This is a genomic window from Bacillus pumilus, from assembly GCF_038738535.1.
Lineage (GTDB): Bacteria > Bacillota > Bacilli > Bacillales > Bacillaceae > Bacillus.
The window spans coordinates 1779421-1837091 of the sequence record NZ_CP046128.1; the positions used below are offsets into that span (position 1 = coordinate 1779421).

Genomic DNA, 57671 nt, shown 5'->3' on the forward strand with positions numbered 1-57671 from the left:
TACAGATGGCACTTCCCTTATTCTACCTTGGGCTATCTTCCTTGGAGGCATCGCGCAGCTGATCGCGTCCATACAAGATTCAAAGCATCATAATATTTTTGGAGCCACTGCCTTTGGCGCATTCGGTCTTTTTTGGATGGGCGTTGGAACGACTTGGCTCATTCAAGCCGGCGTTTTTGGGAAAACGCTTGCGGAAGCAGCGGATCCAAAACAACTAGGTTTTGCGTTTATCGGGTATTTAATTTTCAGCTTATTTATGACGATTGGTGCAATGGAAACACATAAAGTATTATTTTTGATTTTCGTCTTTATTGATTTCTTATTCCTTGGTCTTTCCCTAAGCTCATTTGGTGTGATGTACGATGTGACTCATACCATTGCCGGTATTGCAGAATTGATCATTTCCCTGCTTTCATTTTATGGTTCAGCAGCAGTTGTGCTCAATACTCATTTTGGCCGTACTGTGCTGCCAATTGGACAACCATTTCGTATTTTTACAAAAGCATAAATAAAAAAGAACTGCTTTGTGCAGTTCTTTTTTATGTTTATTTTTCTTGTGCTTCTTGGAAGATCTCGCCAATGATTTCATATGATCGCATTCTTTCTTGATGGTCAAACATATCCGAATTAATCATCACTTCGTCTGCTTGAGTGGCTTCAACAAAGGCTTCCAATTCTTTTTTCACTTTTTCTTTATCCCCGATCATTGTCGAACTTAATTGTTCATCCACCATCGCTTTTTCATACGGACTCCAAAGGCCGTCCATACTGTCGACAGGCGCTTTGAGTTTTCCTGGAGTATTTCGAATGAGACTCAAAAACCGCTGATAATGAGAGGTCGCCAAATATTCAGCTCGCTCTGTTTGATCTGCAGCAAAAACTGTCACACCCACCATGGCATAAGGCTCTTTTAACACATCAGAAGGTCTAAATGACTGTCTATACAACTCTAAAGCAGGAATTGTATTTTTAGGTGAGAAATGTGCCGCAAAGGCAAATGGCAATCCAAGCTCTCCTGCAAGTCTTGCGCTAAAACCGCTTGAACCAAGCAGCCAAATCGGAATGTCTAGACCCTCTCCTGGAACGGCTCTTACATGTTTTTTAACCTGACCTGTTGGTTTGAAATATTGCCGAAGTTCTTCAAGCTGCTCCGGGAAATCTTCTCCGTTATGAAGGTTACGTCTGAGAGCTCTTGCCGTTAACTGATCCGTTCCCGGTGCTCTGCCAAGACCTAAATCAATTCTCCCCGGATATAATGTCTCAAGTGTCCCAAATTGTTCAGCAATGACAAGTGAAGAGTGGTTTGGCAGCATAATCCCGCCAGATCCTACTCGAATTTTTTCGGTTCCCCCAGCAATATATCCAATTAAAACGGACGTTGCAGAGCTCGCAACACCTTCCATATTATGGTGTTCTGCCAGCCAGTATCTATGATAACCCCACTTCTCCGCCTTTTTTGCTAAATCCATACTATGTTCAAAAGATTCCTTAATGGTGCCGCCTTCTGTCACAGAGGATAAATTTAAAACGGAATAAGCTGTGCGCTGTAAAACTGATTGACTCATAAATGATGTCCCCATTTCTGTCAAAAATCATACTAGTTACATACTTTCAACACCATAACATAAAATCATGAAACATTTAAATGATTTGATTCGATGATTTTCGAAATGATGATTTTCTAGGTTTTACTTCCAATTTAAAAATTTGCACATAGAATGAAATATCAATTTTAGGAGATGGGCAATTTGTACAATCAATTCGATCACAAATGTCCCTTTTGCGGTAAATATCATGAACAGCCTCATTACAAAAGATCACGTCATGACCGTCCTCAAAGAAGAGACTGTCCATTTATCAAACAAGAACTTTCGAAACAAAACAGACCTCAAGGAAATCCTCCCTGTCACAGTGTAAAAGGAGAAAAACACTCAAAACCAATTCAAAGGGTTGGACGAAGAGGCCCCCCAGGTCCCGCTGGACCTACAGGACCCACCGGACCTGCTGGCGGATTAACCGGCGCCGTCCCTTTTAATCCCTCACAATCACAAGATTACGAGGCAGGTCAAGTCGTCACGTTTAATGGCAGTACTTATATTGCCAATGTAGATGCTCCTTCAGGAATACCTGGGCTCTCCCCCGACTATACACTTTTGGCAGATTCTGGGAAAACTGGTCCGACTGGAGTTACAGGAATCACTGGTGCAACTGGAACAGGTGGTTTTACGGATACAGCACTTTATGCTGCTAATAGTTCTGGCCCTACCATTGTTACTGTAGCCGGAGGAACGAATATTCCTTTGCAAACTTTCAAAACATTACTGGTTTTACAGCAAACGGCACAAGTACTGTTTTTACCGTTCTGCAAACTGGTAAATATTATATTACGTATCAAGTCAACACCACTGCAGCTCTTTTAATTAATACATGTTTGCTTTTAAATGTAGCAACTACTGTGCCTGGTTCTGTTCAATCACCTGTTATCTCTACTTCGTTTATCAATAATACTGTAATCGTTAATTTAACAGCTGGAAGCATCATTTCACTGCAGTTTTTTGGGGCAGTTGTCACAGCTGTTTTAGTTGGCGGGGGTGCTGCTGCAGGTGCTGCCTTGACCATCATACGGCTTAGCTAAACTAAAAAAGAAAGGCTTTTTCAGCCTTTCTTTTTTATGTCTTCTATTACATTTATACAATGTTCAATATCATGAGACTGCAAAAGGTGAAAAATAGATTGGATGATTGCAAACTCTAAATTCCACCATTCTAATAACTGCAGTTTTTCGATCATTTCGGATGAAAACCGATATTTCATGAGCTGCTGCGGATTTCCTGCAGCAATTGCATATGGCGGCACATCTTTTGTGATGACACTATTTGCTCCGATCACTGCTCCGTTCCCTATCCATACTCCTGACATAATCGTCGCGCCATATCCAATCCATACGTCGTGTCCTATCTGCACATCTCCCTTTGATTTGGGATGTCCTTTGATGTGGGCAGCTTCTTTGAAAATTTGATTAAACGGATACGTTGTGACCCAATCTGTCCGGTGTTCACCGCCAAGGAAAATTTTCACTTCGTTTGCGATGGAACAAAACTTCCCAATGTTTAGTGTCGCACCTTCCCCCCATGTCAGCACTTGGAAATCTGGTCCGGCATAAGAAAAATCACCGATATTGTGCGAGCTCAGTTCACTTCTTTGATTCAAAAACATAGAAGATCAGACCTCCTGAAAAGTGATAGATCTTCGTATGTATATGCTGCTTCACACTTTCACATTATGACTGAACAAGCGCTACAATTTGTTTTTTCTTCCATACGAGCTGATAGTAGCCGTATTGAAGGAGTAAGTTCACAAAGAAAGCCGCAGGATATCCAATCCATATGCCCTTGATGCCAAGGGATGTGTAGTGCGATAGCACATAAGCGACTGGTACTTCTACAAGCCAAATGGAGCAAATACTAAAGATTGTTGGCCATAAAACTGTTCCACTTGCTCTCATCGTGGCTGCAACAATTTGGGCCGTTCCAAAAATAAGATAGCTCCATAATGTAATGACGACCAAGCTATAGGCAATGTCAATCGTCTTAGAATCTGTTAAAAAGATAGATAAAATCTGTGGTGCAAAGAGATAAACGATGATAATAATGAATCCGCCTATGGCAAAATTGAGCCCTAACCCGATTTTTATCACATCTTTCAAGCGGTTGATATTCCCTGCACCGATGAATTGTGCTGCAAAGATAGAGACTGCAATGCCAAGACTCACTGCCGGCATCTGCACATAGCTCACGACTTGATTGACAACACCATAGGCAGCTGTGGCCTGTGATCCATAATCGTTGACAAAAGAAATAACAGCAATTTCTGATAAAGAAATAAGGATCATATTAATGCTCGATGGAATGCTGAGCTTTAATAATGTTTTTAGTAGATCCCCTTTCATCAATAAATGCTTTCTCACTGATGCATCAATGCGAAGCGGGTGCTTTGTCTTATATAAGTAGATATGTAGAATAATAAACGTCACAATGGTTGAAATCACAGAAGCATATGCAGCGCCGTATAAACCAAATGCCGGCAGTCCCAGCCAGCCAAATAATAAAATGGGCAGCATTAAAATATTCGTTGCCGTACTAATCATTAAGAAATAAAAAGGCGTTTTTGAATCCCCAGTTCCTCGCAGGAAGGTCGTGTAAACAAAATAAAGAAATAAGATCGGCATTGAGATGAATAGAATTCTGGCATATGCCGCACTTTCCTCCACAATATTTGCAGGTGTTCCCATGAGATTTAGGATGTCTGTTGCAAATAAACCTCCAATGATCGCTAAAGAAAGTCCGATTAAAAAGGTGAATGAAAGCGTTGTGCCAATAATTTCTTTTAATCTTTTTTCATTTTTCGCTCCATACGCTTGTCCAATAAGGATGGAACTTCCCGATCCAATTCCAATGGAAAAAGAAACGAGTAAAAAGAAAAGCGGAAAGAATGCAGAAATAGCAGCTACTGCATCCTCTCCAATCCATCTACCGACAAGAACGATGGATACAAGCTGTCCGATTGATTGCAAAATATTGCTAAGCAAAAGCGGGACGAGAAAAATGGACATGGTTTTTACTAAAGATTGATTGTTATCTAACGTCATGATGGTACTCCTTCTCTATCTAAAGATTCTCAGCTAAAATGCTGACAATATGGTCTTCTATCTCTTTCCCTTTTTCGTCATCAACAAGATGATTTAATAAAATGGAAAAGGCGACCGTCTTTCCGCTCTTCGTGTCAATATATCCAGAAAGTGTGCTAACCGTTGTTAATGAACCTGTTTTTGCACATACTTTTTCTAGTGTAGCTGGTTCTTTCAATCTGTTCCTTAACGTCCCTCCGACCATTCGTTCACTTGCCCCTGCTAACGGAAGCGCATGTTCATAGGTCTTAAACCATTTTTCCTTTTGAATGTTTGTCAAAAATAACGTGAACTGGTTGGCAGAAACAAGGTTAATAGGTGATATGCCCGACCCATCTCGCAGCACTGCATGCGAAGGATCGATGCCAAACGCGGGAAGCCGTTCATACATGACATCCAGTCCATCCTCAAAGCTCCCTTTGCTTTTCACTTGTTTTCCAAGTTCCTTTAGCAAAATTTCTGCATGGGTATTGTTGCTGAGTTTCATCATGGGAACAAGCAGATCTGATAAAGGCATCGATGAATGGCTGGCAATTTTCTTGGCTTTTTTAGGAACTTGTTTTGTTTTAAGCGGTCCTTTTACTTGAATCCCATCCGCCTTTAACGCTCGTTTCATTAAATCTAACGCATAAGTGGTTGGCTCCCATAACGCTACCCATTGTCTAGATGAACTCGCTTTAACCGGAATGGTTCCAGTCAACGTAATCTTGTTTGTGCCGTGAGAGCGCTTAAAAGAAATCTTCTTTTTTCCGCCTTCTGGCACGGTTTTTACTTGATTCATGATTTGAGGGACAGAAGTCTTCGGGATGATGTCATAGGTCGCTTTTTGCCCTGCTTTCTTTCCTGGTTTTACTTCGAGAATCACGGTTCCTGCATCATAATCTTGATTCGGTGAAGCTGTGAGAGCAGAGATTTGTGCACCGTAATATTGATCCTCATCACTCCAAGGCAAATCAATAGAATATCGCGTATCATCATACCAAGTGTCATCTGCCGCAAGCTGTCCGCGAATGGTATGTATTCCGGCCTTTTTCACTTGTTTGGCAAGTGCTGCAAAATCCTCTTCTAATAAAGTCGGATCCCCGGTACCGCGTAGATACAGGTTGCCATGTAACGTTTTCTTTTGAATAGAACCATCCATCCAGATATCTGTCAGGAATGTGTGTGTTTCTCCTAGTATATCAAGGGCGATGGCTGATGTGAGCAGTTTCATATTAGAAGCAGGAGTAAGACGAATATCGGCTTGATGTTCATAAAGAAGAGAGGAGTCAGAAGTATTGCGGACGCTGATGCCGGAGATCGCGCCCTCTAAATCAGGTGCTGTTCGTATGAATTCATCTAAAGCTGTCATCCACGGCAGTGAGTCGTTACGAGCTGTAAGTTGATCATCTTTTGCTGAAAAAGGGAGAAATAAAATCGACAGGATACATATTTGTAAAAACAAGAGCTGTGAAAAACGCTTCACGCAATCCCTCCTTTTTTATCGCAGCCAATTTTAGAAGAATATGTTCATTATACACAAAAGAACGTTTGTTCTCAAAGGTTTTTTAAACAGAAAAGTCAGCTTTCTTTGACGAAAACTGACAAGCCCTTTACCTTTTTTCTGGATTCCAGCCATCGGCTCCGCCAAGAACAGCTTGCACCGTGATTTGACTTGCTTCGTTTTCCGTTAAAATATTGGACCATTTTACGCGATTTGCTACATTGCTTCCGGTCCCAGTCGATCCATATTCTTTATATCTTGCTGTTCTTTCGTTATCACGGTTATCCCAGTTATGCCATCCCTCTGCCTTAATATGTTCATCCATTTTTGTATAGAGGAATGTCACAGCGGAATGAGGCCTCCACGGACGTCCTAAATAAACCGATTGAGCAGCTGCCGTCCCCTTTTTCAACGTAGAATCGATGAATACATAACCATACCTTTGTGCTTCTGTTGTGGATGCTGCAGTAATATACCCATTTCCAAGACTTTTTATTTCAGCTCTTTTAAACACAGCTGTGGCTGATCCAAAAATAAAATCGACCGTGCCCTCGATATAGCAGTTTTCATAATATTGCCGGCCTGAGCCTGTTGCATAAAGTGTATCTTGATACCCTAAGACTCTTATTTGTTTGAACGCAGCCCGGTCGCCAGACACATACAGCGCAACCGCCTGACCAGCATGTCTGCCAGCAGTATTTTGAAAGGTGATATTTTCTGCGTAAAAGTCGTTCGAACGAATCATAGTGCTGGAGCTATTTGTTGTGCTGCCAGTACTTGCATTTGTATCATCATACGTCAGAATCGTCTTGTGCTGGTTTTCGCCGATAAAGGACACGTGTGGTTTATTTTGAGGAAGCAGGATCTTTTCTTTATATACACCATTTTTAATATAGATCGTTACGCGCTGTTGATTGTTCGCTGGAATCGCATCAATGGCAGACTGAACGGTTCGAAACGAGCCATTTCCCTTTTGATCGACCACAAGGACGCGGTTTGTTTGATTCTGATGTTCGGCTGCTTGAAGTGAAGCTGAGTTAAATAGTAATAAAGACAAGACGACCACAAGCCATACCTTTCCATACTTCATCGCACATCTCCTCCTCTTTGTGAACATTTTCAATCAAACATTCTTTTTGATCCTATTCATGACACACAAAAAAAACACCCACTTAATTTTGTTGTGGATGTTTTTTAGACTTTTCATATTTCATCGCATAAATCCCTTCATTTTCAATCCATTCACAAAATAGAACATCTCGATGAGAAGAAATGTGCTGCTTTTTTAATTGCTCACTCAGCCATGTTTCGTCAAAGCCAGCTTCTTGTAGGTCATCTTTTAAAATTTCGCCATCAATAATAAATGTTCTAGGCAATTTGACTTCTTTTCCCTTCACGTTCACATCTTCTGCTGTGGCAGTTGCGTATTTCATTTTCGGAAGAACACTGACAGAGCCGTCTGTTTCCAAAATGGCATATTCTATTTCATGCAAGGCAAAATGACCTTTCGCGCGAATCAGTGTCTGCAGCTGATTGAGATCAAGCATATTTTTCTTCAAACGATTGTAGTGAATGTTCCCTTTATCAATGACAAGCGTAGGTCTTCCTTCTAAAAAGGCTCGAATACCTTTAAAGCGTTGTGAAAACCATTCAACTGTATAGATGAGAACGCCCCATACCGCAACAGCAAACAAAATGTGCTGAATCTTGACTTCTGGGTCAAAAATGGCGTTTCCGACCATTTCGCCTAAAATCAGTGCAGAAATAAAATCAAACGGCGTGATTTGTGCAAACTGTGTTTTCCCTAATAATTTTGTAATAAAAAATAAGGCGAAAAACCCGATAAATAGTTCAATCAAAATACTAAAAAACGGCACAGAAATTCCTTCCTTTCTTGCTGCATTTACATACAGCATATACATGAAAGGAAGGATCTAAACTATTTATGAGGGCAATAAAATAAAGACATCGTCCCCCTCGACCAATGTTTCATACGTTTTAACGCATCCGTGATCTGGTGCTTGAACGTTCCCTGACGAAAGATCAATCTTCCAATCATGCATTGGACAGAAGACATGGTCTCCACTTACCATTCCTTCAGCCAGAACACCGCCTTTATGAGGGCAGCGGTTTTCAATGGCTTTGAACTGCTTATTAGAGGTTTGAAAAACAGCTAATTCAAGAGTACCGGCTGCGACTGTTTTTCCTAGCTGCAGCGGAAAATCTGATAGGGTGCCAATGTGAACTTTTACAACTGAAACTGTCATATGATCTCATCCCTTCAATTGATTTATACAGAAGCCGTCGCTTTTTGAAATAATTGTTTCGTGTCTTTTTGACTCTCGCGCAGCTCCTGCCAAGGCTCCTCATACGTTGACAGTGCGATGTCCATTCTTTGGATTAAGGCTTCTCGTTTCTCATCATCTAGGAGTACTGATTGAATATGATCTAATCCAAGTCGTTCAACCCAAGCAGAGGTTCTTTCTAGATAATTTGCCGTTTCTCTGTAATATTGAAGGTACGCAGCTGCCACTTGCTCTACTTCTTCTGCTGTACTGACCTTCATCAATAAATCTCCAGCCCGCAAGTGTGTGCCGCCATTTCCGCCGGCGTACAATTCAAACCCTCCATCAATTCCCACAATTCCAAGGTCTTTAATGCCAGATTCTGCACAGTTTCTAGGGCAAGCAGAGACAGCCATTTTGACTTTATGCGGTGTCGCAAGACCTTCGAATTTCTTTTCAAGTGCAATGCCAAGAGCCATCGAGTCCTGTGTGCCGAACCGGCAAAATTGTTCTCCAACACAAGTTTTGACCGTTCTTAAAGATTTTCCGTATGCATAACCAGATGGCATATCCAGGTCTGCCCATACTTTAGGTAAATCTTCTTTTTTGACACCTAGAAGGTCGATACGCTGGCCGCCAGTCATTTTCACAAGCGGTATTTCATATTTGTCGACGACATCAGCTATTTTTCTCAGGTCATTTGCATTTGTCACGCCGCCGTACATCCGCGGAACAACCGAATATGTGCCATCTTTTTGAATATTGGCATGCATGCGTTCATTCACAAATCGTGAGCTCTTTTCATCTTTGTACTCAAGAGGTTGAAGCATGCCTAAATAATAATTCAGGGCAGGTCGGCATTTTGAACAGCCTTCCTCTGTCTCCCAGTCAAGTACGTTCATCACTTCTTTGACATGCTGCAGGCCCTTCTCTTTGATTTCATGAATGACTTCATCTCGTGAAAGAGTGGTGCAGGCGCAGATGGTTTCTTTTTGGGCTGTTCGGTTCGCATCATCGCCCAACGTGTGCCAAAGAATCTCTTCGACAACGGGCTTGCAGCCTCCACATGATCGTGAGGCACTTGTACATTGCTTCACTTCCTGAATCGTTGTTAAGCCTTCTTTTTGAATGGCTTCCACAATCTGACCCTTTGAGACACCATTACAGCCGCAAACGATATGGTCATTTGCCATGCTTTCAATCGTGCTTTCTTGCTCCGGATCATTCGAGGTTAAGACAGATACCTTCTCCATATCCGACATATCTACCCCTTCTCTAATATACGAGAATAGACGAGGTCCATCGCTTGTTTCTCCAAACATGACGGCACCTACTAATCGGTTTTGCTGGAAGACTAGTTTTTGATAGATGCCTTTTTGTTCGTCAAAGATTTTGATCGCTTTTTTCTCATCGTTTTCTATAAAGTCACCAGCTGAAAACACGTCAACCCCCGATACTTTCAGTTGCGTTGACAGAACAGAGCCTTCATATGGCACAGGATTCATGTCACATACATGCCCAGCAAGCACATTCGCTTGATCGTATAAAGGAGCGACAAGCCCGTACGTTTGTCCTCTGTGTTCTACACATTCTCCGACGGCATAAATGCCTGGGACACTCGTTTCCATGAAATCATTGACAATAATACCTCGGTTCACTTCAAGGCCGCTTATCTCTGCAAGCATTTTACTTGGTTTAATTCCTACAGCCATGACGACTAGGTCTGTCTCAAGTGTCGTGCCATCTGAAAATGATAACCCTTCAACTCTTGTATCTCCTAAAATCTCATTTGTCTGTTTTCCTAACAGGAAGTTCATGCCCTGTTCTTCTAATGCTTTTTGTAGAAGCTGACCTGCAATAGGGTCTAGCTGGCGTTCCATTAAATGAGAGCTGAGGTGAATGACATTCACTTCCATGCCTAAGTTGAGTAGGCCGCGTGCTGCTTCCAGTCCAAGAAGGCCGCCTCCAATGACTGCTGCTTTTTTGTACCTGCTAGAGGCATTGACCATTTCCTCTGTGTCTTGCAATGTACGAAAGGCCGTCACGCCTTTTTTATCACTCCCTGGAATCGGCAGGATAAACGGAAGTGACCCTGTTGCTAAAATCAATCGGTCATAATGCACGGTCCGTCCTTGATCACTGGTGACTGTTTGATTATCTGTATCGATCTTCACAATGGTCTCATTTGTAAACAACTGAATATCATGCTCCTGATACCAATTCCAATCGTTTAGTGTAATATCTTCAACCTTCGTATCTCCTTGAAGCACCTTCGATAAAAGAATCCGGTTATAGTTAGGATGCGGTTCACTTCCAAATACCGTCATGTCGAATCGTTCGCTGTCTGCTTTTAAAATGTTTTCGAGGCTTCGAATGCCAGCCATACCGTTCCCCACTAATACGAGTTTTTCTTTCACGATAAAACACCCCTCATGTGATCATTTTTTAGAAAGTACCATCATCTAAACATAGATGGAAAATACATGTTATGATTTCTCACATATTTTTTAATTCACATAGGCTGACAGCTGTACAGGACAATATTTAAAGCCTGGCATTTTACTGTGCGGATCTAGTTGTTCACTAATTAATTGATTAATGGATTGATGTTTACTCCAGTGAAATGGAACAAACACGGTATCTTTTCGAATGGTGTCTGATATGCGGCATCTCATGATGACACTTCCTCTTTTTGACTGGATGGTCACAAGCTCCCCGTGCTGAAGTCCATACGTTTTTGCTGTGTCAGGATGAAGCTCTGCATAAGATTCAAACTGCCGGGCAACAAGAGAGGTACTTTTTCTTGTTTGAACGCCCGTTTGGTAGTGAGCCATCACTCTGCCCGTCGTTAAATAAAGAGGATATTCTTGACTGACTGGTTCCTTTGCCACATTTTTTCCGTGTGTGACGACGGCAAACTTTGCTAAACTGTCAGAATGTGAGAATGCATGTTCAAATAATCTTTCGGTTCCTGGGTCTTCTAGATGCGTACAAGGCCATAATATGCCTTGCTCCTTCCTCAGTCTTTCATAGGTCATGCCTGAGTAATCCGCTTTTGCGCCTTTCGTTGCGGCTCTTAATTCTTCAAAAATCTCTTCTGCGGATGAAAAGGAGAAATAGCCGCTTTTGCCTAATACAGCTGCTATATCACAAATGATTTGCCAATCGTGTTTTCTTTGATGCTTAAGTGGATAGGTTGCTTCTCTAAGCGTAACGCGCCCCTCTACATTTGTCACCGTACCTTCATCCTCTAAATATGACGAAGTAGGTAAAATTACATCTGCCAGCGCAGCTGTCTCAGACATAAATAAATCAACAGCTACAAAAAAGGACAATTTCTTGATGGCTTGTTGAATAAAGCGCGCGTGCGGGCCTGACTGAACGGGGTTTGAGCACATTAAAAAGAGCGCTTTTATTTCTCCTTCCTGCATTTTTTCAAACATCTCAAAAGCAGACACGCCTTTTCCAGGGAGTTCTTTTTCATCAATGTTCCATATGTCAGCTATTTCTTTTCTGTGAGCAGAATTTGTGATATCTCGATACCCTGGAAGCTGATCTGCTTTTTGTCCATGCTCTCTTGCCCCCTGGCCATTTCCTTGCCCGGTTATTGCGCCATAGCCGCACCCAACGCGGCCGATCTTCCCAGTAACAAGCAGAATATTCAGGAAATTTCGTACAGATGCTGTCCCGTCTATTTGCTGCTCAATGCCTCTTGCTGTGAAAATCATGCCTGTCTTTTCTTGTGCGAATTTCCTTGCTATTTTCTGCAGAACTTCAATCGTCACACCGGTTTGCTCAGCAATGTTTGAGAGGGACATGCGCGAGACGTGCTCCTTTAATTCTTGGAACCCTGACGTTCGAAGACGAATAAATGATTCATCTATTAAATGTTCATGAAGCATAATGTGCAAGATGCCGTTTGCCAGTGCAGCATCTGATCCTGGTTTCAGGCTGACATGTACATCGGCTAATTGGGCTGTCTGTGTTTTGCGCGGATCGATGACGATGAGAAATGCACCGTTTTTTTTCGCCTCTTCGACGTACGGCATGAAGGTTGGCTGACATTCTGCTATATTCGTTCCAACCAATATCAATACCCGTGTATGCTTGATGTCACTGAGAGGAAACGTAAGACCCCGGTCAAGTCCGAATGTTTGATTCGCCGCAGTTGCTGCTGACGACATACAAAGTCTCCCGTTGTAATCGATGTATTTCGTTTTCAGCGCCACTCTCGCAAACTTTCCCAGTAAGTACGCCTCCTCATTTGTAATAGATGCGCTTCCGTACACACTGATGGCATCATGCCCGTGTGCCATCTGAAGGGATTCCATGTTTGTTTTGATTTCATTAAGTGCCTCCTGCCATGACGCTTTTACAAATTGCCCGTTTCTTTTGATGAGCGGGTGATTCAAACGTTCTTTGTGCAGTGCGTGCTGGTGTGCATGCTGCCCTTTCATACAAAGTCTCCCGTGCGTAGTTGGATTGTGTACGCCAATCGTTTGATATCTGGTTCGTCCTTCCACATGCTGCTCTACTAGCTGCATTTTGCACTGCATACTGCAAAATGGACATTGGGATTGATACACTCGCTTTCGTTCTTCCTGCTCTGATATTTGCTGGGCATATCGTAAAAAAGACTGACTCATACCTTCACATCCTTTTGTCTGCTTTGGTCAAATTGTTCACAGAGCTCTTTTCTTCTTTCCTCATCAAGCAATTTTTCTCGAATAGAAATAAGTCCATATCGGAGAAGCCAATCGCCGATGGATTCTTGAAAGTATGCACTTTTTCTATAATCTTCAAGCAGCGCTTTTAAAAAAGGGATCAGCTCACTTGATTGAGGCAAAGTGTAAAAAAGCTGGCCGGCCTTCGGCTGACATACGTCACCTCCTATATAAATGTTCCATTCCCCCAGCTGTCTCTTCATGCAAATGTCATATATTGGAGCTAGTTTACACGTGCAGGAAGAGCCGGCGACATGAATAGAGGTGACGGCTGGTAAAAGTGTGTCTTCTACTTGTCTTTCAAACTCCATTACTAGTGCTGTGACAGCTGGATCGTGACTACAATCACATGTAAGGACATGAGATAGTCTTCTTTTCTCTTTCGCCATGATGGGCCAATGTTTTTTGACGATCTGTGCCGCCTGTTTTGACACGCCGATGAGCCGTATTCGCTTATGCTCTGTCAGCTCTGCCTGATCAATCAGTTTTTGTTCTAACAAAGACGTCATGATTTTCAGGAAATCCAGTTCAAGACGCCCTCCGTATAGCTGAGGCAGCATGTCTTCTTGATCAGCATCGCTGATTTTTTCAATCGGTGATTGAAATTGCTCGAGATAGTATGGAATGGCAGACCTGCAGTTGCTGCAGCCGTTCTCTGTTTTCCAATGAAAATGTCTTCTGATTTCCTCCACATTCAGCAGCAGTTGCTTTTTGATAAACGAAAAAATGGTCTGCTTATCAGCTTCTGTACATGAACAAAAAGAGGCCGGCTCATCTATTTGTTCATGTGATGATAACTGACAGCAGGCACGGACGAGCTCTTGACAGCCGCCGCAGCCGGTTGCTGCTCCTGTTTGTTTTTGAACCTCTTCTAAGCTTGTCAGCTGATGGACGGATATGGTGTTCAAAATCGTCCGTTTTGTAACGCTTTGACATTGGCAGACGAGATCGTCCATTTTTAATGAATCTAGAGGAGATGGCTGCTCCTCATGAAGAGCTTTCATGACGACACTTTTATCACGCCCCACTTTCACATCTTGCAAAAGCTGATCGGCTTTCTCCAGTTCTCCAACTAATAAAAAACCTGTTAGTGCCTCGCGTTCAAAGACGAATTTTTTATAGACTTCTTGCTCTTCATCTAAATATGTCACCACTGACGTATACGGAGAATGGTGTTCAATACATCCCGCAGAATAGATAGGCATGTCAGGTACTTTTAATTTTGTTGAGTAAATGGGATGAGGTACAGATGTAATTTGCTCGCCTAATAGATGATTGGCAAGTGCATTTGCTTGTTCATAAATGGGCTGAACAAGGCCATGCACCATTCCTTTATGCTCTGCACATTCCCCAATGGCATAAATATCTTGGACATTTGTTTGCATCATATCATTGACGACAATGGCTTTTCGCGTATGAATGCCGTGATTCTTTGCAAGCTGTATGTTTGGACGGATACCTGTTGTGAAGACAACAAGATCAGCATCCACGATGTCGCCATTTTTCAATAGAACGCCTTCTACCCTCTCGTCCCCTAAGCATGCAATGGTATGGGCATTTGTTTTCACCTGAATGCCCTTGCGCGTTAATTGCTGCTGTAATAGACTAGCAGCCGTTTCATCTAATTGGCGCTGCATGAGCCACTCGGCATGATGAATGATGGTTGTCTCAAGTCCCGCAATCTGCAGGCCAGCCGCCACCTCTACACCAAGCACACCGCCTCCGACCACTGCTGCTCGTTGATAACGCATCGCATCCGCACAAATGGCCTCATAATCATCAATTGTACGAAACGCATAAATCCCTTTTTTGGATACGCCCTGAATAGGAAGAAAATACGGCAATGATCCTGTTGCGATGACGAGCTTGTCATAGGAAATTTCCCGGCGCGCATCTGTCATGATACACTTCTTGTTTGTATCGATATGGACGACTGTTTCTCCTTTGTACATGATGATGTCATGCGCGGTGTACCATTCTTTTTCCTTGAGTTCAATTTGAGATAATGAGTCGCTTTTTTGTAAAATCGATGAAAGTTTTATTCGATTGTAGGCAGGGTGCTTCTCTTTTCCAATGACTGTTATGGCATAGTGTTCTGGCTGTTTTTGAACCATCTGTTCGATACATTTCATACTCGCCATGCCGTTTCCGATAAACACGAGTTTGCGTTTTGCCATATGAAATCAACCTCTCTAAGCTTCTTGCCCAACACATTGTATGGATAGATTATGGCACATGCCTGTAAAAAAGTGTGTAATCATGTCAATTTTTCTAACATGATACTTTTATTACTTGGGATAACTCGCTATCTTTAAGTCAGAAAATTCAAAATAGAGGAGGCATTTTATGAAACTCTCAGAGTTAAAATCAAGTGGTCACCCTAAGACATTGCTAAGTTCCTTTTTATATTTCGATGTGAGCTTTATGATCTGGGTCTTATTAGGGGCACTGGGTGCTTTTATTGCGCAAGACTTTGCTTTATCGACCGCAGAGAAAGGCATGATTGTTGCCATTCCGATTTTATCTGGTTCTTTTTTTCGGATTGTACTTGGCTTATTCACTGATCGTATAGGACCTAAGAAGACAGCGGTAATTGGCATGCTTTTCACCACCATCCCGCTCATCTGGGGGTTCATCGCTGGTACAACCCTTTCCGAGCTCGTGCTGATTGGTATTTTGTTAGGAGTAGCAGGAGCAAGCTTTGCTGTTGCTTTGCCAATGGCAAGCCGCTGGTATCCTCCTCATTTACAAGGCGTGGCCATGGGGATTGCAGGTGCCGGTAACAGCGGAACACTGATCTCCACACTATTTGGTCCACGTCTTGCCGAGATTTATGGATGGCATGCAGTCATGGGGCTCGCCCTGATTCCGTTAAGTCTTGTCTTTTTGTTTTTTATTTTCACAGCAAAAGATGCACCAAATCAGCCCGCTCCAAAGCCGCTACGGTCGTATTTTTCAGTATTTCAGGTGAAATCGACATGGTTTTTCTGCCTGCTTTATGCGATTACATTCGGAGGATTTGTCGGGCTTTCCAGTTTTCTCAGTATTTTCTTTGTGGATCAATATGGTATCTCGAAAATTCATGCAGGTGATTTTGTGACTCTTTGTGTGGCGGCGGGCAGCTTCTTTCGCCCCATCGGTGGTCTCATTGCGGATAAAATAGGTGGAATGAAAGTACTGCTTGGATTATTCGCAGTCATCGGCATCTGCTTAGGAGGGGTGAGCAGTCTTCCAGCTTTACCTTTGGTCATTACCCTTTTATTTACCGGGATGATGTGTCTCGGGATGGGGAATGGCGCAGTTTTTCAGCTGGTGCCTCAAGTATTTCATAAAGAAATTGGGATCGTGACCGGAATTGTTGGTGCTGCTGGGGGCATTGGCGGCTTCTTTTTACCTAATATTCTGGGCAGTTTAAAAGAAGTGACGGGCTCATATATGTTTGGCTTTTTGACCATTTCTCTTTTTGTTCTAGTTGTCTTTATTTGTTTAGTCATATCGCAGCTTAAACGCAAAAAAGTCATCATCAACCACACCATTTCTGAATCATAAAAAGCCATGACCACTCTTTGGCCATGGCTTTTCTTTATATGTGTAAACACCCTTTGTATGACCTATTTTGGCAGAACCGAACTCCCCATTAAATAACGGTCTACCTCGTGCGCCACTTGTCTGCCTTCATTAATCGCCCAGACAATCAAGCTTTGCCCGCGTCTTGCATCTCCCGCTGCAAATACGCCTTCTACATTTGTTGTATACTCCCCATACTTTGCGTCAATGCGATTGTTTTTGCTGTCCACGCCAAAGTGTTTCACGAGTGGCTGTTCAGTTCCCTCAAAACCAATTGCAATAAAGACTAGCTGAGCAGGCCATACCTTTTCTGTCCCTGGAATCTCATGAAATTCAAACTTCCCCTGTTCGTTTTTCACCTTTTCCATTTGAATGGTATGAAGCTCTTTTAATTTCCCATTTTTGTCTGCCACAATTTTTGTGGTTTGAATGGAATATTGACGCGGATCTTCTCCGAATTTTGCTTGTGCTTCTTCATAAGCATAATCCAGTGAGAAGACGTAAGGCTGTTCAGGCCACATGTTATCCCCTACACGTGTATCCGGAAGTTTTGGGTGCTTCCCGAACTGAACAACACTTTTTGCTTTTTGGCGAAGTGCAGTTGCGACGCAATCCGCACCTGTATCTCCCCCGCCAATGACAATGACGTCTTTTCCTTTTGCATCAATGAAGTTTTTGTCTTTAAATCCTGAATCAAGCATGCTTTTTGTTGCGAGGGTTAAATAATCCATCGCAAGGTGAATCCCTTTAGCTTCCCGGCCTTCAATCAACAGGTCACGCTGCTTCTGTGCACCTGTACAAAGGATGACCGCATCAAACTGTTCTTTCAGTTCGTCGGCAGTGACATCCACGCCGATTTCTGTGTTCGTTACAAAATCAATGCCTTCTTGTCTCAACAGTTTGACTCTTCGCTCCACCACTTCTTTGTCCAGCTTCATGTTTGGAATGCCGTATGTCAGCAGCCCGCCAAGGCGGTCAGACCGTTCGAACACTGTTACGGCGTGGCCTGCTTGGTTTAATTGATCCGCACTTGCAAGTCCTGCTGGCCCTGAGCCGACAATGGCAATCTTCTTGCCTGTACGGCTTGAAGGAATTCTTGGTGTGATCCATCCATTTTCAAAGCCTTTATCAATGATCGTCCGTTCGATATTTTTAATCGAAACGGCTGGATCATTGATGGCAACTGTACATGACCCTTCGCAAGGTGCTGGACATACTCTCCCAGTAAATTCTGGGAAATTATTTGTTTTTTGCAGTCTTTCGAGAGCTTCTTTCCATCTCCCGCGGTACACAAGGTCATTCCATTCTGGAATTAAATTGTAGATCGGGCAGCCTGAGACGCCGCCCCTGATCTCCATCCCAATTTGACAAAACGGTGTGCCGCAATCCATACATCTAGCGCCCTGCTTCTTCAATACGTCATCTGTATAAGGAGCGGAATATTCTTTCCAGTCATTTTGACGAGTGAGAGGGTCACGTTCATTTGGCTTTTCTCTTTTATAATCCATAAAACCTGTTGCTTTGCCCATTGTCCTCTCCCCTTTCTTAATGAGCGAGGGCTGCTTTTTGCCCGTTTGCCGTTTCTTGATTTTTCGGTTTAGTGTTTGCTTCAAAGGCGAACATGACAGCTTCTTCATGACTGAGGCCCGCTTGTTTTTGTTCTTCAATGCTTTGAAGCATCATTTTGTAATTTCTCGGAATAACCTTGATGAATTGATCCTTTTCTTGCGCCCAGTTTTCGAGAAGTGCTGACGCTTTTGAGCTGTTTGTATAATGAAGGTGCTCTTTAATCAGCTGTTTCACTTCTTGTTCTTCTTCATGATCTGTGAGCTTTTCAAACATGATCATTTCCATGTTGCACATTCTTTTGAACTGTTTCGCATCGGATGTATGGACGTAAGCTACGCCGCCAGACATGCCTGCGCCGAAGTTTTTTCCGACGTCTCCTAAAATGACGACACGTCCGCCAGTCATGTATTCACAGCCGTGATCACCGATTCCTTCAACGACCACATGCACACCTGAATTACGAACGGCAAAGCGCTCACCTGCACGACCGTTAATAAAGGCTTTTCCGCTTGTCGCTCCGTAGAATGCGACGTTTCCGACAATGACGTTTTCATGTCCATTTTGTACAAAGTGATCAGAGGTTTTGACCGCAATTTTGCCTCCAGAGAGTCCTTTGCCGATATAGTCATTTGAATCACCTGTTAAATAGAGAGACATGCCCTTTGGCACAAATGCGCCGAAGCTTTGTCCTGCGGAACCAGTGAACCTTAGTGTGATCGTATCCTCTGGCAAGCCTTCTTCCCCGTAGCGCTTAGACACTTCACTTCCAGTAATGGTTCCGGCCACACGATTGATATTGCGAATATTCAATGATAGATCAACCGGTGTTTGATGATTCAGCGCTTCCTGTACATAAGGGAGGATTTCATTCATATCCAGTGATTCATCAATTTTATGATTTTGCGGTGTTCTGAATGTACGAGCTCCTTCTGGCTGATAAAGCAGTGTTTCAAGGTCTAGCTGCCCTGCTTTCCAGTGTGCTTTTGCTCGTTCACTGACTCCTAGAACATCCGTGCGTCCAATTAATTCATCCATTGATGTAAAGCCAAGTTCCGCTAAGATTTCTCTTACTTCCTCTGCAATAAACATCATGAAATTCACAATGTGATCAGGGTTCCCCATGAATTTTTTGCGAAGCTCTGGATTCTGTGTAGCGACGCCGACTGGGCAAGTATCTAAATGACATGCTCTCATCATCACACAGCCCAATACGACAAGTGGAGCTGTCGCAAAGCCGTATTCTTCTGCTCCTAAAATCGCAGCCATGACAACATCGCGTCCAGTCATTAACTTGCCGTCCGTTTCAAGAACGACTCTCTCGCGAAGACCATTTAACACAAGGGTTTGATGTGCTTCTGCCAAACCGAGCTCCCAAGGAAGTCCTGTGTGTTTAATACTCGTTTTCGGCGAAGCTCCTGTGCCGCCATCGTATCCACTGATTACAATGACATCCGCCGTCCCTTTTGCTACACCTGCTGCAATCGTCCCAACGCCGGCTTTAGACACAAGCTTGACGCTGATGCGGGCATCACGGTTCGCGTTTTTCAAATCATGGATCAGCTGCGCCAAATCCTCGATGGAATAAATATCATGATGCGGCGGTGGTGAAATCAATCCGACGCCTGGTGTAGAGCCACGTACATCGGCAACCCATGGGTATACTTTATTTCCTGGCAGCTGTCCGCCTTCTCCAGGTTTTGCTCCCTGCGCCATTTTAATTTGGAGTTCATCTGCATTGACCAAATAATGACTCTTTACGCCAAAGCGGCCGGAAGCAATTTGTTTAATCGCACTTCTGCGATCATCGCCGCGTTCATCAACTGTAAAGCGTGCAGGATCTTCTCCGCCTTCTCCGCTGTTACTTTTACCGCCAATTCGGTTCATGGCAATCGCAAGCGCTTCGTGCGCTTCTTTACTTAAAGATCCAAATGACATGGCACCTGTCTTGAATCGGCGCACGATGGATTCAGCAGATTCAACTTCTTCCAGACGAACTGGTTTTTGTTTTGGCTGGAAAGAAAATAAATTTCTAAGGAAGCCGATTCTTTCTTCGTCCGCTGCCTTTGTATATTGCTTAAATAGATCGTAATCTTCATTGCGGCATGCCCACTGAAGCGTATGGATCGTTTTTGGATTAAAGGCATGGTGCTCTCCATTTTTTCTCCACTGGAAATCACTGCCTGATTCGAGTGTTTGGTCAGTCGCTGCCTGATACCCTGTTTCATGACGGAGTTTTGCCTCATGTGCAATGGTCTCAAGATCGATCCCGCCAAGCTGAGAAGCTGTTCCCGTGAAATACGCCTGAATGACGTCTTCACTAATGCCGACGGCTTCAAAGATTTGCGCTCCTCTATAGCTTTGCACAGTGGAAATTCCCACTTTAGACATGACTTTGACGACACCTTCGGTCACGCTTTTACCAAACTTTGTGACCGCTTCATCAAAGCTGAAAGAGATCGCTTCTTCTGCAATCAACTGTTTGTACGTTTCATACACAAGATAAGGATGGACCGCATCTGCTCCGTAGCCAATCAGTGCAGCAAAATGATGGACCTCTCTGACTTCTCCAGATTCAACGATCAGACTAACCTTTGTCCGTAAGCCTTGGCGTACAAGATGCTGATGCAGTGCACTGAGCGCTAGAAGCGGTGGAATCGGCACTTTTTGGTCTGTCATTTCACGATCTGAAAGGATTAATAAAGATACGCCTTCGCGGATCGCTTTTTCCGCCTCTTCAAACATCGCATCCAATCCGCGCTTTAAATCATCGGTGAATAGAGTATGAATCGTTTTGCTTTTAAAGGCATTATGAACAATCGTTTTCAAGCCGTTAAATTGTCCACTCGTTAAGACCGGTGTATAAAGTTTAATTCTTCGGCATGAATATTCATTCGGATGTAGAATATCTCCTTCAGCACCTAACCAAGTCATGGTTGATGTCACAAGCTGCTCACGAATGGCATCAATCGGCGGGTTCGTCACCTGTGCAAACAACTGCTTGAAATAATGAAACAGAGACTGCGCACGATCTGATAACACAACAAGCGGTGTGTCGCTTCCCATTGAACCGATTGGGTCCTTACCTTCTTCTAGTAAAGGAATTAAATATTTTTGAATGTCTTCGTACGTATAATGGAACGCACGCTGACGAGTCAATAAATCATCCATTATACTAGAATTTTCTGAATTTTCTTCCGAGCGATTGACATGAACCATTTCTTCATCAAGCCATTTTTGATAAGGAAGTTCATTCGCAATCGTGGATTTCACTTCTTCGTCAGAAATAATTCGTCCTTCTTCTAAATCGATTAACAGCATTTTGCCCGGCTCAAGACGGTCTTTGTATTTGACATCCTCTTCATTTGTGTCGATCACGCCGACCTCAGAAGAGAAAATGATATGATCATCATTTGTGACGTAATATCTTGCCGGTCTTAATCCGTTTCGGTCTAAGATGGCACCGATTTGTTTACCATCTGTAAAGGAAATGGCTGTTGGTCCATCCCACGGCTCCATGAGAGAACTATGGTATTCATAAAATGCCCGTTTCTCTTTTGACATGTGCGTGTTTTCAGTCCAAGGCTCTGGAATCAGCATCATGGCTGTATGAGCAGGTGTACGGCCTGCAAGCACAAAGAATTCAAAGGCATTGTCTAGAATGGATGAATCACTTCCGTCTGCATTCAGCACTGGCAAAATCTTGTCTAAATCGTCTCCGAAAGCTTCAGATACGAATTGTTGTTCTCTTGCTCTCATCCAATTGATGTTTCCTCTTAATGTGTTGATTTCACCGTTGTGAATCAAGTAACGGTTTGGATGGGCTCTTTCCCATGTAGGAAATGTATTTGTACTAAATCTTGAATGAACAAGTGAAAATGCAGAAACAAATGTTTCATCCTGAAGATCAAGATAAAAAGCATCGACTTGATCTGATGTTAAAAGCCCCTTGTATACAATGGTTTGACTCGACAAGCTGACAAAGTAAAATTGCTTTTCCTCTGCTGTTCCCCAGTTCTCAGCCTGCTTACGAATGACATATAATTTTCTTTCAAATGACAAACGATCTGTGATGTTGTCGTTTGCCCCAATAAAGACTTGCCTCACAACCGGACAGCTCTTCGCTGCGACAGTACCAATTTTCCCGGCATCGACAGGGACTGTTCTCCAGCCAATTAATGTTTGACCTTCTTGTTTAATGAATCCGTTGATTTTTTGCTCGATGGCTTGACGCGTTTTCTCGTCATCCTCTTTTGAAAAGAAGACCATTCCTACCCCGTAACGGCCCTTTTCAGGAAGTGCAAAGTCTTTGCAGCTTTTTCTAAAGAAAGCGTCTGGCAGCTGTACCATTAAGCCGGCACCATCACCTGTATACGGATCACTGCCTTGCCCGCCGCGGTGATCAAGCTGGCAAAGCATTTGTAATCCCTTTTTGACGATGCTGTGTGTCGCTTCCCCTTTTAAATGAGCGTACAGTCCGATTCCACATGCATCATGTTCAAATTCAGGACGGTAGAGACCTTGTGGTTGTGGTAGTTGATTATAAGTCATCGTTTCTCTCCCCCGTTTAAAAGATCCGTTTTTTCACAGTCATAAAATCTCACAAACTCTGTAACTTATTTTAAGTTTTCAAATTAATATAAACAATATATAATTTAGATGAAAACAATCTCTTTTTGAGATAGATGGGTGTGAAGTGTAAAAATGGAGCTTCGTCAGTTGCGTTATTTTGTAGAAGTCGCAGACCGTGAGCACGTGTCAGAAGCGGCTGAAAACTTACATGTCGCCCAATCTGCTATCAGCCGGCAGATTGCGAATTTAGAAGAAGAACTTGGAGTGGCCTTATTCGAACGAGAAGGCCGAAATATCAAATTAACGAAAATCGGCAGACAATTTTTAGATCATGTCAGAACGGCACTAAAAGCCATTGATTATGCGAAAGAGCAAATTGATGAATACTTAGATCCGCACAAAGGAACGGTGAATATCGGCTTTCCTACAAGTCTAGCAAGCCAAGTGCTTCCTTCAGTCATTTCCGCCTTTAAGCAGGAATATCCAGAGGTCGATTTTTTACTTCGTCAAGGATCATATAAATTTCTCATTGAAGCTGTAAAAAATCGGGATATTGATCTCGCCTTTTTAGGACCCGTACCGACAAACGATCCTCAAATAGAAGGAAATATTTTGTTTTCAGAAAGCATTTATGCCCTTTTGCCGGTTAGCCACCCCTTTAGCGGACAAAAGAGTATTCATTTAAGTGATTTAAGAAAGGATCATTTCGTGTTATTTCCTGAAGGGTATGTGCTGAGACAAATTGCAGTTGATGCTTGCAAGCAGGCAGGCTATAAGCCAACCATTTCATCTGAAGGAGAGGATTTAGACGCCATTAAAGGTCTTGTATCAGCGGGTATGGGCGTTACCTTATTACCCGAAAGCGCCTTTTATGAAACCACACCGCGATTTACAGCGAAAATTCCGATCGATTTTCCGCAAGTGAGAAGAACTGTTGGAATTATTGCGTCTAAGTCACGAGAAATGTCTCCTTCTGCCCATGATTTTTATGTGTTTGTGAAGGATTTCTTTTCTAAAATTGAACAATATAAATAATTTATTAAAACAGGACATTTCATTTGTGGAAATAATCCCTCTTTGTATATGATGGGTTACAGAACAACACACTATATGGAAGAAAGGTATTCGTATGAAATCAATTTTATCGTTTTTAAAGCCGTATCGGCTGTCCGTTGTGTCCATTGTTATCCTCACCTTTTTAAGCAGCATGCTCCAGCTGTATTTACCGACGCTTACGGCAGATATCGTCGATGTCGGAATCGTCCAAGGAGATATTGCTTACATATGGAAGGTTGGCGGCTGGATGGTGGCCTGTTCTTTACTTGCCATCTTGCTCACGATCTGGAAGTCTTACTTGTCATCAAAGACTGCACTTGGCTTCGGGCGTGATATGAGAAGACAGCTGTTTGTGCATGTCGAACAATTTTCACTAGAAGAATTTCAAAGGATCGGGACGTCTTCCTTTATTACAAGATCAACAAATGATGTGAAACAAGTCCAAGATGTCACGATCATGATTTTACAAATGATGACGAGAGCACCGCTCATGCTTGTGGGCGGAATTATTTTGGCTGTATCCCGAGATGCTGTCCTGTCTCTCATTTTTTTAGCAGCTCTTCCCCTTCTTGGCGGATTTATCTATTTGGTATCGAGAAAAGCCATTCCATTATTCGGCCAGCTTCAGAAGAAAACAGACCGGCTGAATTTAATTATGCGAGAATCTCTTTCAGGCATCCGGGTCATTCGTGCTTTTAACCGTGTAGATGATGAAAAGGAGCGTTTTCAAGAAGCCAACACATCCTACAAGGATACTGGCCTTAGAGTCAACCGATTAATGGCTTACTTGTTTCCATTTATGCTGATCATCATGAACTTCACGAATATCGGCATTGTCTGGCTAGGTGCAAACCGAATTGATGCCGGAGAGATGGAAGTTGGGAATCTCATTGCTTTCATTCAATATGCGATGATGATTTTAATGGCACTTATTATGCTGTCGATGAGCTTTATTATGGTTCCAAGAGCACAAGCATCAGCTAAACGCATGAACGAAGTGTTAAACATGGAACCGAAGATTAAAGACAATGAAGGAACTGTTATTGACCTGCGCGCGCCAGCCCAATCCATTCGTTTTGAAGATGTGTCATTTTATTACTCAAATGCTGAGAAACCGGCAGTTCAAGACATTACGTTTGAAGCCAAAACTGGCGAAACGACAGCTATTATCGGAAGTACAGGTTCTGGGAAAACCACTCTTCTCCAGCTGATGACACGCTTTTATGAAGCAACAGATGGCCGGATTACACTAGATGGTGTAGACATTAGAGAGCTGCCTCAGGAGAAACTAAGAAGCCAGATGGGCTATGTCTCTCAAAAAGCGGTTTTATTTAGCGGCACCATTGCCGATAATGTGCGTTTTGGCAGGCAGGATGCAAGCGATGAGGACGTCTGGCAAGCGCTGCGAACGGCGCAGGCAGAAGAATTTGTTTTGCAAAAAGATGGCGGAATCAATGCGGAAATTGACCAGGGTGGATCGAATCTATCTGGCGGTCAAAAGCAGCGTCTTTCTATTGCAAGAGCGCTAGTGAGAAAGCCGTCATTCTATCTGTTTGACGATAGTTTCTCAGCACTTGATTACAAAACAGATGCGAAGCTTCGGGCATCATTAGAAGCTGAAAAAGCGCATGCAGCCCTCATCATTGTGGCGCAAAGAATCAGCACAGTGAAGCATAGTGATAAAATCATCGTACTAGATGATGGGAAAATCGCAGGTATCGGAACACATGAACAATTACTGAAGGACAATCTTGTCTATCAAGAGATTGTTGCATCCCAGGAAGGTCAGGAGGTGGAGCGAGGATGAGTAAGAAAATGTCTTCCGGCATGGGCCATAAAGGCGGCCACCCTAGAGGACCTGTCACAAAACCGAAGGAATTTAAGAAAACACTGCTTCGTTTGATTGGTTATTTAAAACCGAGGAAAATTCAATTGATCATTGTCTTCATTGCAGCGGTCGGTTCAACCGTCTTTAACGTCATTAGTCCAAAGCTGCTAGGGGATGCCACCTCTTCCCTGTTTGACAGCTTTACTCAAGGAACAGCTGTTCAATTTGATGTCATTTCACGTATTTTATTACTGCTTGTCGCGCTATATGTCATTGCCTCTCTCTTTTCATTCGTTCAGCAATATGTGATGGCGGGTGTCTCCCAACAGACCATTGCTGAATTACGGCAAGAAGCAAATGACAAGCTCACACGTCTCCCCCTTCGGTATTTTGATAAAACAACCCATGGGGACACGCTGAGCCGTGTGATGAATGATATCGATAATATTAATACATCGCTTCAGCAGGCACTCACCCAAGTGATTACATCTGTCATTACGGTCATTGGGATTGTCGTCATGATGCTATTGATTAGTCCGCTATTGACCTTGCTTGTTTGTTTAACGCTGCCGCTCAGCCTGTTTGCGATTCGCGGCATTACGTCATTTTCTCAAAAGCATTTTAAAGCGCAGCAAAAAGAGCTCGGGATGATCAACGGACATATTAATGAAATGTTCTCAGGGCATCAAACGGTTCGTGCGTATGGCTACGAAAAGAAAGCGATTGATACGTTTGATCAATTAAACGAACAGCTGTATGAATCATCAAGGAAAGCGCAGTTCATTTCTGGTTTAATGATGCCATTGATGACGTTTATCGGGAACCTTGGCTATGTGGCAGTCAGTGTAGCCGGCGGTATTCTTGTCATTAATGGGAATATTCGTGTCGGAGATGTGCAGGCGTTTATCCAATACACGCAGCAAATGTCTCAACCGCTCGTGCAGGCATCAAGCGTCGCCAACTTGGTTCAATCAGCGATTGCTTCTGCTGAAAGGGTATTTGAAATCCTCGATGAGGAAGAAGAAAGTGCCGAGGAAGATGCAGCAATTGATCTTGAATCACTTTCAGGCGATGTGAGCTTTGAACAAGTTCAATTTGGGTATGAAAAAGACCATCCGATTATTAAAGATTTGACTTTAGATGTAAAAGAAGGACAAACGGTTGCTATTGTCGGGCCAACAGGCGCTGGAAAAACAACCATCATCAATCTTTTAATGCGTTTCTATGAATTAGATCAAGGCTCTATCCGCATCGGCGGCGTCAAAACAACTGACCTCAGCCGTCAGCAAGTACGCGACTTATTTGCGATGGTTCTTCAGGATACGTGGCTTTTTGAAGGAACGATTCACGACAATATTGCCTATGGCAGGCAGAACGTCTCAAAAGAGGATGTCATCAAAGCCGCCAAACATGCTTATGCTGATGACTTCATCCGCACACTACCAGACGGATATGACACACTCTTAACAGAAGATGCCGGCAATCTGTCCCAAGGTCAGCGCCAGCTGTTAACCATCGCCCGTGCGATTTTATCTGATCCAAAGATCTTGATATTAGATGAAGCGACGAGCAGTGTGGATACACGGACAGAGATGCACATTCAAAAAGCGATGAATGAATTGATGAAAGGCAGAACGAGCTTCGTCATTGCACACAGGCTGTCGACGATCAAGGATGCAGACCTTATTCTAGTCATGAAAGATGGCACCATCATTGAAAAAGGAACGCACAGTGAACTCTTGAAACAAAAAGGCTTTTATGCAGACTTATATATGAGCCAATTTTCGGAGAATCAAGTGGGTTAAATATAAAGAGAGGATAGACACGCGCCCATGCGGTCTATCCTCTTTTTTGTTAATCAGCTCGCTTTTTCACTTTTACACTGAGTTTCGTTATATACTCTGCTTCATCTTTAGACATGAGTGAATGAAGCAAATACTCCTCAAATACATCTCCATCCAGCATCATTTCCTCTTTCTCGATTTCATCTAACAAGCGCGAATAAGCAGACTCAATCTCCTCATATGATCCTTGATCATACATCACAGCATAGAGGCCCGCAGGTTTTTTAACTGCTCCTGGCGCTTCCATTCGGCAAAACAGCTGATCTGACTGATGATAGTGACGCTGAAGAAACTGCTCCTTTTTTAAGACAGCACCATTTGCCGCAGCACCTTTTATACCAATTCCCTTTAGAAATTTTCCAACAATACGTGATATTTCTTCTACGGATGTATTCATGTCAATTGGGTTCGATGCACTTAATACAACAGGTTCTTCTGGCATCTCTTGAAACAGAACCTCTCCTATTTTTATAGATGATAGTTCTTGCGTCGTCTCCATCACCCGCATAAGAAAAGACTGGATATCTTGAAGTTTTTCAATCTCTTGTTTGACCTTTTCTACTTGTTCGGCTGCTAGGCTTTGAAGCCTTTCGCGGGAAGGCTCTGTAAAATATTGTTTTAACTCTTTTATCGGAAATTGAACAGCTCGAAGGGATTGAATCGCTATAAAATGATCAAATTGCTCGAGTGTATAGTAACGGTACCCATTTTCATGGACACCAGCTGGCTTAAATAAATCAATTTTATCGTAATAAAACAGGGTATCTTTTTTTACATCAAATAGCTTGGCAAATTCTCCAGTGAAAAACGTTTTTTGCACATCATTGATCATGATTAAGGCTCCTCTCTTGACTATGGAGTTACTCCACCCTTTATCATGATAACATGCAGAACCACCACTACGCTGGGAAAGGATAAAAACATGAACAACATAACTCAACATGAAGTGACATTAGAAATTGCAAATAAAGAGGATTTCCCTTTTATGAAAAAAGAGCTGCAGAAAGCTTTTACAGCTGGCGTGATCGACGCATTTGGCGATGCGCATGATGGACCGATTCCTCCAGATGAAGTGATTGATGAATCTTTTCAATCAAATGAACACATTGTTTATCATATTAAGCTAAATGGTGAAAAGGCAGGCGGAGTTGTCATTAAAATCAACAAAGAGACCCATCACAACTCAGTTGACCTATTATACATCTCTTCATCCTCACACGGAAAAGGCATTGGTCAGGCAGCATGGAAAGCCATTGAGGCGCAATATCCAGAAACGATGGTATGGGAGGTTGTGACTCCGTATTTTGAAAAACGCAACATTCATTTTTATGTCAATAAGTGCGGCTTTCAAATTGTTGAATTTTATCACATGAAACATCCAGATCCGAACGCACCTCATGCAGATGATCAAGAAAATGAGCCATCAGCACCTGAGGAATTTGAATTCTTTAAATTTGAGAAAGTCATGAAGAAAACTTGCTCTAACAAATGAAAATCTTCATCATACACTAAAAAACACTACCCTATAAAAAAGGTAGTGTTTTTTGCATCTCTTCTAGCCTCTAATCTGGCCATCGCCAGATAGAAGCAGCTTCGTTGTCGTGAGTGCAGGAAGTCCCATCGGACCTCTTGCATGCAGTTTTTGAGTGGAGATGCCAATTTCAGCCCCGTATCCAAGTGCGCCGCCGTCTGTAAAGCGGGTAGATGCGTTATGATAAACCGCCGCCGCATCGACTGCGTTTAAAAACGTGAGTGCCTGCTTTTCATCTTCTGTCACGATGGCTTCTGAATGTTTTGTACCGTACTGATCAATATGGTGTATGGCTTCCTCGATTGAATCGACTACCTTTACTGCAAGATCAAGACTTAAATACTCATCTGCCCAGTCCACTTCCTCAGCAGGAATGGCGTTTGAAAAATGAGACAGTGCTGCCTCGTCACCATGTACAGTGACATGGTGCTCCAGCAGAGCTTCATTCAATGATGCAGCATTCTCTTTCAGCCAATCACGATGGATGATCAGCGTCTCAAGTGCATTACATACAGCCGGACGATTCGTTTTTGCATTGATGACAATCTCAATGGCTTTTTTTACATTGGCTGTTTGATCAATAAAGACATGGCAGTTTCCTGTCCCTGTTTCAAGGACGGGAATGGTGGATTGTTCAACCACTGTTTTGATTAAAGAAGCTCCCCCTCGCGGAATTAAGACATCGATCCAATCTTTCAGATGGAACATCGCTTGAACCGATGAACGGTCTGTTTGTTCAATCAATTGCACCGCATCACGCGGGATCTTTGTTTGATCCAATGCTTCATGAATGACACGGACAATGGCTTTGTTGGAAGAAATAGCGGAGGAACCGCCTTTTAAAATCACTGCGTTACCTGCCTTGAGGGCAAGCCCTGCTGCATCGACAGTGACGTTCGGTCTCGCTTCATAGATCATCCCGATCACGCCGAGCGGTACTCTTCGGCTTTTCACGTGCAAGCCGTTTTCAAGAGTCCATTCATCCAATATTTCTCCAACAGGATCTGTTAATCTCGTCACAAGCCGCAAACTTTCAGCAAACTCATGAATTCTTTCTTCATTTAACATTAAACGATCCAAGAGTGCCTCTGAGAAGCCCTTTTCCTTCCCGGCATCTACATCCTTTTGGTTCTCCTGTAAAATGAAGGTGCTTTTTTGTTCTAACGCTTCTGCTAGTTTAAGCAGCGCCTCGTTTTTATCCTCTGTATGAAGTAAACCTAGTTTTTTTGAAACGTGCTTTGCTTTTTTTGCTTTTTCTTTGACCGATGTGACAACTTCAGCTGTCAGTGTCATGGAATTCCTCCCTTTTGGTTAGCAAACTGGTATCGATAAATCTAAATGACAAACAAACGCTTCAAGATCGACGACATGAACCACTTCATCCTGTAACGAGTCACTGTTCAGTGCAAGTTCATCAGATGGATAATTCACAATACCAAGCCCTATTTCTCTTCCATCTTGATCTAAAATACGGACGACATCGCCTTTTTTAAACGAACCCTTTACATTGACAATGCCATCGGAATCAAGGCATTTCTCGCGGTGCATGAGGTGCTCCTGTGATTTTTTTTGAACAACGATCTCGCCTTTTGGTCCAGAATGAAAGGCAATCCACTGCTTCTTGTAATTCAGCGGAGCTAAATTTTCATCAGCCGTAAAATAAGTGCCGTCCTCTGTCCCATTGATCGCTTTATCTAAAATGTGAGGCGTATCCGCTTTTCCTAAAAAGCCATTGATGCCAGCGGCCATGGAAATTTTAAACGCATCGAGCTTTGATTTCATTCCGCCTGTGCCCACACTGCTGCCTGCATCTCCAGCCGCTGCTTCGATGTCTTCTGTGATGTCTGTGACTTCAAGAATTCTCTTTGCATTTGGGTTTGTATGCGGGTTATCTTCATACAAGCCATCAATATCAGATAAAATGGCAAGGAAATCCGCATCAATCAATCCAGCTACTTTTGCAGACAATGTATCGTTATCTCCGAACTTCAGCCGATTGATCGTCACTGTGTCATTTTCATTAATAATTGGAATGATGCCTCGATCTAATAACACATTCATCGTGTTGCGCACATTTTGATAGCGTGTTTCATCGGAAAAATCACTTCTTGTGATTAAAAGCTGTGAGGCAATATAACCGTGTGATAAAAATAAAGTAGAATATGATTCCATTAAAAGGCCTTGCCCAATTGAGGCAGATGCCTGTTTTTCCGGCAGTGTTTTGGGTCTATCGATAAATCCTAGTTTTCGGTAACCAGCTGCAACCGCACCAGATGAAACCAAAATGACTTCGTGTCCTGCATCTTTGAGTTTCACAATTTGATTGACGAGGTTTTCTAGTTTTTTTAAACTAATCTCCCCTTGAAAGCTAGTAAGAGAGCTGCTTCCGATTTTCACAACAATTCGTTTTCTCTCTTTATCTGCGTACACCTTATCACTCCTTTACCTGAGCTCTATTTATATAGATACTTTTTGTTTTTGCTGATTGCTGATCTCTTTTGATCGATTAGCAGCATGTTTGACGGCCTGCTTGATCGCTTCTCCACCGCCAAAATCATCTAATGCATTCAATCCAGCAGCCGTTGTTCCATTTGGTGACGTAATTTTCTCTCTTAGAGTAGAAGGGTCTTCTTCTGTTTCTTGCAGCATTTTCGCTGCACCGAGAAGTGTCTGCGTACCGATTTGGCGAGACAATTCCTTAGATAAACCTGCTTCTTCTCCCGCTTCTTCGATTCTCTCCATTAAGAAATAAAAATAGGCTGGGCCGCTTCCGGCAATTCCAGTGAAAATATCCATTTGCTCTTCCTGAATGGTATAGACTTCGCCCATTTCAGATAAAAGAGCCTGACTCATGCTGATATGGTCGTCTTTCACATAACGTCCAGCACATAAAGCGGTCGCTGAAGCCCCGATCGTACTTGACGTATTGGGCATCACCCTCATAACAGGCTGCCCTTCATGCAGCATATCTTCAATATATGATTGCTTAACGCCTGCAAGGACAGACATGATCAGCTGGTCTCTCTGAATATGAGGTTTTAACGATTCAAGTGCTGTTTCAGCATCCTTTGGCTTCATGGCCAGGATCAACATATCCATTTCTTCAAAAGGAAAAGAATCCATTGTGGCTGTTTGTATTCCGTATCGTTTCGTTAGTTCATTCAATCGATGTTGATTTTGTCTGTTTGTTGCGTAAATTTGGCCTAGCGGCATCTGTCCTGATCGCACAATCCCTGCAATCATTCCTTCCGCCATAGAACCTGCTCCAATGAAAGCAACTTTCTTTTGATCAATGATATGGATCCTCTCCCTTGTTCGCTTTTTGTTCGTGTTTTTCACACGTTAGTTATCGTAACATGATGAGAAATCGTGTCAAGAAAGAGCTAGTGCTTTTCAAAAGTCCCGATTGTATAGCGAACCGCTTGCTATATGTATGCTGACTGCGCTTTTACGAAACAACAAATTAGATCAAAAGAACTATTCGTATTTGCATCATAGTACCCTTTCTTTCGACTGAATTCCCCATTTTATTTTTGATTCGGTGACTTCAATTCTATTTTTTAGAAAGCGCTATCATTTTTAATGACTTTCTATTTTCCTATACGATGAATGTGCTTGAATCTTCCGATTAGACTATTGACATATTTTAGAAAACATGTCCGTTGAAATGACATTTTACTGGTGATACGGTGAAAGAGAAACCAAGTGAAAAAGGAGCGTTCATAATGAAAGTGAAAGAAAACTATGTCAATGTCATTCCAATGAAAGAAATCCGTTCTACCGATGACCTTCTTTTCCCATTCCCTATTTACAATGAGCTACGTGCGCAGAGTGATATGAGATATGATGAAACAAGAAAGTGCTGGGATCTCTTTCGATATGCGGATATCCAGTCTGTTCTCAAGCAGCCGAAAGTGTTCTCATCACAGCGAGGAAGAAGCACCTCGAAAACGAGTATTTTAACAATGGACCCTCCAAAACATACAAAGATGAGAGCACTCGTGAATAAAGCATTCACGCCAAAAGCGATCAAGCAATTAGAAGGTAAGATTAAAGACCTGACACATGACCTGCTGCAACAAGTCAAGGATCAACGTACGTTTGATATCGTGCAAGATCTAGCAGCTCCCCTGCCTGTGATGATTATTGCTGAGCTTCTCGGTGCAGAGGTAAAAGATAGAGAACTGATTAAGAAACATTCTGATGCCCTAGTGGCAGGTGCTAAGGATGAATCAAAAGAAGCCATTCAGGCAGTTGTCGATATGCAGAAACGCGCAGAGGAAGAGCTGTCCTCTTATTTTGCTCACTTAATCCAAAAACGAAAAGACTCCCCTGCTGATGACCTGATCTCACTTCTCATTCAAGCGGAAATCGATGGTGAGCGTTTAACCGAGAATGAACTGCTTGGCTTTTGTATTCTATTACTTGTTGCTGGTAATGAGACAACGACCAATTTAATTACAAATGCAGTACGACTGCTTACAGAGCAGCCGCATATCGCCGAAGCAGTACGGCAGGACCTCTCTCTTATTCCTCAATTGACCGAGGAAACGTTACGCTATTACCCGCCTGTTCAAGCCATTGGGCGAATCGCGGCCGAGGATGTGGAGATTGCAGGCTCAAAAATTGAAAAAGGTGACTATCTCATTAGCTGGGTCGCTTCTGCAAATCGCGATGAACAGAAATTTGACGATCCAGATACGTTCCGCCTTGACCGGAAATCAAATCCGCATATGAGCTTTGGCTTTGGCATTCATTTTTGTCTCGGTGCACCGCTAGCCCGCCTTGAGAGCAACATTGCCCTTGAGGTTTTACTCCAGACGTTTCAAGACATCACCTGTGCGGCAGATCAGCTAAAACCCATTCAAAGCACATTTGTTTTTGGGGTAAAAGAATTTCCTGTACAGGTCACCCGTTTTTAAAAGTCCCTTTTGAGGGGCTTTTTCATTTTCTTCAATTCATCATCTCTTTCTTACCTTCCATCTCCGAACATGCTAAAATAAAGTCCATACAAAGTGATAACGGAATGCAGAAAGGGAGCCAAAAATTCATGACCGATTATACAGCAATGAAAGACGGAATATTCAAATCAGTTTGTTCGTTAGATTGCCCGGATCAGTGCGGTCTTTTGATACATAAAGAAAATGGAAAGATCGTAAAAGTGCAGGGAGATCCAGACCACCCAGTTACCCAAGGCAACATATGCAACAAGGTGCGGAATGTCACAGCCCGTTTATATGATGAAAAACGGCTGACCACTCCTTTGAAACGTGTTGGACGCAAAGGCGATGGTCAATTTGCACCGATTACGTGGGAAGAAGCCATTGAAACCATTCGTCAAAAATGGACAAAGCTGGTTGAAGAAAAAGGTCCAGAAAGTATTCTGCCTTACAGCTTTTATGGGAACATGGGCAATCTGAATGCAGAAGGCATGGACCGCCGCTTTTTCTATCGTCTTGGTTCAAGTCAGTTAGACCGGACCATCTGTCAGTCAGCAGGAACGACTGGCTATAAATATACAATGGGTGCAAGCATCGGGACAGACCCAGAAGACACCATTCATACGAAACTATTTATCTTTTGGGGCATCAATGCTGTGTCGACCAATATGCACCAAATCACCCTCGCACAAAAAGCGCGAAAGCAAGGAGCAAAGATTGTCGTGATTGATGTTCACAAGAACCAAACCGGACGGATGGCAGATTGGTTTATTCCGCTTCGACCTGGTACTGACAGCGCACTTGCCCTTGGCATCATGCATGTCCTTTTTAAAGAAGGACTGACAGATGAAGCCTTTTTAGAGGAATATACAACCGGTCATAAAGAGCTGCGCGAGCATGTGAAGCAGTATGATCCAGACACCGTTGAGGGTATCACTGGGGTTTCTAAAGAGGACATCCTTACACTTGCGAGAATGTACGCAGAGACATCGCCATCTCTCATTCGCATTGGCAATGGTTTGCAGCACCATGATAATGGCGGGATGAGTATTCGAACCATTTCCTGCCTCCCTGCTCTGACTGGTCAATGGCTCTACAAGGGCGGCGGTGCGATGAAATCAAACTCTTCTTTTCTCAGTTATAATGAAACCGCTCTTCAGCGGCCGGATCTGTTAAAGGAACGCACGCCAAGATCATTTAATATGAATCAGCTAGGCAGTGTGCTGACGAATGCAGCGCCTTCCATTGATTCACTCTTTGTCTACTCGTGCAACCCAGCCGTTGTGACACCTGAAGCAAATAAAGTAAGAGAAGGTTTGCTGAGAGAGGACTTATTTACAGTGGTTCATGACCTATTTCTGACAGAGACAGCTGCGTATGCAGACATTGTCCTGCCGGCAACATCCGCTTTTGAAAATGAGGATTTCTATACATCATACTGGCACCATTATATTCAAATTCAAGAGCCGGTGATTGAACGCTATGGAGAAAGTAAATCCAATACGGAAGTGTTCCGCCTGTTAGCCCATGCGATGGGCTTTGAAGATGAAGCCTTCCGCGAGACAGATGCGGAGCTCATGGAACAAGCCCTTCACCATCCGGAAAATCCGCATTATGAGGACATTTCGTACGAAGCATTAAAAGAAAAGAAATGGATCAAAGCAAAACGAGGACCTTTCCAAGACTTAAAGCTCTCTACTCCAAGCGGGAAAATTGAGCTTTATTCTGAACAAATGAAAAAAGACGGCTATCCAGCACTACCAACCTATATGCCCCTTTATCAGGAAAGTGAATATCCGCTTACCTTTATACCAGGTCCGAATCATAATTTTCTTAACTCAACCTTCTCACTTCATGAAAAGCATCAAAAGCTTGAGAAATTTCCTAAGCTTCATATGAATGAACAAGATGCAAAGGCAAGACAGATTGAAGATGGTGACATGGTGCGTGTGCTGAATGATCGAGGAGAATGTGAGCTGGTCGTATCAGTCGGTCAAAATGTATTATCTGGTGTTGTGGTCAGTCAAGGATTATGGGCAGATCAAAAAGGCAAAAAACATTTAGTCAATGGATTAACACCAGATCGCTTGGCAGATATGGGCGGCGGCGCGACGTTCTTTTCTGGCAGAGTGGAAGTTGAAAAATTATCATAGACAGAAGAAAAGCCAGCAAAAACTGCTGGCTTTTTTTCATTTGGTTTTATCGAATAATCAGCTGGTTGGTCATCACATTTGCACTTCCATTGCTTCGGTAGCCTTCTACAGTTAATGCTGTTTCATACATTTTCCCCATTGGCATACCTAGGCTTTCCCATTTTCTGAAATGCTCACTGACGGATACAGTTCCGCTCGTACGTTTTGTTTGACGTACACTCCAATATTGCTTAAAGGTAGCGTCCCCAATAATAGAAGGCTGGTTGACACGTAGCGTTTCATAAATGTCATATGTGCCTCCATCGGCATAAAATGATCCTTTATACGTTCCTGTTGGGCGATAGGTGCCCCATGACTCAACAATGTAGTATTCAGCTAATGGAGATTGTGTCCAGCCATAGACACATAAGTAGGAATTCCCGCCCGGGTTAAAGGCTGCGTTGTAATTGATGGAGATGTTGCCAAGTTGATGATGAGTTTTAGTGGAATCAAACTTCTTCCCTTTTCGAAACAAAGCATTTCCAATATTGTTCCATTGTGCGCTAAATGCTCCGCCATTATTGAGTGTCATTGAGGTATTTCCGTAATCCTTCCATAATTCAAAATCGTATCCGCTGTGTGTGCCTATTCTATTATCATAAATCGTTTCCGCATGAGCTGGTACAGCAGTCAGTGTCAGCACAAATCCAATACACATCACAAACAACAGCCTCAATCTTTTCAAATTCATTTTTCATCCCTCTCCTTTTTTCATCATATTATTCTGCCTTCTCTAAGATGAAACGAGCCCATCACCTCCTTTCATGTAACCTTTCTTGCTAGACAGAACGGTATTGTTCTAACCCGGCATGGATGTCTCTTGTTTGTGTATAGATCTTTTGATACAGATGAAATAGATCAGCATATATACTTGCATGCTGCTGCTCTGGCTCATAGACAGCAGCTTGATGAATAAACTGATCTGCACATGCCTCAAGCGACGGACACCATCCGCAGCCAACGGCGGCCAGCATAGCTGCACCTAAAGCAGGCCCTTGTTCATTGTCTAACTGGATGACCTCAGCCTGAAAAATGTCTGCTTGCATTTGAAGCCATGTCCGGCTTCTCGCGCCGCCCCCAATGGAGACAATAGAATCTATGTGTTTCCCTGCTTGCCGGAATAAGGCGATGGATTCATTTAACGAGAAGGTAATCCCTTCTAGCACAGCCCTTACGATATGTGTCCTTTCATGTCTGCTGTCTAATCCAATCAAGCTTCCACGAACGGTAGAATCCGCATGAGGTGTTCTCTCCCCGACTAAATATGGCGTAAAGAGCAATCCTTTCGCTCCTGGCGCGACATCAACCGCACCCTCTAAAAGCGATTGGAACGATTCCTCTGGAGCCAGTAAGTGTTTTACCCAGTTAAGGCTATATCCTGCTGAAAGGGTGACACCCATTGTGTAAAAAGCGTCTTTTTTTGCATGATGAAACAAATGCAAGTTTCCTTGAAGCGCTCTTTCATGATCCTCTTCGTAAGAGAGAATGACGCCAGATGTGCCAATGCTGCATAACGTGCGGCCAGAGGATAAAATGCCAGCTCCAATTGCTCCGCAAGCATTGTCTGCCCCGCCAGCAAAGACTTTTGCACCCTCTTCGATCCCCGCCTCACGTGCAATGTGCGGCAATAGTGTACCGACCTCTTCCTCTGATGAGACAAGCGGCGGACAAATATGAGGAGGAATATCAAATGCCTGACAAATCTCTTCACTCCACTTTTGCTCTCCAATATCTAACAGCAATGTGCCAGCCGCATCAGAATAATCGATATGAACAGACCCTGTTAAACGAAATCTGACATAATCTTTCGGGAGTAAAAACATGTCGATTTGTTGATCAATTTCTGGTTCATGTTCCTTTACCCATAATAATTTTGGCAGTGTAAATCCTTCTAGCGCCTGATTTTTCGTGATCTTTTGCAGCCGTTCCCCCAGCTTTTTTGTGATGCGTGTACATTGCGCTGTCGTTCGTGTATCATTCCATAAAATCGCAGGGCGGAGTACCTTGCGGGATTCATTTAAAAGAACCAGACCATGCATCTGTCCAGAAAAGCTGATGCCTTCTACTTTCTTTGAATGAACAGGCTGTCTTGCCATCAGTTCTTTCATCGCAGCCACTGTTTGCTCAACCCAATCCTCTGGGTTCTGCTCACAATATCCAGGTCTATCTTGAATGAGGCGGTAAGACTTAGAGGCCTCGCAGCACACCTTTCCATTCTCATCTACTAATATTGCTTTGACTCCGCTCGTTCCAAGATCAATTCCCATCACATACTTCATGTCTTCACTCCTTCAAAACAGGTCCGCTCCTTCAATCAATCTTCTAACAAATATTGATTTAACCGGGCTTTCAACTGTTCCTCTCTTCCCGATTCGTTTCTGATCAAAGGGTGTTTGAGCGCATACTCTTCTAATGTATGAAAGTTTGCCTTTCCTTCTGAAATGTCACGGCCAATCCCTTCAGAAAAACTGCGATACCTGTGCTTTATCACATCTTCAAACACACGATCTTCTATGAGTCTATGAGCGACCCGCAGTCCTTTTGCGAATGCATCCATACCCGCAATATGGGCATACAAAATATCTTCAAGCTCAAAAGAAGCTCTTCTAACTTTTGCATCAAAATTGAGACCACCAGTTCCTAGTCCGCCATTTTGCAGAATTTCATACATGGCAAGAGTTGTGGCATATAAATCTGTTGGAAATTCATCAGTGTCCCAGCCGAGCAGCGTATTCCCTTGGTTCGCATCCACAGAACCGAGCAATCCATGTATTCTTGCTACTCGTAATTCATGCTCAAACGTATGACCGGCAAGCGTCGCGTGATTGGCCTCGATATTCAATTTAAAATGTGAATCTAATCCGTATTGCTTTAAAAAGGCGATAGATGTCGCTGCATCTGCATCGTATTGATGAGTGGTTGGCTCCTTTGGCTTAGGCTCAATTAAAAATTGGCCAGTGTACCCAATTTCCTTTGCATAATCAACAGCCATATGCAAGAACGACGCCATGTGGTCAAGCTCTCTTTTCATATCTGTATTCAGCAGAGTATCGTATCCTTCTCGTCCTCCCCAGAAAACGTAGTTTTCAGCGCCGAGTTCTTTAGCTGTTTCGATGCCTTTTTTCACCTGTGCGGCCGCATAGGCAAAGACATCTGCATGACAAGATGTCGCTGCGCCGTGTACAAATCTAGGATGCTTGAACATATTGGCCGTGTTCCAGAGCAGCTTTACTCCGCTATCCCGCATGTATTCTTTCATTCTATCTAAAATGATGTCTAATTGTTGATTGGTCTCTTGAAGCGTATCTCCCTCCGGTGCAATGTCACGGTCATGGAAGGAAAAATACGGAACATCCAATAGATCAAAAAGTTGAAAGGCCACTTCCAATCTAGCTTTCGCTAAATCCATTCCGCTATAGGAGTCCCAGGCTCTCTGCATCGTGCCAGTTCCAAACATGTCTGTTCCATCTGCAGTCAATGTATGCCAATAAGCGACTGAGAAGCGCAGGTGATCTTTCATTGTTTTTCCGCCAATCATTTCGTTTGGATCATAGTGTTTAAAAGCGAGTGGATTTTTTGATTGTTTTCCTTCATATTGTATTTTTCCGATTCCTTCTAAGTTGTGTAACGTTTTCATATTTGAGTTGGCCATCTTTTATTCCTCCTATGAATATACTTAGTAAGTTGATTCAACAAACTAATGTTCAATTGATGATCAATTCACTTTGAATTTTCCATATTTTTTAGTTTTTTAGAAATATTTTCGTTATAATAAAGTTAAAATCATCCTTCTTACAGAATACAGGCAAACAAAAACAGCTTTTTTTCAACTTAATCTAAAGACGAAACAAATGGAGTGGATAACGTGGATATTGCTGATCAGAACTTTGTGAAAAAAATAAATCAAAAGCTATTATTAAAAGAAATTCTCCAGCATGCGCCAATTTCCAGAGCAAAATTATCTGAACGCACTGGATTAAATAAATCGACTGTTTCCTCTCAAGTAAGTACATTAATGAAAGAGCATCTCGTCTATGAGATCGGTCAAGGTGAGTCTAGCGGCGGGAGAAGACCGGTTTTACTGATGTTTAATAAACGTGCTGGCTGCTCCATCGGGATTGATGTCGGCGTTGATTATGTCAACGGCATTTTAACCGACCTCGAAGGGTCCATTCTTCATGAAGAGCAGATCAAGCTCCCATCAAGCTCTCCTGATGTGACCATACGCATTTTAATTGAATTAATACAGCAGTTGATGGCACAAATCCCCTCTTCCCCATACGGGCTCATAGGTATTGGCCTATGTATACCTGGGTTAGTGGATACCGATGAACAAATCGTGTTTACGCCTCATTCCAAATGGAAAAATGTTGACCTGAAAACAACGCTCCAAGACGCTTTCCAAGTACCCGTCTTCATTGAAAATGAAGCAAACGCGGGTGCATATGGTGAAAAAATCTTTGGCGCTGCTAAACACTATGATCATTTGATCTATGCCAGCATCGGCACTGGCATTGGAATCGGGATCATTATCAATCATCATTTATACAGAGGCGCATTCGGCTTTTCTGGTGAAATGGGACATATGACAATCGACTTTAATGGACCAACATGCAGCTGCGGAAACCGTGGATGCTGGGAGCTGTATGCATCTGAGAAAGCCTTGTTTCAGTCCCTTCAAACAAATGATCAGCCCATCTCCCATCAAGACTTGGAACAGCTGGCGACGTTAAATGATATGAAAACGCTCAATGCCCTGCGCAACTTTGGTTTTTACCTTGGCGTCGGTCTCACAAACGTCCTGCATACCTTTAACCCGCAAGCGATTATTTTACGAAACAAGGTGATTGAAGCACAGCCAACGGTTTTACGTGTGATTCAAGAGGAGGTATCCTCAAGGATGGATACGCAATTCAGTTCACATGTAGAGCTGCTTCCTTCGTCATTAGGACACAACGCACCGGTATTAGGGATGACATCTTTAGTCATTGAAGCTTTCCTGCAAGATGCCACCCTCTCACCATGACAGGTTCATAGATAAAAAAGACAGCTCTTAGCGTGTTGTCTTTTTTATTTATCTGTTTCCTCATAACGGAAATAGTTGAAATCAGCAGGAAGACGCTCGCCGCTTGTATCCTGGCACTGCATGCCGACAAATGCCCCTGTAAAAAATCCCCCTCCTCGAATGAAGTCATCGGATAAATGGCTTGATTCAAATGACACATCAATTTCCTTCCATTCTCTTTGATCAAAAGAATAAGAATAGGTATATGTCTCTTTCTGAACGGTCACTTTTAAATACACATACGTGACCTCCTCTGGAATGACGATTTTTTGTGTCAACGGCTGAGAAAAGGAAAGGTTTTGACAGACAGATAGTTCAAGAATGCGGCCAAGTTCCTCGTCATATGTCACCTGAAGCGCTGTCCAATTTTCCGTATTATAATAATTCACAAGACCAGCAGCTTGCTGAAAATTCTCTGGAAAGAACGAAACAGCTGTCTCTGCTTCAAAATAAAAGCTTTGCCAGCGCCTTGCAACGAAAGCTTGAGTAAACTTAGATGTTAGTGATTCCTGTCCGTATAACCTTAAATGCTGAGGTTCTTCCGTTAATGAACCGATCTGATCAGTAAAAGGGATTCTTAATGTTTGGAAGTGTCTATTTAACGTTGATTCTTTAAATTCATCGACTGTATAGTGTGTAGGAGCAAAAACCTTTTCGTTTATCGCTGGCGCTTCAACCTCCAGCGCCCCCTCTTTTCCGCCCACAACATACGGCCAGCCATCCTTCCATTCGAGCTTTTGAATCGCTGTTTCTCTTCCTAAAGGACACCACCCTCTCTGTTGAAAAATAGATTCCTTGCTTGATTGAATGGGGCGGCCAGTGAGATGAGCCAAATACCATTCATTTGTATGCGTTTGAACGATGGAAGCATGCCCGCATTTTTGAAGCGGATGTTCAGGTGCGTGAAAAGCACTTAAAATGGGGTTATCAGGATGAACCTCATAAGGCCCTTCAATCTGCGAGGAACGGGCAATTGTTGCCGCATGCTCGTACCGGGTACCTCCTTCTGCTGTTAATAAATAATAGTAATCACCAATGTGATAAAGATGCGGCGCTTCTGTCAATTTTATCGGCGTGCCTTTAAAAATGACCTTCCGCTGACCAATGAGTTTCTTTTCCGACACGCTATATTCTTGCAGGGCAATACCCGCAAAGGAATGGTGTTTTTCCCTATGATCCCACAGCATATTTAAGACGTATTTCTTGCCGCTTTGGTCATGAAATAAAGAAGGATCAAAGCCAGAGCTATTGAGACGGACCGGCTCACTCCAATCACCATCCACTTCACTTGCCGTGACCAAATAATTATGACCATCTTTAAATGGACCATCCACTACTTTGATATCTGAATAAATGAGCCAAAACTGACCATCTGCATAGCTTAGGCACGGTGCCCATACTCCGCCAGAATCAGGATTCCCCTTCATGTCCAGCTGCGACGTTTTTTGCAAAGGACGCGCAGCAAGCCGCCAATGGACTAAATCCCTCGAATGATAAATTTGCACCCCTGGAAACCATTCAAATGTAGAGACCGCCATGTAATAATCTTCTCCTACACGGCAAATACTTGGGTCCGGGTTAAACCCTTTGAGCACAGGATTGGTAATTTTCATTCAACTTCCTCCTCTTCACGACCTACATTTTAAAATCATCCATATGATCGATATATACTTGATCCCTATTCTCAAGCTCCCTTACAACTTTTTTGTGTTTTTCTTCATCTAGGTTGTAAAAATTAATATCAATCATCGCTAAAATCAGTAAGCATACAGGAATCACCGTTACCGTGATTAAAATGCCAAGTAATGCTTCTGGTGTCTGTATTTGGTTCGCGACATAGCCAAATCGATCGAGTACAAGCCCCGGAACAATCCCGCCTAATGCCATCCCAAATTTAAAGAAGAACCCAATGACTGCGTAGATGAGCCCGCCCATCCTTTTCCCTGTTTTATATTCGCCATATTCAACAGTCTCTGGAATAAGTGCCCACATGTAAGCACCGGCTGTAATACTCCCCGCAGCAGCGACGAGCCTAAAAACAAGTATTAAAGTGATTTGACTCGACGGTATCACAAGTAATGCAAGAAGACCTACGATATTCAGCAATAAAGAATAATTCAGCAGCTTTTTCTTTCCTAACAGCTTGTGCAGCTTAGGAATAAACGGCAGCACCATTAAAGCTGGCAGACTGCCAATGAGTCCGTACCATTTCACTAAATCTTCTCTGCCAAGGTTATACGTCACATAATAGATCCCAACAGAGTTGCTGATCGAGTTCACACCAAAAATAATAATAAAGAAAATGCTTAATACAACAAGCGGACGATTCACTCGCAACTGGACAAAGATATCACTGAATTTAATCTTTTCCTCTGGCTTTTGAAGCGTGACACGTTCATTCGTGCTTTTAAAACAGAAAATCAGTAATGCACCGCCAAGAACGCCGAGAAAAGCCATCGTCATCTGCCAGCCGAGTGCTGTATTTCCTGTCGTATCACTTAAAAAGGTCGCAAGAAAAGGAACAAAAAAAGCCACAACTAGACCGCCTAGATTGGCAAAAACCATACGAACGGACGTAATACTGACAACCTCTTGGTTATTTCTTGTCATTGCGGAAGTTAAAGCACCATAAGGAACGTTGATGAATGTGTATGTAAGCGATAAACCAACATACGTGATGTAGGCATAAATGAGTTTACCCATTTCGGAAAAATCAGGTGTTGTAAAGCAAAGGATGGCAAGTACGACGAAAGGAAACGCACCGAATAACAAGTAAGGTCTGAACCTGCCAAAACGGCTGTTCGTCCGGTCCACCAATGCACCAATAAATGGATCTGCAAGCGCATCGATGGCGCGAACAACCAAAAACATCGTCCCTGCTGCTGCCGCTGATAAACCGTACACATCTGTATAAAAAAATAATAGATACGTAGAGACAGTTGCATAAATCAAATTACATGCGAAATCCCCTGAAGCATATCCCACTTTTTCAGACATACGAATCTTCTTTAAATTCTCACTAACCATGAGCTTTCTCCCTTCTTCACTTAGCCTCTTCTAACGAACAGATGATGGAGGGCAGCAGCAATCAATGCGGGAAATATAAAGCGCTTTCAATTTGTTGTAAAAATGTAGCTGAACATCTCATCCTTTCAGCTTAGCCCATTTAAGCAGCAAATCAGTTGAATGACGGAATCATCTCCTTCAATATAGGAATCAATGCTTGAAATTCACCTTAGTTTATTGACCAAACAAACTAAGATGAATTCATTTTATAAAATCTGATCTGACTTTTCAATATTTTTTGAAAAAATAATCCAAATAATCGATTTCTTGTCATTCATCTTGTAAAATGACATGAAAATCTGAAAGAATTCATTTAATGGTTGCATTCAAGCTCATCCCATGCTATATTAATCAAGCGATGAGCTGAATTGTGTAAGTCGGGTAACATGTCTCTTTGAGACACACACGAATGTGGCGTGTGGTTATTCCGCCTCAATACGCAAAAGACATCTTCTGAGGAAGATGTCTTTTTTCTTACCCTATTTTTGTTCCATTCTCAACCGGTTCATCTGTGGCTAGCAAAACCACGTCTTCTTTTGATGGCACGCCTCCTAAGACAAGCACTTCTGATTTGAACCCTGCAATTCTTCTTGGCGGGAAATTAACGACTGCTACAATTTGTTTGCCGGTAAGATTCTCCGCTGTATAACGCTTTGTCAGCTGAGCACTAGATTGTTTTACACCAATTTCTTCACCAAAATCAATCTTGAGTTTCAACGCAGGCACTCTTGCCTCTGCAAAAAATTCTGCTTCTATGATCGTCCCAACACGAATATCTAACGCCAAAAACTGTTCAATATCTGCCATATGACTCTCTCCCCTTCACGAAAGGTAACGTAATCTATTGATTATCCATTGTAGCACATTCATTTCGTCAAAAAGGAGGTTCAAAAAGCCTATTCAGCGCTAAAATCACCCTTTTAGTTTACATAATAAATTTATAGTCGTGTATTAAATGTTTGCATCCTGAAAATGAATTCAGTAAAATGGCAAATAATCCTACTGCTTCCTCCCGAATATATTGGGGAGGGTTCACACTTGTTTACATTATCGGATATGTGGACGTTTTGCTGGTCGTTTTTCGTCATTCTTCCTATCGTTGCCATCCTGCATCAGCTTGGCCATATTGTGGTCGCGTGGATGTTTGGGGCAAAGGTTTCCTTTGCTCTTGGCAGAGGCAAAAAAGTGTTGAAAGTAGGCGTCGTTGAAATTAGACGAATCTATTTTCTAGATGCATTTTGCCACTATGAAGAAATGAGGAAAAATAACCGATTTTCGCACATTCTTGTCTACTTAGGCGGTTCATTATGCAACCTGCTCAGTGTTCTCATACTGAATACAATGATCGCCAATGATTTCCTGCCAGAGCACCAATTTTTCTATCAATTTGCTTACTTCTCAGTCTACTATGTATTTTTTGCACTGCTGCCAGTCCAGTATGCAGATCATCATCCGAGTGATGGGCAAGCGATTGTGAACATCATTCGGCACGGTGAACCATGTGACATCATTGACTAACATGATGACTTTCGCTGTCAATATGATAATGAATCGTTAAAAAAGGAATACCGAACAGCTTCATTTGGTGTACCGCTGTGAGACTTTGATCTGTCTCCGGCTTCATATGAAAGCTTTCTTCCATTGGCAGTTTCATGGTGATAAATGGCGTATGTAAATACAATCCTTCGTCACCGGTACTGCCTTTTGGACGTGTGCTTTTTAATAGAAAGTCTTCCTTTTCATTAAAAGGCTTTAAAATGGCAGTCAGCTGAGAATACGGAAGCGGCAGCGCAATATTCATATAACCCGCAGCTGCATCGTGATGAAGAGCATAAAGTGCAAAAAAGACTTGCTCCCCTTTTGCGTTATGACGAATCCACGCACGCACATTCTCTCTTTCTTCCTTAGGGTGTTGAAATCTACAAAGGCTTCCCGGCATTTCATAAGGAATACGAGATGACCCCAAATAAAGCTGACCTATTTTCTTAAACACTGGCTGAAGTAAAAAAACAAAAGGCCTCACCCACCAATGAAAGCTGACGGCTGCTTTTAACGTAAAAGCCATAGGGTTCTCATAAAATCTGCGAATCACAGGTGAAACCCGATCAGCTGAAAATGTCGTTCCATTTAATTCATCAAGTGAATCGACTAAACCGAGCTTCTCTCGATCGTGCACTCTTTCCTCTTGAAAAGAGATCAAATGAAAGCGACCATGCACTTTCGAAATCGGAAAATCCTTCTGCTTCAATTGATCCTTCGGTCCTTCGATCACCCAGCCAATTAAACCTGGCAAAATCACAAAAAAAGCATTGATACTGCCATGAAACCAAATCATCTGATCAATGCTGATGTAGGTCACGCGCATAAGCATACCCGCTGAATAAAGAAGAGATAACACGATCGTCCCCATTAAAACAAAGCTAGAAAACACAACAAGACCTTTTGCGAAAGTTAACCGAAATCTTGTTTTCACACAAAGGATTCCATATATGTAGAGGGCAACCACATAAAGAATGACGCTGAACGTATCAAATAGACGGGAGAAGCTAATCCCAACAGCAATCATCACAGGCGACAGCAAAATCACCCAGCCCGCCGCTTTGTATAAAGCTGTCTCCTTTGTTCGCTGTCTCCCTAATAATCCATAAAAAAGCGGGATAAAAAAAGCCGAGTAATGAAAATGAATAGCGGTCAAAAGAACAATGATCGGCGAAAATGTCATCACCTGTATATCTGCTGTGTACAGCCAAAACCAAAGCCCGCCTAAAGCGATATACATCCATGCGCCATCGATCATCAGCTCATGAAGCGGAAAGATTCCTCTTTTCAGCAAACGAGCAAAGCCAAATAACGCCAACAGGAATGTATATAAAAGCCAGCCCGATGCAAACCAGGCGGAATGATAGATAAAAGCAGCGGTTGCACAAAGAGCCGCTAGTGGAAAGGCTTTCATTAAAAAGCCGATCAGCATCCCTGGCTTTTGTTTCTTCCCTTCTTTCTTAAAAAAGTGTAAGGCAGCGGGAAGAAAAAATAGAATCGCCATGAGAACAAAAAATTCTGCTATCGGACCTGTCATCAAACGGGTGGCGATAAAAAAAGACATAAAGATCAGACTGGATGTCAAATGCCACTTATTCATCAGGAGACACCCTTTCTGTAAAACGGCCTTTATATGTAAAAAGAGTACCAAACAGGCGATTTTTCACGTGGACATCAATGGTATATTCACCTGCATGCTCATCGTAGCCTTCCGTTACATCTGACACACCATAAAGCCATGAAGGCAGCGGCCATTCCCTGCCGAACATCAAAAACTTCTGCCGGCCGGATTGAATACGCAGGAAACCATGCTTTGTTACTGTAAAATGAAGCTCTGACACAAGAAGTCTAGGCTTTCCAAAGTAGTCTAGTACTGTATGACTCTTCTGTTCAATGATCATATCTGCATCAAAGTGCCGCTCCTGCTTTGGGAAATAAAACGTTCGATACCAGTGCATCCCTTCCTCCCCCTTATTTGTCACAAAGGGCTCATTGACAATTTGGAAAGGAATATCTTTTCCTCTCTCAGGGAAAAAACAGCGAAACAATGGACCAATTCTGAAGATCAATCGAATGAGTCTTGACCCGCCGCCTATCTCCTCCATGGTGCCTTCAGCAGAAAACGCGCGGTTGTATCTCTCTTTTAGTTTTGGATGCAGCTTATCGTAATCCTTTACTTGATGACGATGAACGACCATGTCTACCTCCCCTTTTTCGTTTGATGGAAAATACATCTATACAATCTCTTAAATTGATCATACCTGCAATCGACAAGATGAAAAATGCACTCATCACAAGCGGCTCATGAAGCGTCGTTTGCGGGGATAGGATCCCTATACAAAGCATGATCAGAAAAAAAATGCTTTGTAGAATGAAAAGATATTTTTTTGACAGCTTAGGAATCAGCCATGATACACCTAAAAGCGCATAAAACAATCGAAATCCCATGCTATGATCAAAAGCAGAATGTGAAAAAGGGATGACCGCTTGGCATAGCCAGACGATGGCAAACAGCAAACAAATCCCGTAATGAGCAAGTGTTCTCTCTAGTAATAACCGAGGATGCGTTCCCTTTTCAAGCCACGTCTTTAAAGCGCCAAAACTAAAGGCCGTCATAAATCCTATCATCGGGCGAAAAAGAATCCGGTCTGCCCATGTCCAACCTTTTCCTTCTTTCGTTTCGTAATCAAATTGAGTTTGAAATACAATGTGATCGCTTGTTTTCATATACTTCCAGTAGCCGCTGCCTTCTTTGATAAAAGACAATGGGTGCGACGATTTGAAATTGAGTGAGGATGCCCGGTCATTCCGTTCATCCATCATTCTTGTTCGATACGCTCCTGTCCCTGTGACACTTAAACCAAACCCAAGATGCTTTTCATACAAAAAGGATTGGGGCTGTTCATTTTGGGGTTCATTTAATGAAATGGTTGAAAAACGCAAATCCCACTGTTCATGAAGCTTTGGATTTTGCGTATATTCCCAGACTTTCTCTATAGGTGCATGAATGGTTGTTTCCACATAAACAGGCTTTCTTTTCATCTGCCTCTACTCCTCTATGTGAATTATTTCACATAACAAGCATACCATGTTTCACAAAACTGTCAAATCTTTATTCGTTTTCTGTTAAAAAAATTCTTCAAGACGGCCGCCCTTTTAAGATATCGATTCACTGCAAAAAAAGACCTGTCAATGAGACAGATCTTCTTTTTGCAACACACCTGAGATATAAAGCCTGACCGCATAGCTCACACTGTCTTCAAGCTGTTCTTTTCGTTGAAATCCCTTTTTATTTGAAATATCACCGAAGCCGTGCAATAAGCTTCTTAGTCCTCTTACCACATGTGTCATCTCTTCTTCTTTTACACCAAAGCGGGACATGATGGATTGGACAAATTCAGCAAGGCGCTCTGCCTCGCTTCTTACTTTTTTCTCATCCATATGTGAAAAGGCAGCTTCATAGAGGCCTGGATGTTCCCGGACAAATTCAACATACTGCCTGGCGAAGGCTAAAACAGCTTCTTCTTTATCCAGCCCCTCTGTTACGTGTATGCCTTCTTCACAAAGCATGGACAGCCCTTTTACTGCGAGTGCCGCCTGAATCTCATGAAGACCGGATACGTGATTATAAAGGGAAGGCGGTCTGATGTTCAGCCTTTTAGACAATGTAGCAATGGTCAATGCAGAAAACCCCTCTTCATCAACAAATGCAGCTGCTGTATCCATAATTTTTTCTTGCGTGATACCCATTCTTGGAGACACGGTTTACTGCTCCCCTTTCTTCAGCTGCTGCTGCCTTTTACGAACGGCAGCTTGCAGCTTTTCATGAGGTTTTATGATGAGATCGCCATGTCCTGCAGCAAGACAGGATAAGCGAAGTGCCAGTAATTTTTCGGCACTTTTGAGTGCGGTTTCTGCATCCCATGTAGCAAAGGCCGGGAACGGAAAGGTCCAGCGAAATTCACCCGTTACTGATAAGCCGCCTTTTGTTACAAGGGCATCCCCAGCAATCACAACTCCTGACCTTCCATCGTATAAGGAAATGCTGCCAGGTGTGTGCCCTGGTGTCGCAATGACTTTCAGCGGCCCAATCTCATCTCCTTCTTCGACAAGCACATCCGGTTTTGTGTGAATATTTCTCGAAAAACTGCCTTTGATTTTTTGCTGGGGTTCGCCAGGAAGCAAGGATAAGTCACCCTCAAATAGGCGGGCATCGCGTTTTGATAAATAGACGACTGCCTCTGGAAAAACTTTTTTCACTTCATCTAATGCGCCTATATGATCCATATGACTATGGGTGAGAATAATTTTGTGTATGGGTTTGTTCTTTTGACGGGCAAATTCGATGATCGGCTTTGCTGCCATTTTTAAAGCAGCATCAATTAAGATGAGCCCATTCTCTTCCTCAAATACATAACAATTTACCGGAAATAATCGCGGCATCAATGTGAGCTGGTGCAGACGGTCAAAAGTTGTCAATCTCATCAAGTGTCCCCCCAAAACTAATGTTGTTAGTTTTATATTAACTAATACTATTAGTTTTAGCAACTATTTTTTCATCGACCGCAATATAAATATCGATTTGCGCTTCTTTTGGATCAATAGACCTTTCATCGTACCATTCAAAATCCCCTGTATATGTGCGAAAATAACGCTGATCCCAATTCCAAATCTGCTGCCATGTTTCAAGCACAACTTCTTCAATCGGCCCCTTTCTCGTTCGAAATCTTGCGTACGTGGACGAGGGAATCTCTTTTACATGTTCTAAGTGCTGATCCACAAAGTGTCCCGCTGTGAATAAATAAGAGCCATGCTCATCTTTTTCATAATCTGAATACAGCCCTATGACGGGCGCTTGTCCCCCGTGAAGCTGCTGCGCAAAAAATTGCTGCCAAAGAGGTGCAATCTTCCGCTCTTTTGTCAGCTCCATTTCGTTTGTTGTTCGAACAGACAACCCTTTCATCCATTGTTTCTCTAATGTCACGATATCGTACATACATTCTCATCTCCTTTTTTTCTATCATATAAAAAGAAACCTGACAACATTGTGTCAAGTTTCCATTCGTTTGAGAAATTGTTTCAACTGGAGATCAAACGCTTCTTTGACATGCTTCGGGGAAAGAATGTCGACATCTGGACCTAAATGGAATAGGAAACTATTTAACCAATCATCTTGAGGTACAGTGATGGTGGCAAGATAGCTTCCGTCTGAACATACGTTCAATTCGTTCTCATCCACCCATTCCTTCACTTTGCCCACTGATGCTTCCGTTAACCTGAGCGTGACAGAGCTGACCGATGGTTGTTCTTGCCAAGAGTCATTCCAAGGCTTCTCTTCGTTTTTGATTCTTTTCGGTTGGAAATATCCTGAAATGGTGACAAGACCCGTCATTCTGGTCAGTTTGAACAGACGAAAAGCTTTTTTCACACAACAAAACGCATACAAATACCAATGCCTTCCTTTTAAAACAAGCGTATAAGGCTCCACTTTGCGTGGAAGTGTTTCGCCTTTCGCATTGCGATAGGTGAACTGAATATATTGGTGCGCTGAGGCAGCTGTATGGATGAGCTGGAGCTTCTGCTCAGCCTGGCTGTCTTTTCCCCAGGAGCTTAAATCAATGAAGACATGATGCTGTTTTTCGCTCTCACCCGTATGCGTGGGAATGAGCGATTTGATTTTTTTCAGTACATGCTCACTTTCTTTAAAGGAGTACGCACTCGTCATGCTTTCGAGGGCTGTTAAAATGACCTCGATGTCATCATCGGTAAATAATTTTTTCTCTAAACGATAGTCCTCAACAAGTGAAATGCCTCCACCTGCTCCTTGGGTTGTCACAATAGGGATTCCCGCTTGATTGATGGTATCAATATCACGATAAATGGTCCTCACGCTCACTTCGTGGAGTTCAGCAAGATCTTTCGCCTGTACTTGCTTCTTGCTAATGAGCAGCATCACAATAGATAAAATGCGGTCGATTTTCATGACTTTTCCTCTTTTTCATAAATGTAGGTTTTGTTTTGATAAAAAAAGAAAGAATGGTAAAGATAAGTAACAGCCAGCATTCGTTTACATCCCTGCACGTGCAGGAGGAGGTTGCATCATGACACATAACGTGTGGCAGTTGTTCATGATTGGGAGCATTATGTTGATCTGCATCATGATTCGAATGAATCGAATGAGACGCTATCAGCTTGTACGCCCCATCAGTCTTTTGATGAGAATGTATATCTTTGGTCTCTCTGCCCTTATTCTCCTATCAGAAGGATGGCAAAATCACAGTATCTTCATCTATGCCGCTATTGGCATGCTTTTTGGAAGCAGCCTGGCTATTCATGCCTATCAGACGATTCGAATGAAAGAAGAAAATGGCCGGCTGTATATGAAAACGAGTAAATGGATTGAAAGCTTCATTTTATGTTTGTTTTTATCCAGGCTTAGTTTTAAGCTGGTTGAGCTGACAAACCATTCGATGACCAAGATCAGTGTCGTTGAACTATATCAGCATATCGTGAGCGATGATGCGATGACCATGCTCAGCTTTTTTCTTTTAGCTGCTTACTATGTTGTTTTTTCTTATCACATGATGAAAGCAAGTAAACGATCGACACATGTGCATCATGCATAAAAACCTTCCTATAGGCGTAGGAAGGTTTTTTATTAATCGTGCTGTGCATGGTGAATCATCTGTTCAAGCACTTCCATCACATGCTGATCTTCAGGGCTGTAAAAAATCGAGGTCCCTGCTCGTCTAGATTTCACGAGACGAAGGTTTTTTAAAAAGCGCAGCTGATGAGAAACGGTTGATTGCATGAGATTCAGTGTTTCTGCTATATCATTTACCGAGTGTTCACCTTGAGACAGCAGGTGCAGAATTCGAATACGAGTCGGATCAGATAAAGCTTTAAAGGTTTGGGAGACAAGAAATAGACTTTCTTCATCCAGCTCCATCCGTTCCTGTTCTTGATTTGTATTCAGTTCTTCCTTCATTTTGCTTCACCTTTCTTGTCCGTCAAATCACGACTTATTCTCTGTATCATCATATACCAAAACGTCCGGCATGCAAAGCGGGCACACTTTAGAAAAAAGATTTACTCAAATAGCATTGACACTTGGTAGCATTCTTTTTAAAATGAGCATTATTTATTCATTTTTTTAGAGGAGCTGATAGGCAAATTGACTGAAGAGCCAAGACTAAAACGCAGCCTGACTGTCTTTCCACTTGTTGTGATCGGGCTTGCTTATATGGATCCACTTGTCGTATTTGATTCATACGGCATTGTTGCTCAGCTGACGAAAGGACACGTCGCTGCAGCTTATATATTTACGTTACTTGCATTACTATTGACAGCGCTTAGCTATGGGAATATGGTGAAGGCTTTTCCAAAAGCAGGATCTGCTTATACATATGCGCAAAAAAGTATTCATCCTCATGTCGGCTTCCTTGTGGGCTGGACACTTTTACTGGATTATTTATTTTTGCCTATGGTGAATTTTGCGATCGGAAGTGCTTATTTAACCGCAGCCTTTCCTGATGTACCTCATTACATTTGGATCATCATACTTGCTATCGCCATAACGACTGTCAATGTAATCGGTATTCGGCTTACAGCCAACATCACGGCACTATTTGTGACCTTCCAGGTCATTGTCGCCGTCACTTTTGTTGGGTTTGTTATTTATGGGCTCACACAAAACGCTGGAAGTGGAGAATTATTGTCCGCCCGGCCTTTTTATTCAGCGAGCTTAGAACCAGCGCTTATTTTTTCAGGAGCGACCATTTTATGTTTTTCGTTTCTAGGATTTGATGCAATTTCGACCATGTCTGAGGAAACCATTAAGCCAAAAAAGACGATCCCACTTGCCATCTTCTTAACCGTCGCCATTGGAGGCGTACTGTTTACCTTGACGTCTTATTTTTTGCAGCAGGTATTTCCAAATTTTCAACAGTTCAAGCATCCCGATGCTGCCTCACTTGAAATTGCGGAATTTGTGGGGGGCGCATTTCTCCACTCGTTCTTTTTAGCTGGCACAATGGTCGCTGTCATCTCTTCTTCCTTATCGTCACATGCAAGTGCAGCAAGGCTGTTATATGCAATGGGTAGAGATGAGTCGTTACCGAAGCGTTTCTTCGGATATATTCATCCGAGATTAAAAACCCCTGTTTTTAATATTTTATTAATTGGTGCTTTCTCCTTAACCGCAGTCGTTGGCGAACTTGAAGTCATTTATTCCTTTATCAGCTTCGGCGCGTTGATTGGATTCACTTTTGTGAACTTGTCTGTTTTTGCGTACTATTTCGTCAGACAAAAACAAAGAGGTGTACTCAATACATTGAGATACGCATTGATCCCTCTGTGCGGGACGGCCTTTTGTATTTGGCTGTTAACGAGCATCAGTACAAATGCATTAATCATTGGTATGCTTTGGCTGATTATCGGTTTTGTTTATTTCTGCTACAGATTGAAAACAAGACCCGAATTTACATTTGGGTATGATTGATTATAAGGTTTTCACTTGGTATCCTGTGCAGGATATGGCATAATAAAAAGGCTGTACTTCCCTTTTAAAAGCGGGGCAAAACAGGGGTGAACTGACCTTGAAAAAGAAAAAAACAGGATGTTTTGCCATTTCAGGCTGCTTCACGATTTTTCTGTTTGTTTTCGTATTAGCAGCCATTGTCATGTCCTTTAATCAAAAGGAATTAAAAAAGCTGCCGATTGATACGGAATCAATTGTTTTGTCGAGATTGGATGATTACAAGCCGCTTGTAGAAACAGAGCTAAGAGATCAAGATTTAGATCAATATACCGCGTTAATCCTCGGTATGATGTATCAAGAATCAAAAGGCAGAGGCGGAGATCCAATGCAGTCCTCTGAATCTCTTGGTTTGAAACGAAATGAAATCAATGACCCTCAGAAAAGCATTAGACAAGGAGTCCATCATTTTTCTACTATGTACAAGCATGGGAAGAAAAAAGGCGTTGATTTGGAAACCATTATTCAAAGCTATAATATGGGAATCGGCTATATTGATTTTGTTGCAAAAAACGGGGGAAAACATTCCGAGAAATTGGCAAAGCAATACTCCAAAAAGCAAGTGAAACAAAACCCCGAAGTCTATACGTGCGGAGGCAACAAAGATAACTTCCGCTATCCGTATTGCTACGGTGATTTCACTTATGCTGAAAAAGTAAAAGAAAAAACGAAAACAGTTGAAGAAAAGATGAAATTGGCTTCATCATCCACACCATCATCGTAAAAAAACATTTCTCATTGGTATAATCAGTACTAACATAGTTTGATTATATCAATGAGAAAAATGCTACACACAAATCTTTAGTGATAAAATTTTCACAAAGTCGGCTTAATACAGTTCATTCTAATGTAAAATCCCTATTTTTTCTTTCAAATAGTGGGAGCCTCGAAAAACTGATTAATTTATTTCTTAAATTATCCCAGTTAGTTTCCAAATCTGATACTGTATTTACATACTTTTCATTCTTCATAGTTTCAGTCATAGCATATTCTGTATGGAATTTTGAATTATAATATTCTTCAGCATACATTGCTCCATCTAGGAGCTTTTTTACTAGTTTCTCTTCACTATCCCCACTGCGATAATTTATTTTGTAAATACCATTATCTATACTCTCTACAATTGAAGTTAGTATTAGGACAAATCGCGCTACACTTGGTAAGTGTGTCCTATCAGTCGAATACTCTTCATCATTCAATATATGTTGTGAAATTAAAAAATTACTTCTAATTGCAAAAGACCACCAAAAAAACAAATCAATTGGCTTTATCAATAAAGCGGGATCAACTCTTTCTTCAAAATGATTATATAATATTAATAAATATCTAAAACTATCTGTACCTGCAAAAAAGTCAGCATCCATTTCCATAGTTTTAATATCTAATGGAGATATATTATTAGTTCTTCTATTAATGTAATACATAGGGATATAACTTAAATCGTTATTATTCAAATATTGACAATGACCGTTGAGTAAATGCCCTAATTCATGAGTTAAAATGAATCTGGATACAAAAACAGTAAGAAAACTTGCTAAATTATAATCTATTGTTTCATTATTTAATATTATCCCCTCCTTATTTTCATCTTGTAAAAGAAGCAAGAATGATACATCATCTCCTTGTTTTTTGCTTATTTTAAAATGTAAATCATTTATAAACTTGTGGTTTAATTCTTCTGCAAAACCAATAAAATAATCAAAAAAATTGCTAATTACTCCTGTATTTATTTCTATATGGTCAATATTATCTTTACACCAAGCTTTTCCGCCTAAACGTCCATCATTTTTTATAAAGAATTTTAATTGAGTTTCTGAAAGAGACATATCTTTTCTTGAAGTATTTTTCATTATATCTTGATAGCCTTCATAAATAGATTGTGCTCTTTTTTGAATATCACTATAAAAAACTTCTTTGTTCCTCATTAAAACACCTACTTATACTAATTTTGAATATATTAATCTTTTGGATTCAAGATTATTGAAATATTTTTTAATTCATAATTATAACTTATAAGGTATTTATTTACAACATAAGACCTTAAACTTTATTTGTAGCAAAAAAATGTTTAAAAGAATAATTAACATTTCAAAATCTCATTATCTAACTCATTCTTAATTATCATAAAATGAAAAGCACTTCCTAAATGGAAGTGCTCAGATTGTAGAGAAACTCATGTTTTTCTACAATCTTTTTTATTCTTTTTCAAGTTGTCTTTCAGAACGGATACCGTAAAGGTATCCGATAAACATCATTTTGAACAAAATAAGTGGATCAAAGAGAAGGGCGACCTTTATTCTCGCTATAATACGGTTTTACTTTATCTACGATAAATGAAAAGTCAATGTACTGATCAATTTTACGAAGCAGGTGATCCTCTTCGACCAGTTGATCTAGTAATACAAATTCAGCTTCGTGCTGAGAAGAATTTCTAGTGTGGAACATGAGAAAAACACCTTCCTTTAGTTTGCTTTTTTCTATTATAAAATGGGGGAATGGAAACTTTAAGGAAAAAAATAAAGCTGTCGAGATTTTCTCGACAGCCTGAGCACTTCCTAAACGGAAGTGCTTTTCATTTTATCGCTGTTCTTTCCCGATTTCCGGCAGGATCGTTTTCGCTAAATGCTGATCCATTTCCTCATATTCATCATATTGAATCGTTTCATACAGCTCTTTTCTCGTTTGCATGTCCTTCAGCATTCCTTGCTGCGTCCCCTTCTCCATGATTTCTGTAAATAAACGCTCATACGCTTTTGCAGCGACTCTGAGTGATGACACAGGGTATATGACCATTTGGAATCCAAACATCGAAAATTCATCTGCATGATAATAAGGAGTCTTACCAAACTCCGTCATATTTGCAAGAAGAGGTCCTTTTATGCTGCTTGACGCATGCGTGAAGTCTTCAGCTGTAATGAGCGCCTCAGGAAAAATAGCATCAGCTCCTGCTTCGACATAAAGATTGCCTCTGCGGATGACATCCTCCATCCCGTTTACAGACTTTGCATCGGTTCTTGCAATCACCAAAAGCGTTGGTGCCGCTTGTTTGATGGCTTTGATTTTCGCGATCATCTCTTCTACTGGAACGAGCGATTTTCCGTTTAAATGTCCGCATTTTTTCGGCATTTGCTGATCTTCAATTTGAACAGCTGCCACCTTGCTCTCTACCATTTCTTTGGCCGCCCTTGCA

General features: G+C 42.2%; 47 protein-coding genes and 1 pseudogene (2 of these 48 only partly in view). 15 read left to right on the forward strand and 33 right to left on the reverse strand.

What is annotated here, in order from left to right:
• Positions 1–508: the 3' portion of an acetate uptake transporter gene (locus GKC25_RS08815; RefSeq protein WP_012010200.1), read on the forward strand. Its footprint begins 113 nt before the window's first position; the window shows 508 of its 621 coding nt (coding positions 114–621); its start codon lies off the left edge, out of view; its stop codon occupies positions 506–508.
• Between the two features lie 37 nt (positions 509–545).
• Here the strand turns inward: GKC25_RS08815 and GKC25_RS08820 are convergent, their stop codons facing one another.
• Complete coding sequence (locus GKC25_RS08820; RefSeq protein ID WP_034660867.1) at positions 546–1565, reverse strand: LLM class flavin-dependent oxidoreductase; 1020 nt, start codon at positions 1563–1565, stop codon at positions 546–548.
• Positions 1566–1748: 183 nt separating this feature from the next.
• Between GKC25_RS08820 and GKC25_RS08825 the strand changes: the two genes are divergently transcribed.
• Together GKC25_RS08825 and GKC25_RS08830 are read left to right on the forward strand one after the other, a co-directional pair.
• Positions 1749–2420, forward strand: coding sequence for a hypothetical protein (locus GKC25_RS08825; protein WP_262417214.1), 672 nt, complete (start codon positions 1749–1751; stop codon positions 2418–2420).
• Positions 2318–2635: a BclA C-terminal domain-containing protein gene (locus GKC25_RS08830; protein ID WP_252067777.1), complete on the forward strand. Its 318-nt coding sequence runs from the start codon at positions 2318–2320 to the stop codon at positions 2633–2635. Before GKC25_RS08825 ends, GKC25_RS08830 begins: the two co-directional genes overlap by 103 nt.
• A gap of 20 nt (positions 2636–2655) precedes the next feature.
• On the opposite strand, the gene GKC25_RS08835 is transcribed toward GKC25_RS08830, so the two are convergent.
• From GKC25_RS08835 to GKC25_RS08875, 9 genes are all read right to left on the reverse strand, one after another.
• Positions 2656–3216: a CatB-related O-acetyltransferase gene (locus GKC25_RS08835; RefSeq protein WP_034660875.1), complete on the reverse strand. Its 561-nt coding sequence runs from the start codon at positions 3214–3216 to the stop codon at positions 2656–2658.
• Positions 3217–3280: 64 nt separating this feature from the next.
• Positions 3281–4648, reverse strand: a complete 1368-nt coding sequence (locus GKC25_RS08840; protein WP_034660876.1) for an MATE family efflux transporter — start codon at positions 4646–4648, stop codon at positions 3281–3283.
• A 19-nt stretch (positions 4649–4667) separates the two neighbouring features.
• Entirely contained in the window at positions 4668–6152 is a 1485-nt protein-coding gene (gene dacB / locus GKC25_RS08845; protein ID WP_342689969.1) for a D-alanyl-D-alanine carboxypeptidase/D-alanyl-D-alanine endopeptidase, read from the reverse strand.
• A 127-nt stretch (positions 6153–6279) separates the two neighbouring features.
• Complete coding sequence (locus GKC25_RS08850; protein WP_034660878.1) at positions 6280–7260, reverse strand: pectinesterase family protein; 981 nt, start codon at positions 7258–7260, stop codon at positions 6280–6282.
• Between the two features lie 82 nt (positions 7261–7342).
• Complete coding sequence (locus GKC25_RS08855) at positions 7343–8086, reverse strand: DUF421 domain-containing protein (protein ID WP_187704574.1); 744 nt, start codon at positions 8084–8086, stop codon at positions 7343–7345.
• A 27-nt stretch (positions 8087–8113) separates the two neighbouring features.
• Entirely contained in the window at positions 8114–8437 is a 324-nt protein-coding gene (gene nirD / locus GKC25_RS08860; RefSeq protein ID WP_034660879.1) for a nitrite reductase small subunit NirD, read from the reverse strand.
• A gap of 23 nt (positions 8438–8460) precedes the next feature.
• Entirely contained in the window at positions 8461–10875 is a 2415-nt protein-coding gene (nirB, locus tag GKC25_RS08865; RefSeq protein ID WP_262417231.1) for a nitrite reductase large subunit NirB, read from the reverse strand.
• An 87-nt stretch (positions 10876–10962) separates the two neighbouring features.
• Complete coding sequence (gene nasC / locus GKC25_RS08870) at positions 10963–13101, reverse strand: assimilatory nitrate reductase catalytic subunit NasC (protein ID WP_095285262.1); 2139 nt, start codon at positions 13099–13101, stop codon at positions 10963–10965.
• A complete protein-coding gene (locus GKC25_RS08875) occupies positions 13098–15356 on the reverse strand; it encodes an FAD-dependent oxidoreductase (RefSeq protein ID WP_187704549.1) in 2259 nt (752 codons plus the stop codon). Before GKC25_RS08875 ends, nasC begins: the two co-directional genes overlap by 4 nt.
• Before the next feature lie 169 nt (positions 15357–15525).
• Here GKC25_RS08875 and GKC25_RS08880 point away from each other — a divergent pair, with 169 nt between their 5' ends.
• The gene (locus tag GKC25_RS08880; RefSeq protein ID WP_034660883.1) at positions 15526–16728 is read left to right on the forward strand and encodes a nitrate/nitrite transporter; all 1203 of its coding nucleotides are present in this window, start codon (positions 15526–15528) and stop codon (positions 16726–16728) included.
• A gap of 62 nt (positions 16729–16790) precedes the next feature.
• Here the strand turns inward: GKC25_RS08880 and gltD are convergent, their stop codons facing one another.
• Both gltD and gltB read right to left on the reverse strand, forming a co-directional pair.
• Positions 16791–18275, reverse strand: a complete 1485-nt coding sequence (gene gltD, locus GKC25_RS08885) for a glutamate synthase small subunit (RefSeq protein WP_034660884.1) — start codon at positions 18273–18275, stop codon at positions 16791–16793.
• A gap of 16 nt (positions 18276–18291) precedes the next feature.
• The gene (gltB, locus tag GKC25_RS08890) at positions 18292–22863 is read right to left on the reverse strand and encodes a glutamate synthase large subunit (protein ID WP_342689970.1); all 4572 of its coding nucleotides are present in this window, start codon (positions 22861–22863) and stop codon (positions 18292–18294) included.
• Between the two features lie 153 nt (positions 22864–23016).
• On the opposite strand from gltB, the gene GKC25_RS08895 reads away from it, so the two are divergent.
• The 3 genes from GKC25_RS08895 (at position 23017) to GKC25_RS08905 (ending at position 27573) form a co-directional block, all read left to right on the forward strand.
• The gene (locus tag GKC25_RS08895) at positions 23017–23919 is read left to right on the forward strand and encodes a LysR family transcriptional regulator (protein ID WP_034660886.1); all 903 of its coding nucleotides are present in this window, start codon (positions 23017–23019) and stop codon (positions 23917–23919) included.
• A 94-nt stretch (positions 23920–24013) separates the two neighbouring features.
• A complete protein-coding gene (locus GKC25_RS08900; RefSeq protein WP_034660887.1) occupies positions 24014–25747 on the forward strand; it encodes an ABC transporter ATP-binding protein in 1734 nt (577 codons plus the stop codon).
• Positions 25744–27573, forward strand: a complete 1830-nt coding sequence (locus GKC25_RS08905) for an ABC transporter ATP-binding protein (RefSeq protein WP_034660888.1) — start codon at positions 25744–25746, stop codon at positions 27571–27573. Before GKC25_RS08900 ends, GKC25_RS08905 begins: the two co-directional genes overlap by 4 nt.
• A gap of 49 nt (positions 27574–27622) precedes the next feature.
• On the opposite strand, the gene GKC25_RS08910 is transcribed toward GKC25_RS08905, so the two are convergent.
• The gene (locus tag GKC25_RS08910; protein WP_034660889.1) at positions 27623–28444 is read right to left on the reverse strand and encodes a MerR family transcriptional regulator; all 822 of its coding nucleotides are present in this window, start codon (positions 28442–28444) and stop codon (positions 27623–27625) included.
• A gap of 90 nt (positions 28445–28534) precedes the next feature.
• Here GKC25_RS08910 and GKC25_RS08915 point away from each other — a divergent pair, with 90 nt between their 5' ends.
• Positions 28535–29104: a GNAT family N-acetyltransferase gene (locus GKC25_RS08915; RefSeq protein ID WP_095285269.1), complete on the forward strand. Its 570-nt coding sequence runs from the start codon at positions 28535–28537 to the stop codon at positions 29102–29104.
• A gap of 63 nt (positions 29105–29167) precedes the next feature.
• Here the strand turns inward: GKC25_RS08915 and GKC25_RS08920 are convergent, their stop codons facing one another.
• The 3 genes from GKC25_RS08920 to proC are packed head-to-tail and all read right to left on the reverse strand — an operon-like array spanning position 29168 to position 32398.
• Complete coding sequence (locus tag GKC25_RS08920; protein WP_095285270.1) at positions 29168–30436, reverse strand: glutamate-5-semialdehyde dehydrogenase; 1269 nt, start codon at positions 30434–30436, stop codon at positions 29168–29170.
• 18 nt (positions 30437–30454) lie between these two features.
• Positions 30455–31573 (reverse strand): glutamate 5-kinase, encoded by a 1119-nt coding sequence (gene proB, locus GKC25_RS08925; RefSeq protein ID WP_342689761.1) that lies wholly within the window; start codon positions 31571–31573, stop codon positions 30455–30457.
• Positions 31574–31600: 27 nt separating this feature from the next.
• On the reverse strand, positions 31601–32398 hold the full coding sequence (gene proC / locus GKC25_RS08930) for a pyrroline-5-carboxylate reductase (RefSeq protein ID WP_370876239.1): 798 nt from the start codon (positions 32396–32398) through the stop codon (positions 31601–31603).
• Positions 32399–32868: 470 nt separating this feature from the next.
• Between proC and GKC25_RS08935 the strand changes: the two genes are divergently transcribed.
• On the forward strand, positions 32869–34065 hold the full coding sequence (locus GKC25_RS08935; protein ID WP_034660894.1) for a cytochrome P450: 1197 nt from the start codon (positions 32869–32871) through the stop codon (positions 34063–34065).
• A 128-nt stretch (positions 34066–34193) separates the two neighbouring features.
• Entirely contained in the window at positions 34194–36236 is a 2043-nt protein-coding gene (locus GKC25_RS08940) for a molybdopterin oxidoreductase family protein (protein WP_187704553.1), read from the forward strand.
• A gap of 46 nt (positions 36237–36282) precedes the next feature.
• On the opposite strand, the gene GKC25_RS08945 is transcribed toward GKC25_RS08940, so the two are convergent.
• The 3 genes from GKC25_RS08945 to xylA all read right to left on the reverse strand — a co-directional run bounded on the left by GKC25_RS08945 (position 36283) and on the right by xylA (position 39927).
• Positions 36283–36966, reverse strand: coding sequence for a glycoside hydrolase family 11 protein (locus GKC25_RS08945; RefSeq protein ID WP_034660895.1), 684 nt, complete (start codon positions 36964–36966; stop codon positions 36283–36285).
• Positions 36967–37054: 88 nt separating this feature from the next.
• A complete protein-coding gene (xylB, locus tag GKC25_RS08950; RefSeq protein WP_342689762.1) occupies positions 37055–38554 on the reverse strand; it encodes a xylulokinase in 1500 nt (499 codons plus the stop codon).
• A gap of 35 nt (positions 38555–38589) precedes the next feature.
• Positions 38590–39927 carry a xylose isomerase gene (xylA, locus tag GKC25_RS08955; protein WP_060596530.1) on the reverse strand — a complete coding sequence of 446 codons (1338 nt, stop codon included), beginning with the start codon at positions 39925–39927 and terminating at the stop codon, positions 38590–38592.
• Between the two features lie 213 nt (positions 39928–40140).
• Between xylA and xylR the strand changes: the two genes are divergently transcribed.
• Positions 40141–41301, forward strand: coding sequence for a transcriptional repressor XylR (gene xylR, locus GKC25_RS08960; protein WP_342689763.1), 1161 nt, complete (start codon positions 40141–40143; stop codon positions 41299–41301).
• Between the two features lie 44 nt (positions 41302–41345).
• Here xylR and GKC25_RS08965 read toward each other — a convergent pair whose 3' ends face one another.
• The 3 genes from GKC25_RS08965 to csaA all read right to left on the reverse strand — a co-directional run bounded on the left by GKC25_RS08965 (position 41346) and on the right by csaA (position 45213).
• Positions 41346–42953, reverse strand: a complete 1608-nt coding sequence (locus GKC25_RS08965) for a glycoside hydrolase family 43 protein (protein ID WP_342689764.1) — start codon at positions 42951–42953, stop codon at positions 41346–41348.
• A gap of 22 nt (positions 42954–42975) precedes the next feature.
• Positions 42976–44367 carry an MFS transporter gene (locus GKC25_RS08970; RefSeq protein ID WP_106037685.1) on the reverse strand — a complete coding sequence of 464 codons (1392 nt, stop codon included), beginning with the start codon at positions 44365–44367 and terminating at the stop codon, positions 42976–42978.
• 513 nt (positions 44368–44880) lie between these two features.
• The gene (gene csaA, locus GKC25_RS08975) at positions 44881–45213 is read right to left on the reverse strand and encodes a chaperone CsaA (RefSeq protein WP_187703913.1); all 333 of its coding nucleotides are present in this window, start codon (positions 45211–45213) and stop codon (positions 44881–44883) included.
• 231 nt (positions 45214–45444) lie between these two features.
• On the opposite strand from csaA, the gene GKC25_RS08980 reads away from it, so the two are divergent.
• Positions 45445–45924, forward strand: coding sequence for a site-2 protease family protein (locus GKC25_RS08980; RefSeq protein ID WP_034660901.1), 480 nt, complete (start codon positions 45445–45447; stop codon positions 45922–45924).
• Here GKC25_RS08980 and GKC25_RS08985 read toward each other — a convergent pair.
• The 7 genes from GKC25_RS08985 to GKC25_RS09015 form a co-directional block, all read right to left on the reverse strand.
• Positions 45914–47545, reverse strand: coding sequence for a YndJ family protein (locus GKC25_RS08985; RefSeq protein WP_095285279.1), 1632 nt, complete (start codon positions 47543–47545; stop codon positions 45914–45916). The genes GKC25_RS08980 and GKC25_RS08985 overlap by 11 nt on opposite strands.
• Complete coding sequence (locus GKC25_RS08990) at positions 47538–48143, reverse strand: DUF4166 domain-containing protein (protein ID WP_095285280.1); 606 nt, start codon at positions 48141–48143, stop codon at positions 47538–47540. Before GKC25_RS08990 ends, GKC25_RS08985 begins: the two co-directional genes overlap by 8 nt.
• Complete coding sequence (locus GKC25_RS08995) at positions 48106–48987, reverse strand: hypothetical protein (RefSeq protein ID WP_095285281.1); 882 nt, start codon at positions 48985–48987, stop codon at positions 48106–48108. The genes GKC25_RS08990 and GKC25_RS08995 overlap by 38 nt, the downstream gene beginning before the upstream one ends.
• A 147-nt stretch (positions 48988–49134) precedes the next feature.
• Positions 49135–49707: a TetR/AcrR family transcriptional regulator gene (locus tag GKC25_RS09000; protein ID WP_034660905.1), complete on the reverse strand. Its 573-nt coding sequence runs from the start codon at positions 49705–49707 to the stop codon at positions 49135–49137.
• Between the two features lie 3 nt (positions 49708–49710).
• Positions 49711–50430: an MBL fold metallo-hydrolase gene (locus GKC25_RS09005; RefSeq protein ID WP_342689765.1), complete on the reverse strand. Its 720-nt coding sequence runs from the start codon at positions 50428–50430 to the stop codon at positions 49711–49713.
• A gap of 37 nt (positions 50431–50467) precedes the next feature.
• A complete protein-coding gene (locus GKC25_RS09010; RefSeq protein WP_034660907.1) occupies positions 50468–50941 on the reverse strand; it encodes a GyrI-like domain-containing protein in 474 nt (157 codons plus the stop codon).
• Between the two features lie 54 nt (positions 50942–50995).
• Entirely contained in the window at positions 50996–51928 is a 933-nt protein-coding gene (locus GKC25_RS09015) for a helix-turn-helix transcriptional regulator (RefSeq protein WP_034660908.1), read from the reverse strand.
• Positions 51929–52046: 118 nt separating this feature from the next.
• Between GKC25_RS09015 and GKC25_RS09020 the strand changes: the two genes are divergently transcribed.
• Positions 52047–52571, forward strand: a complete 525-nt coding sequence (locus GKC25_RS09020) for a mother cell-specific membrane sporulation protein (RefSeq protein ID WP_066030776.1) — start codon at positions 52047–52049, stop codon at positions 52569–52571.
• Between the two features lie 32 nt (positions 52572–52603).
• Here GKC25_RS09020 and czrA read toward each other — a convergent pair whose 3' ends face one another.
• Positions 52604–52933, reverse strand: a complete 330-nt coding sequence (gene czrA, locus GKC25_RS09025) for a Zn(II)-responsive metalloregulatory transcriptional repressor CzrA (RefSeq protein ID WP_007500691.1) — start codon at positions 52931–52933, stop codon at positions 52604–52606.
• Between the two features lie 186 nt (positions 52934–53119).
• Here czrA and GKC25_RS09030 point away from each other — a divergent pair, with 186 nt between their 5' ends.
• On the forward strand, positions 53120–54445 hold the full coding sequence (locus GKC25_RS09030) for an APC family permease (protein WP_034660910.1): 1326 nt from the start codon (positions 53120–53122) through the stop codon (positions 54443–54445).
• A gap of 97 nt (positions 54446–54542) precedes the next feature.
• Positions 54543–55205 carry a lysozyme family protein gene (locus GKC25_RS09035; RefSeq protein ID WP_034660911.1) on the forward strand — a complete coding sequence of 221 codons (663 nt, stop codon included), beginning with the start codon at positions 54543–54545 and terminating at the stop codon, positions 55203–55205.
• 115 nt (positions 55206–55320) lie between these two features.
• On the opposite strand, the gene GKC25_RS09040 is transcribed toward GKC25_RS09035, so the two are convergent.
• The 3 genes and pseudogenes from GKC25_RS09040 to prpB all read right to left on the reverse strand — a co-directional run.
• Complete coding sequence (locus GKC25_RS09040) at positions 55321–56406, reverse strand: hypothetical protein (RefSeq protein WP_034660912.1); 1086 nt, start codon at positions 56404–56406, stop codon at positions 55321–55323.
• 273 nt (positions 56407–56679) lie between these two features.
• A pseudogene (locus tag GKC25_RS09045) lies at positions 56680–56926 on the reverse strand (transposase); the annotation flags it as partial.
• Between the two features lie 132 nt (positions 56927–57058).
• Positions 57059–57671, reverse strand: the 3' portion of a protein-coding gene (prpB, locus tag GKC25_RS09050) for a methylisocitrate lyase (protein ID WP_034660913.1). 305 nt of this gene lie beyond the right edge of the window; 613 of the gene's 918 nt are visible here — the last part of the coding sequence; the start codon falls outside the window, past its right edge; the stop codon is at positions 57059–57061.

What these genes read in the sequence shown, in the direction of transcription:
- GKC25_RS08915 (WP_095285269.1), top strand. Translation starts at nt 28,535, where the DNA reads ATGAACAACATAACTCAACATGAAGTGACATTAGAAATTGCAAATAAA.
- GKC25_RS08880 (WP_034660883.1), top strand. Translation starts at nt 15,526, where the DNA reads ATGAAACTCTCAGAGTTAAAATCAAGTGGTCACCCTAAGACATTGCTA.
- GKC25_RS08905 (WP_034660888.1), top strand. Translation starts at nt 25,744, where the DNA reads ATGAGTAAGAAAATGTCTTCCGGCATGGGCCATAAAGGCGGCCACCCT.
- GKC25_RS09005 (WP_342689765.1), bottom strand. Translation starts at nt 50,430, where the DNA reads ATGAGATTGACAACTTTTGACCGTCTGCACCAGCTCACATTGATGCCG.
- GKC25_RS08840 (WP_034660876.1), bottom strand. Translation starts at nt 4,648, where the DNA reads ATGACGTTAGATAACAATCAATCTTTAGTAAAAACCATGTCCATTTTT.
- GKC25_RS08990 (WP_095285280.1), bottom strand. Translation starts at nt 48,143, where the DNA reads ATGGTCGTTCATCGTCATCAAGTAAAGGATTACGATAAGCTGCATCCA.
- GKC25_RS08910 (WP_034660889.1), bottom strand. Translation starts at nt 28,444, where the DNA reads ATGATCAATGATGTGCAAAAAACGTTTTTCACTGGAGAATTTGCCAAG.
- GKC25_RS08935 (WP_034660894.1), top strand. Translation starts at nt 32,869, where the DNA reads ATGAAAGTGAAAGAAAACTATGTCAATGTCATTCCAATGAAAGAAATC.
- gltD (WP_034660884.1), bottom strand. Translation starts at nt 18,275, where the DNA reads ATGGGCAAAGCAACAGGTTTTATGGATTATAAAAGAGAAAAGCCAAAT.
- GKC25_RS08875 (WP_187704549.1), bottom strand. Translation starts at nt 15,356, where the DNA reads ATGGCAAAACGCAAACTCGTGTTTATCGGAAACGGCATGGCGAGTATG.
- GKC25_RS08850 (WP_034660878.1), bottom strand. Translation starts at nt 7,260, where the DNA reads ATGAAGTATGGAAAGGTATGGCTTGTGGTCGTCTTGTCTTTATTACTA.
- GKC25_RS09015 (WP_034660908.1), bottom strand. Translation starts at nt 51,928, where the DNA reads ATGAAAATCGACCGCATTTTATCTATTGTGATGCTGCTCATTAGCAAG.
- GKC25_RS08940 (WP_187704553.1), top strand. Translation starts at nt 34,194, where the DNA reads ATGACCGATTATACAGCAATGAAAGACGGAATATTCAAATCAGTTTGT.
- GKC25_RS08835 (WP_034660875.1), bottom strand. Translation starts at nt 3,216, where the DNA reads ATGTTTTTGAATCAAAGAAGTGAACTGAGCTCGCACAATATCGGTGAT.
- proC (WP_370876239.1), bottom strand. Translation starts at nt 32,398, where the DNA reads ATGGCGGAAGGAATGATTGCAGGGATTGTGCGATCAGGACAGATGCCG.
- nasC (WP_095285262.1), bottom strand. Translation starts at nt 13,101, where the DNA reads ATGAGTCAGTCTTTTTTACGATATGCCCAGCAAATATCAGAGCAGGAA.
- czrA (WP_007500691.1), bottom strand. Translation starts at nt 52,933, where the DNA reads ATGAAGGAAGAACTGAATACAAATCAAGAACAGGAACGGATGGAGCTG.
- nirD (WP_034660879.1), bottom strand. Translation starts at nt 8,437, where the DNA reads ATGACAGTTTCAGTTGTAAAAGTTCACATTGGCACCCTATCAGATTTT.
- GKC25_RS08900 (WP_034660887.1), top strand. Translation starts at nt 24,014, where the DNA reads ATGAAATCAATTTTATCGTTTTTAAAGCCGTATCGGCTGTCCGTTGTG.
- GKC25_RS08855 (WP_187704574.1), bottom strand. Translation starts at nt 8,086, where the DNA reads ATGCTGTATGTAAATGCAGCAAGAAAGGAAGGAATTTCTGTGCCGTTT.
- GKC25_RS08970 (WP_106037685.1), bottom strand. Translation starts at nt 44,367, where the DNA reads ATGGTTAGTGAGAATTTAAAGAAGATTCGTATGTCTGAAAAAGTGGGA.
- GKC25_RS08920 (WP_095285270.1), bottom strand. Translation starts at nt 30,436, where the DNA reads ATGACACTGACAGCTGAAGTTGTCACATCGGTCAAAGAAAAAGCAAAA.
- xylB (WP_342689762.1), bottom strand. Translation starts at nt 38,554, where the DNA reads ATGAAGTATGTGATGGGAATTGATCTTGGAACGAGCGGAGTCAAAGCA.
- GKC25_RS09020 (WP_066030776.1), top strand. Translation starts at nt 52,047, where the DNA reads ATGACACATAACGTGTGGCAGTTGTTCATGATTGGGAGCATTATGTTG.
- csaA (WP_187703913.1), bottom strand. Translation starts at nt 45,213, where the DNA reads ATGGCAGATATTGAACAGTTTTTGGCGTTAGATATTCGTGTTGGGACG.
- gltB (WP_342689970.1), bottom strand. Translation starts at nt 22,863, where the DNA reads ATGACTTATAATCAACTACCACAACCACAAGGTCTCTACCGTCCTGAA.
- xylA (WP_060596530.1), bottom strand. Translation starts at nt 39,927, where the DNA reads ATGGCCAACTCAAATATGAAAACGTTACACAACTTAGAAGGAATCGGA.
- GKC25_RS08820 (WP_034660867.1), bottom strand. Translation starts at nt 1,565, where the DNA reads ATGAGTCAATCAGTTTTACAGCGCACAGCTTATTCCGTTTTAAATTTA.
- GKC25_RS08895 (WP_034660886.1), top strand. Translation starts at nt 23,017, where the DNA reads ATGGAGCTTCGTCAGTTGCGTTATTTTGTAGAAGTCGCAGACCGTGAG.
- GKC25_RS09010 (WP_034660907.1), bottom strand. Translation starts at nt 50,941, where the DNA reads ATGTACGATATCGTGACATTAGAGAAACAATGGATGAAAGGGTTGTCT.
- GKC25_RS08995 (WP_095285281.1), bottom strand. Translation starts at nt 48,987, where the DNA reads ATGAAAAGAAAGCCTGTTTATGTGGAAACAACCATTCATGCACCTATA.
- GKC25_RS08945 (WP_034660895.1), bottom strand. Translation starts at nt 36,966, where the DNA reads ATGAATTTGAAAAGATTGAGGCTGTTGTTTGTGATGTGTATTGGATTT.
- GKC25_RS08985 (WP_095285279.1), bottom strand. Translation starts at nt 47,545, where the DNA reads ATGAATAAGTGGCATTTGACATCCAGTCTGATCTTTATGTCTTTTTTT.
- GKC25_RS09040 (WP_034660912.1), bottom strand. Translation starts at nt 56,406, where the DNA reads ATGAGGAACAAAGAAGTTTTTTATAGTGATATTCAAAAAAGAGCACAA.
- GKC25_RS08965 (WP_342689764.1), bottom strand. Translation starts at nt 42,953, where the DNA reads ATGAAAATTACCAATCCTGTGCTCAAAGGGTTTAACCCGGACCCAAGT.